This is a genomic window from Nostoc sp. ChiSLP03a (genome assembly GCF_034531215.2).
Classification (GTDB): domain Bacteria; phylum Cyanobacteriota; class Cyanobacteriia; order Cyanobacteriales; family Nostocaceae; genus Nostoc.
In genome coordinates this window covers 1-57,671 of sequence record NZ_JAVRBQ020000034.1, presented here as the reverse complement: position 1 = coordinate 57,671, position 57,671 = coordinate 1, and the positions used below count along the sequence as shown (strand labels likewise).

The window sequence follows — 57,671 nt, the reverse complement described above, 5'->3', positions numbered from 1 at the left end:
CCAGCCCTCAATAACTAGCCCAGACACTTCACTAACTAGCAGAGTCAATAGGAAAACATCATCAATCTGTCCCACAACGGGTATAAAATCTGGGAGAACATCAAATGGGCTGACCAAATAAACCAACGTTCCTAAAATTACCCACCAACGATATTTGGGGTTACGAAGTACACTGCGATACCAGGTATAAAGTGATTGGATTGAAAATTTCATATTTTGAACCTCCAGTTATCATTTATTTTGACAAATTATTCTAAAAATTCACGGTGCGAATAACCGTCCTAGTTAGTTGGGAGGATGCTACTAGTAATCTGTCAACAAAGACAAATACAGTATCTGGTGCTGATATCTACTGCTCTAGCCATAAGAGATATGCCTATATACTGATTTTACTTTACTAAAGATTTTATAAATTGCTCGGTATAGTCTTAAACTTCTGTGCAGATCCCAAAGAATAATCTTCTAATTTAAAATCAGCAAAAGGCTTCTTTTCTAACCTATTCCGTAGCGCCTCGTCAAGAATGACACCTGATGATTCTCTTTTAACACCAATAATTATCACACTTGTTTGATATGTCGTTAAATCTTGATTTGCCTGACAATCACTCCGTTGAAATTGACCCAAATTCAATAAGCGATAAATTTTGACACTTGATGTATTAATAAATAATTTTTTAACCAAAAGTTGTATTTGTTTAGAACGTTCTAAAGCCACACGTTCTTGAATTAATCTATCACCTTTACAAGAAGCCGTGCCGACAGAGATAATTTCATTGGGAGCTTCCATTATATTCTCTATACCTTCTTGTTCTAAATTCAACTTTAAAAGGTCAATGCTAATAATTTCATCATTGGATTTAAGTTGAAAGTTGCTACCTAAAAGCCATTTATATTTTAGTGATAAAACCGCTATATTAAATTCCGCTATCCTTCCCTGACTATCCTTCCCTTCTTGATAAGAAAAGTAATTGATATTACCTTTTTTTTCTGGATACTGTCTGTAATAAGATGTGTCAGGTAAATCTGATTTGCGTATGGCTAAACTCACTATACTAAGTAACCCTAATATGACTAATAAAACTGCAAAAAATGTCAATATCGGCACTTTTTCCGACTGCTTATTTGGAGATAATGAGTTGTTATTAATATCTCCAGTTAAATGCTCAATATTAGAAACTTCTCGGATATTACTATTTGTTGAAGTCGTGTCTGTTAATTGAGTTTCTATTTCTTCTAGTGAATGCAATATTTCTTGAGTACTGGCAGGACGTTTTTCTATATCTAATGCTGTTAGCCAATCAATTAAATTCAATAGTAAAGGTGAAATATGGGTCGCATGATTTTGCCAGTGCAACAAATTTTGCTGGACATCATACATCTCCAAAGGATGATATCCTGTCAGCAAAAATACAAAAGTGCGTCCCAAAGCAAAGAAATCTGACTGCGGTACTGCTTGACCATTCATTTGTTCTGGGGCGCTGTAGCCAGATGACATAAGTGCTGTCATCTTGTCGCCATTGCTTAGTTGGTCTTGGTAGGTTTTATTAATTTCATTGGCGGTACCAAAATCAATCAGTACTAGATTCCCCCAACCCTCCTCAAGGGGGGATCTAATCATAATGTTAGATGGCTTAATATCTCGATGTAGGTATTGTTTGCTATGTACTACATCTAAAATTTCTATCAACTGTCTTAACCAGTCTATGGCTTGTTCTTGGGATATGGGGCTATTTTGCTGTAGCCACTGTTCTAAGTTGTAGCCATCGATTTTTTCCATTGCAATGCAATGCAACACTAAACCATTTCGGGTTTGATACTGGAAGTAACTATCTTCTTTGGGAATTCCAGGATGCTTGAATTGTCCCAACACCGTTATTTCTTGCTGAAATAGTTCTACTGCTTGGGCGTTGTCTGATAAATCTTCTTTGAGTATTTTGAGAATTTTGGGGGTATTTTGTTCGTATGCCTCATAAACTTTACTAAAACCTGTTTTGTCACTCAATAGGCACGTCACCCGATAACGCCCTAGCAATTCTAGATGGGAACCACAACTTTGACAAAAGCGGTTTTGCTGATTATTCGGATGATTTGGTTTAGGGCAAACGGGATTGATACAAAGGCTCATGACAGGAGAGTGGGGAGTAGGGGAGCAAGGCAAGGGAGCAGGGGAGCAGGGGAGTAGGGGAGCAAGGGAGCAGGGGAGCAGGGGAGCAGGGGAGAAATTGCAGTAAGTTTTCCCCTCAGCCTCTTTGCACCTCAGCCTCTTATACTCAATGCCCAATGCCCAATGCCCTGTTTGGCCCATGCCCAATCCCCCTAGACATCGCTTCTATTAATTCTTCTGTTGCTGTATGACTAATCCCGTTTAATAATCATGAGATTTTTTATTTGTGTTCTGCCAAGAAAGCTGCCACAGTTTGGTTAAATGCCTCTGGTTGTGTCAAAAACGGCCAATGATTGCCAGGAACTTGGCAGATACGTAAGTTTTGAAGATAGGTTTTGTAAGGTTGAATTTGCCAATTTTGGCGATTTAATCCTTGTTTTGGCTGGATGAATAGGGCAGGGATGTCAAGGGGAATTGTAAAACCGGGCACTTGCATGACTGCCTCAAAAATTCCGTCGCGGGCGGCTATAGTAAATTTGCTGCCCCAACTTCCATCGGGTTTTTGTTCTATTCCTGCTTGGAAGACTTGCTCTTGTAAAGAAGTCCATCCTTGATATTGCTTTAATTGCCGTGCTTGTTGTTCGGCTTCTTGTTGACTGGCAAAGGGCCCCATGCTTTTAAGAAAAGGCAAGAAGCGATATAACATCGGGAAAGTTACCCTGAAAAGACTGGGCATTTTCCAGATAAAAATCGGATCGACGAGAACTATACTCCGTAAACGTTTTGGGTTTTGTCTTGCCCAGATGACGGCTAATTTACCTGTCCAAGAGTGACTTACAATATGGGCAAAAGTCCATCCAAGACTATCCATAAGCGCTTCCAGGTCTGCGATCGCACTCTCAAAGCTATAATCTATCTCTGGTTTACTACTTTGGCCATGTCCCCGCATATCTGGCGCAACTATGTGGTAATCCGCCGCCAAGTAATCTCCTAAACTAGACCACACCAAAGCATGATCGCCTAAGCCGTGTAACAGCAGTAAAGGTTCTTGACCTTGATTCCATTCTAAATAAGAAAGTTGGATATCAGGTTTTGATAAAGTTTGACGTACAGGCATCATTGCACATCCAGGCTTAGATAGTTTTGCGTTTATATGGTACTGCGAAAGAAGATGGGGAGCAGGGGGGCAGGGGAAAAGGTTAAAGGTTAAAGGGAAAAGGAATAAATTTAATCTTTCCCCTTTTCCCCTTTCCCTTTTCCCATGCCCAATGCCCAATTCAATTGTTATCATTTACCACTTTATGACTCTGAGGATTGTACCAATTGACACGAAATAATGAGGCTAATGAATGCCAAGATCAAGAAAAGGATGCCCCAAGGATATTAAAAGTACTATGCCAGAATTACACCAATCAATTGCCCAGCATTATCACGAACGGACTAAATACAACCCTGATACTCTCGCCTCTAAAAGCCAGCGATTAGACTGGACTAAACAGCCAGTTCCCTTTAAAGAGTACAAAATTGGCTCTACTTTTGATCTCAAACCCTATATCCAAGACAAAGCAGAGGCTTATGCTAATAACCCAGATGCTAAATGGTGGCAAAGATTTTCACGGCTATTGTTTCGCAGTTATGGATTGACAGCAAGAATGCCTTCTATGGGTAGTGCAGTGTATTTACGCGCTGCTCCCAGTGCAGGCGGACTATACCCTGCCGAGGTGTATGTGGTTTCCCGTGGTACATCGTTCTTGCCGCCTGGTCTATATAACTACCAGTGTCGAACTCATTCTCTCATGCATTATTGGGAAAGTGATGTTTGGCAAACTTTGCAAGCAGCTTGTTTCTGGCATCCTTCTTTAGAAAATACCCAATTGGCAATTATTGTGACTGCGGTATTCTATCGTTCTGCGTGGCGCTATGAAGATCGGGCTTATCGTCGGATTTTTCTGGATACGGGACATCTGTTGGGTAATATCGAGTTAGCTGGTGCGGTTACTGATTATCGCCCCCATTTAATCGGCGGCTTTGTCGATGAATCAGTTAACGATCTGCTTTATATCGATCCGCAACAAGAAGGTGCGATCGCTGTCTTACCTCTGGCAGACTTATTAGATGTTAATCAAAATTTACCATTGGGATGTACTGCTTTACCTTCCGCTACTGAAACCAGTTATCCTCAAATCCCTGATGGCGAACTACTAACATATTTCCATCAACATACCCAGATTCAATCAGGTGTAACTGGTAATCTTAATCTACCAACTATTAAACAAGAAAAATCTTTAGAGGATAAATACAATTTTCCTTTCTGTTTAAAAATTCCCACCACTACTGCACCTATAAACTGGGGACAAAAACTATCAGAACTAGAAACCACTATGTATAAGCGACGCTCTACCCGCGCTTACAATGGTGATGATTTAAGCTTCGATGAATTGAAAAGTTTACTCGATTTCACTTACCAACCGCAAAATTACATCGACCAAAGTTTAGATATTTCTCCAGACTACTTCGATCTAAATTTAATCGAAACATTCATTGCTGTTTGCGGAGTCAAAGGACTGGAGGCGGGTTGTTACTATTACGCGCCCAAAGCCCAAGAATTACGCCAAATCCGGTTTAAAAACTTTCGGCGAGAATTACATTTTCTCTGTTTGGGACAAGAATTAGGACGGGATGCGGCAGCGGTATTATTTCATACAGCCGATTTGAAAGCTGCGATCGCCCAATATGGCGATCGCGTTTACCGTTACTTGCACATGGATGCTGGTCATTTGGGACAACGCCTGAATTTAGCTGCAATGCACCTGAATGTAGGCGTCAGTGGTATCGGTGGATTCTTTGACGATCAAGTAAATGAAGTTTTGGGCATTCCTGCTGATGAAGCTGTTTTATATATCACCACATTGGGACGCCCAAGATAACAATAATCCCAGAGACGCTGAGAATCTAGAAAGTTTCTTTCTCTGTCCTTTACGTCTCTGTGCAAGCTTACGGGGCTACAACTTGGGCTAAGATACAAGATAAAAAAAGCCTCATCGCCCTTTGTCCTTGTAGGTAGTACTGGTGCTTGTTAGGACTTAGTGTAAATAATTAGGCAACTAATTCGTAGGAATCTTTTATATCTATCCATATAATTGAATATAAAAACTGCTATGACGGCGAATAGTCCGTCCAGATTCTTTAATTCCACCGATATATTTTTGAATACCTATACATTTAATTTATGGTTGGGGTCTAAATACCCATCCATGACGTAATTCAGAATTGCGTTAGCGCAGCGTAAAGCCTTCTCTTCTCTTTCAGAGACGCTAACGCGAACGAGAGGCTTCTCTTTCAGAGACGCTAAGGCGAACGCCAACGGCATGGCTTCGCTTAGAGCGAGTCTGCGTACTCTGTAAGAGTTGCAAGCTACGCTTTTAGCGTCTCGTAGAGAGCGTCATTGCGAATGGGATTTTGGTAAATCCGGGTAATTTAGATTTTAGTCAGTTTTTCCTGAATGAATGTCCTGTTTTGCCTCTCGACTAGCTGTAGATGTGATTAGAAACGGATTATTAGGGAGAATTCTTTGAGCATCGAAAACGACGGTCGCGGCAGTGGCAGGTAGTGTTAATGGCTTTTGTATTAGTTATAGATAGCGTCGGCGCAGCCCAACCTAGTCATCGCTATAGACTGGTGAAGCTCCGATATTAAGCTGGTGTTATGTTGAATGGGGCAAGAGTGATAAAAAAGGGTTAATGTCTCTTACCTGCTCCCAGATATAGCTCACCCACTTTCGGGTCATTCAACAATTCTTCACCAGGGCCGGAGATCGCATCACGTCCCGATTCTAATACATATCCACGATTAGCCATCTCTAAAGCTTTACGGGCATTTTGTTCAACTAATACGATCGCAGTACCTGCCTGATTAATTTGTTTAATCTGCTCGAACACTTGTGTCACCAAAATCGGCGACAAAGCAGCAGATGGCTCATCTAAAATCAGCAAACCAGGTGACAACATTAAAGCTTTGCCCATCGCTAGCATCTGGCGTTCTCCTCCAGAGAGAGTACCAGCACGTTGACGACGGCGATCGCTTAATCTCGGAAACATAGTAAATATTTTATCTTTAATTGGTTTCAAAGGAGTGTTAAGCACAAAAGCACCCATCTCCAAATTCTCTTCAACACTCAAAGAAGGGAAAACATTGGCGATTTGCGGTACGTAGCACATTCCTCGTTGGACAATTTGATTGGACTTTAGCCCCACGATATTTTCACCTTTGAAAGTAATTGTGCCTGTGTGGGGGATCAAAAGCCCAAAAATTGCTTTTGCCAAAGTAGATTTACCTGCACCGTTGGGGCCAATCACTGTCACCAATTCTCCTGGTGCAACTTGAAAATTCACACCTTGCAGGATATCTACATCTTTGATGTATCCAGCGCGAACATTTTGAACTTCTAATAAATAGTCATTAGTCATTGGTCATTTGTCATTGGTCAATCGATTTTGGATTTTAAATTTTGGATTTTGGATTGACCCCGACCACAACTTGTACTGAGCGTAGTCGAAGTAGGGTACGGGGCAAAATGATTTTAAATTTTGGATTTTGGATTTGTTCCGCTTGACTTCGGACGGGGCATGAACAGGAATAATCTAAAATCTACAATCTAAAATCTAAAATTGGCACGGTCAAGTCAAACATCACTATTGACTGTTGACTATGGACTATTACGGAGTTTTTTGCAACTCTGGTCGTTCTTCTGGAAGAATTGCCCCTTCTACAGGGCAAACTTGGAGACAGATACCACAGTCGATGCAAGTGGCAAAGTCAATCCAGTACCAATCTGTTCCCTTGGCATTTTTGCCCGGGCCATCATGAATACAAGCTACTGGACAGGCATCTACGCAGTCAGCAACGCCTTCACAGACTTCTGTAACAATTGTATGCGGCATGTTCTCGATTCCCTCTCTTCTGTATCGGCTCTTTCTAGCCTAGCAATTAGTTTAGTTCTGTTGGCTGGCAAATCGTAACGCTTTCTGAACCAGGATATCTTTTGAAGTGCTATGGCAACAACTTGAAACTAAGTGTAATACATCTAAGAATCAAAGAACCGGAGATCAATATAGTAAACACAGAACATAAGACAAAAAATGATGAACGGTCCCCATCGGTAATATTGCAATAGTATAACTAATTTTTCTTCAGTATTTTTAATGAAATTATTAAGGCGATGATTCAGTATTTCCAATTCTATATCGTTGCGATTGGAGTAAGTTTTGATGTCGCGCTCGCCAATTTTGCTGTGATAATTTTGGCATAGCTGGCTAAAGGATGATATTGATGAATCAGTTTTATATTTTAGATTCGTGAATAAATCAAGAATCTAAAATATAAAAAACATTTGCTTATCTAATCCGCTTTACAGATACAGGAGAACGTTGGTTTCCATCATCAATATTGACAAATATTGGTGGACTATCAGGTAGAATTGAAAACAAAAAGTTATCAGCACGATAAGTCGGATGCTTTATCGAAGTTCCAGCGTAGACGGGATTATAGCCCACGATAAGTAATCCTTCTGCAAAAGGTCTGAGGTACATCGTTTGGTCTACAGCTTCCGTCTTTTCTAACAAAATGTTATAATACCTAGTTCTCATTGTTCCAGAATATCCGTCCATTCTGAGAATACTTTTATGAACAATTCCACCAGCGCTATATGTTAGCTCCCAAGTTCCCTCAATTGGGCTGGCTAATTCTGATACTTGAGCAATAGTAACTTGTGAAGACTGAGCAACATCAATCGAAGATGCAGTGGTAGGTGCTTCTGTTTTGGCGCTTTTCGCATTTGCTGACTCGATTCCAAACAGCCCCATGCTACTAACTACTAAAATCCCAGTCCAAGCAATTTGTCTGATATTCATAGTTTTGTGTTGTGTTATAAATGGATGAGTTGAGACTATATACTTTGCAATAGTCATGCTATTGACAGCAAAGCTTTTGCAAACGATAAAATCATTTGCAGAGTATGCAATTAACTTGTGAAAAGTCTTATTTCTGTAGAGAAGAGAATCGCTGATTAATGATTGGATAATCAGTGTTTTTTACCCTACAAAGGACTATCGGAGGCTAGAGCAATAATCGACGATAATATTTACGTAACTTTACAAAAAATATAAACTACTTTAATTTAGAGACTATTTATAAAGTAAAGACAAAATTCTTATAGGGTGTGTTGGGCGCATATTTCGAGATTAATTGTCACGATAAATATGAACTGAGTGCCTAACGCACCATTTTAGATAGTGGTGCGTTACTTAAGATTTACTAGATCCCCGACTTCTCAAAGAAGTCAGGGATCTAACTTTTAACGAATGATTTAAAACTGTTATAGATGTGTTTTAACTTATTATTAATTAGGACAAGCAACATCTTGAGCGAGAACAAGCTGCGAATTTTTATTTACAGTAACGATCGCCCGCGTAGTATTTTCTTTCCGATCGCCATTCACATTAAAACTAATTGGTACACTTGGCTCAAAACTAGTTGCTAAACCTGGCTTGGATATAATTTTTTGAATAGTATGACTTAATGCTGCCACCTTTTTGAGAGCTTCTTGATTTTCAATTTCTGTATCAAACAATTTACTTTGAATACTTTTTCTACCCACGGATGGATTTGAGATCTCAATAGCTTTCAACAACGCCTGAATAGCCTCGTATGCTAAGGCTGTGCGTAGATTTAAATCACCGCCCCAGTATTTACGTATCTGATCTGCAAAAGGTTTTGCACCACATTGATCTGGATGCCAGCCAACTGCAAGAAATAAGATATCTTTTGTCGTTTCTAGAGGTAGATCACGAACTTTTTGAATATAGAGAGTATTTGCCCCTAAAATTATTTTTTTCCCTTTGTTCCATTTGATAATATTAATTGCCTTCTCAAATGCTGTGTTCTCGTTAGTCTGACCATCGGGCAATACTACTAAAGCATCTGCCTGATTCATAACCTCCTGTGGAAGTTTTGTGGAATCAAATTTTGCATCATATAGATTATCAAAGCTCTTAATTACACGTCCGTTATACCCTGTTCCTTGAAGGACACTCTTAAACTGGTTGAACAAATCTTTGCTAAATAACTCTTTCTTGTTATAAAAAACAACCACTTTTGGGTCTGATTGCTTGCGATATTCAATTAAATATTTCACTAAACTTTCGGCTTCTACTCGTGTTGATGAAACTGTACGGAAGAATACTTTAGAGGGATCGCCACCGCAGTCTGGCTTGGCTTGAAGGTCAAAAACGGTGCTGGTTGGAGAAATAACTACAAGTGGTTTTGGGTCTTTGGAATAAACATTCAAAGCTGCACAAGTGTTCTCAGAGGTATAGTGCCCCACGACAGCCAGAATTTCATCTTTTTTGTAGAGCCAATCTGCAATTCGTCTAGCTTGAGCGGGGTTATTGTTATCATTAGCAATAACAACTTGTAAGTTGATCCCTTTCTTATTGACGGCTACATCTTGCGCTTGAGCTACTCCCAAGAAGATACCCTTTCCAGCATCAATATTCAATGGCGCAGCAACAGCAATAGTGTAAATTGGCAAATTTGAATCTTGGATACGCCGAAGATTCACGACAGCGTTGTTACGATAAATCAGGATTTCAGGGTCTTGTAGCGCATTTTTTTCCTCTGTATTAAGAGATGAAAGGGGTGGAGCATCTTCATCGTTTTCTTTTGGACGAGGATGGAGTTTATCAAAAGTATTCACAGCTTGTTCATATTGACCACGATGAAATTGTTTAATAGCTTCTTCTTTGTTTTTGAGATATTCTCCACTCAGTTTTACTCTGCTATTAGCAATTGCCTTTTCACCATAGCTGATAAAATTCTCTATGCAGATTGAGGGAAAAATCTGACAGCGGTTGATCCAAATTTGACTACTTACTACAACTAAAGTAAAGGCAGCAAATCCAAGAATAACAATCAAACAATAACGACCGAAATAAGATCGCAAGCGCGACAGTAGCGATAAAGCTGGCGAAACTAAAAATCTAGTAATGAAATGACGAAGATTAGATAGTAAGCGCCGCCATAGTGGTGGAGGAGGTGGCGGTGGCGGTGGCGGGAGAGGTGGCTTGGGAATTGGGGCAGGCCAAACTAACTCTGGCTGATTCGGATTGACGCAAATGACGGGTAGCCAGGAAGCAGCTGGAAAATAAAATTCTAGAGGTTCGAGGCGATCGCGAGCCTTACGCACTGCCAAACAAAGAGGTGTACCTTGAGAAAATTCCCTCAAGAAGTAGAGTAAGAATTGACAGGCAATGCGATCGAGCACAGGTTCCCGCATCACAATCGCAACTGGTAGATTCAACTCTGTTAAAAAATCTGCAATTCCTAAACCATCACAAGAATTGAAGATTGCCAACTTTAAACCTCTCATTACCGCTGTCGTTAAACTTTGACGTAACGCATCTAACGGTAAATTATTACCTTGACTAATTTGAATTGTGCCACTGTTTCCCTGACTGGAACTATGTCCGGCAAAAAACAAAATATCCCAATTTCCATCAAATAACAGGCTAGACAGAGTTTCTGGACTCGGCTCTGATATTTTAGTAATTTCTGCTCCACGCTGTTTCAGGATCTCTAACGCTGCTTCATCTTCTTCTAGTTTTAAACGACCATCATGACTACCGAAAATAGCTAAAACTTTGATTGGTGCTTCTAGGATGGCTATTGGACTATTATATTTAGTGAATAAAGCAAACTCAGCATTAGGAAGCTGGCTATGGCTAAATAAATCCCATAAATGCCAGGGGAGTCTACGCAAAATATCATTTTCTGTGTCAAATGCTGTAGAGCATCTAATGATAATAGGGACAGATTGATCCTTGCGGACTCTTGCATTTGCCCGAATGCGATCGCGCAAACTACTGAAAGCAGTATGCCGAAACCATGTCCTACAACGGTCACGTAGGTCTGTAGTTCTTTGTCTCCAATCTGCATAGGATACGTTCGTTTTTTGTCCAGAAATTGCTTGAAGCGCACGACTGCGCTCTAGTGATATTTCCTGCCACTCTCCATACAATTGCGGCATTTCAGGTGCAGCAGGAATAACAGGTAAATCATTATATTCTTGAATAGTTCGACCATCTTCTAAAATCTGAAGCGACAGGGTAAATCCCTCAGCGAAGCTACCAGCACTAATTCGGATAACGACAGCAACGTTTTGAGGAAATTGAGGGCTAGAGGGGGACTGCACCATAGACAACAATAGGAGAGCGCCTGGAGATAAAGAATTTCTTAAGAAACAATTCAGGAGTCAGGAGGAGGCAGTGCGTTGCGGAGGTTCCCTCCGTTGTAGCAACTGCCGTCCACAATTCACGAGAATTCTCTGCGACTGACGGATGATAAAGGGGTTTAAGATCCCGACTCAATCTTCTCCTCTCAAATACATTAGGCAAACGATTTGGCGGTCTTCAATTAGGTAGTTGTCTAAAACCTTATCTAATCACATTCTGAATTCTGTATTCTTCTTCAATTAGATAAGCACGATGAAGCGTGACTGTGCAATAGAAAGCTAAGAAACGAAACTATCAGTAAAGCTGGCATCATTGAGAACAACACGGGCACTAAAGCGATCGCCTGCATCCGCTGTAAATTTAAACTGTATATACCGATCTTGCTGTCGTGATTCCACTTCAAAAAACGGATTTCCGCTTTCATCCAGTACGATGAGTTTTAATCCCAACGGCAGATGAGATAGTTGCTCTTGAGGATACACTCGCAGGAGAATTAACATTTTGCCATCTGATTTAGGTAAAATACCAACCATCAGTCCTAGCGGATACCCTATCAGATAAATTCCTAAATCTTTGGCACTGATTACCGGACAGTCAGGGTGTTGGGGATTTAGTTCCCACAACAACTCAGCCGACTGCCAGCGAATTTCATCATCCTGGGTAGTTTGGATCAGATTTACCAAAGCTTCCTGGGGATTTAGATGAAGCGGAGTAGATTGCACCAAATTGGAAGACTGTCCGCGATAGAGTTGTTCAACCCGTTGGCGAATGGGGTCTTCACCTCGTTGTTGAAGTTGTGGCTGATAAAGTTGTGTAATTTCTCCTTTAATAGTGCTGAGTAAGTCTTGCGGGGGTTGCCAATCAGATTCAAACCTTTTTTTTAGCCATTGTCTGAGTTGAACAACTGGTTCTGCTGGCGGCTCTAACGTCAAACGTTCCAGTAATATATCGAGGGGTTGAAAATAGCTGCGCGGTAGTTCAGACACTGAGACGGATTCTACAAATCCTAAAATTTCTCCTTCTTGGTAGGGTTCATCAAGTTGAATCATCACGTAGCCAAGGCGTTCTGACCATACTTCTTGGGGAATTGTACATTTGCGATCGCTCTGACGAAGCGACCTACACTCTAAAAAGCCTTGCAAACTGGGAATATACAAGTCTGCAATATTTTCTACCAAGCGATTGAGGGGATTCCAGCTATGACTTGCTTCTAAATGGGTATCGATGCCTAACAGTTGTAAATAACGCCTAGTCACTAACACGGCTAACGTATTCCGATAAACTTGTTGCGATTGCTCTTGAGTTGGCTGTTGTTGAGCAAACTGGTATGCCTGACATCGATCGGTAGCTGTAATAGGAATTGCGATCGGCATAAATTTTGCTGTGGTATCAATCATAATTTGTGTGAAAAAAGGGCCAAACTTAGCGGAATCTTATTCAGGTAATAACTTTCTGAATCGAGGGAAACATCGTGTTTTACAAAATCTCTTCAGCGCCAATGGTTCGACACCATACTTTTGGGCGAGATCGTCCCAAGAAAACTCTCCTGAATTACCCAACACCTTCAAAATATCAATTAACAAAACCTGACAGTTGACATGAGGATGACTCTGCATTCGACAATTACTTAACAGATGCGAATTATTTTGCACTAACTCCAACCATTCTTGGATCGTTTCATGCCAGCGATCGGGTTTTGGTGCAGGAGGATAAATCGACTCATTATCTTCTTCATCTGCTGGAAGATTTAACCGTCTACCCTGTTCCGTGGCTCTTTCTTGAATGACATCTTGAATGATCCATCTTAACTTTTGGTTAAACCAGGTGACAAAGCTTGCCAGTACTGGATTATACTCATCAAAATGTTCCATAAACCATATCCAGGTTCGTGATAGCGCTTCACTATAGACATCTGGTAATATCCCTCTACCTTGCCAAATTAATCTGGAAGACCTCATCATATTAATAATGAGATCCTTTGCCCGCTTTGCTTGATTTAGGTCATCAGTTTGACATGCTTGCTCAAATAGCCATTGCCGTGCAGGAATGTTGTTCATGATTTCCCGGATCTTTTCTAGCTGCTGTAATAGCCTGCTGCTTTCAATTGGATAATTTAAAGCAGCCTGAAGCAAGCCAATCAGAAGAGAGTTATTACACATAAAGCAATACAGTTGAGTTAAGCATTTCTTCCTTCTCTTGATTTATCTCTCTGCGTTCTCTGCGCCTCTGTGGTTAGTTAAAAAAAATAACTTTGACAAAGAACTTTTAGCTTTCACTGAACCGTATTGACACATAGAGGTTATTCAGACCCCATCAGTTTAGGGTTGAATATTATGACAGTACCTCCCCTCCTCTTACTTGCCTGATAGGCTATCGAAGCGAGAGACTGGGATATTCTAGATTGTTCACAAAACTTTATTAGAAGATGCCCAAGCAAGCAAAAAATGTTTAGCTAAAATTTGGCATTTATCCACTCAAGAAGGTGAAATGGAACCGAGCCAGAGCAGAAGACGGTGATGTACAGGATTTGTCAACAATTAACAAAAATGTACACGCCTGTATATTTAGTAATTACCGACACTAGAACAGGCGACTTAATCATTATTGCTGGTGAAGAGATAGAAGCATCAATTAGCCCAGAAGGAAAGGTGAGTTATGAGTCAACCGAAGCCGAATTTTGAACAAATGACCATGAAAGACCTAAGACAGTACATTTTAGTTCATAGAGACGATGAGGATGCTATTCATGCAATGGCGATACGTCTTCGCAATCAGGGGACAACAGGTACAGTTGAAGAGTTTTTAGAACATGTCAAGCAGCAAACTTTTGGAGATTAGGGACTGGAGAGTGGGGAGATGAGGGAGACAAGAAGACAAGGGGACAGGGGGAGTGAGGGAGCGAGGGAGAAGAATTAATAACCAATGCCCAATGCCCCATGCCCCATGCCCCACTCACTTAACGCAATGGTTCTATTTTTGGTGAACCATCAGCTTTGATCCAGACAATTTGGGCAATGCGGCGATCGCTTGCATATTGGCGAATCGCCTCTGCATCTCTTCCCCCCAAGTCAATTTCTACTCGCACCAAATCAGTAGAATCTCTGAGTTTTTGCGCGTAGACAAAGGCGGCGGCGTTAGCACTAGCTGTCTCTGGTGCTACCAAACAGTCAGTCGCTGGAGTTTCTTGTGGTAATTGCTGAGTAGACAATAAAACTTGGTATAAATCTTCGATACTTAGTCCGAAACCAATTCCGGGAATGTTTTCTCCTTGAGGATGATATAGCCCCAAAAGCTGGTCATAGCGACCACCGCGCCCTAAAACTCTGGCTTGGGATTCGGTATCGTTGACAACTTCAAATACAATACCAGTGTAGTAATCTATGGTTTGGATCAGGCTGAGATCGAGGATCAACGGAAATTTTTTCTCTGATTCTAGTAATTCTACTAGGGATTTGAGGTTATTCACTGCTTCTCGCTGTTCTTCATCTAAATCCAGACTACTAACTTTTTGCAACACGTCTGCACTTGGCCCGCGCAAATCCATGATGATTTGGGCCCGATCGCGCAGTTTGTCAGTTAGGGGTAAATTATCTATGGTGATGCGGTCAAGATGAGCGATCGCACTGCGAACTCGATCCTGTAAATTAGCAGGAAAGGCACTCAGGAGCGATCGGGTAATTCCCGCTTCACCCAAAATTAAATGCCATCCCTGCAAACCCAATGCTGCCAAACAATCTGCGACTAACAGCAGGACTTCCGCATTCGCCAACAATCCGCCAGCACCTAACAATTCCACCCCAGCTTGATAAAACTCTTGCTGGCGATTATGCCTACTTTCCCAAGTGCGACGAAACACATTGGCGTTGTAATACAACCGTTGTGGATAAGTGACACCAGCCATTCGAGTGACAACAGTACGAGCAATAGATGCTGTTAATTCTGGACGTAGCCCTAATTCATCATCTTCACCATTTTGTTGTAGTTGAATCACCATCTGACGCTGGATTGCTTCCCCCGCCATCAGGGTATCCATCCGCTCTAAAGTCGAGGTGATAATCCTGTGATATCCCCAGCGATGAAACACCTGCTGTAACCGATCTTCAATCCAGCGTTTTTTCTCCACATCCAAGGGCAATAAATCCCTGGCTCCCGCTGCTGGTTGATACACCATTATTTTTTCTTCCCACCAAACAAACCACCGAACAAACCACTACCAGATTTATCTGGTTGCTTATCTCCATTATTGGGGGATGAAGTCACCTTCTGATCGCTAGGTTGTTGTCCTAAAGCCTTATCTATTTTAGGTTTCCATTGCAGAGCCGTTTCGTCACTGGGATCTAATTTTAGAGCGTTGTCAAAGTGGATTTTGGCCATTTTTAGCTGATTTTGCTTCAAATACACCATTGCAATTAAGCTATGACAGCGACTATTTTTCGGTTCTAGCTTTAGGGCCTCTTGCAATTCTACTTTGGCTGGGGCAAATTGGTTTTTGTCAATCAAAGATTGAGCGCGACGAATATACTGCTCTACAATCAAGTCTTCTTTTGGTGGCGCTGGTGCTGGTGCTGCTGCTGGTGTATTTTTTGGTGTATTTGGTTGAGGTGTACCTGATTGAACTCTGGGTTGAGCAGGTGGCGGCGCGGCGGATGCTTTACCCGCACTCCGCATTAAATACACTAAATTCAACTCACTAGCTTGGGCAATGACTTGCAGTGCTTGTTCTAAAGAATTATATTGAGTTTGGGCTAGTTTTGCGATCGCAGTTTTATAAAAATGATCGATATTACCTGCCTCAACTAACTGTCTAGCCAAGTCGGTGTTTAGAGTTACCGAAGTCGATTCTTGTACCAGACGCTTGCCAATTTGCGACAAAATTAGAATATATTCAGTGCGAGTGCGATCGCCAGAGAGTTTTTCATAAGCTGGATTAACCAGCTTTGATAACAATTCATTACCGAGATGTTTTTGAGCAGCAGTTTCAGTAAGACTACTGTCTGGGTGCAAACGGCGGGCGACTTGGAGATAGCGTTTGCGAATCTCTTTGACATCGGCATCAACTGGAACGCACAGCACTGCGTGATGATCTATGAAATCATATTTAAATAGTCCACGATCTATTTTGAAAGACATATAGAGTTTTTACACCAAGGGAGCAGTTAGATTGCTTTTAGTGTACCCAAAGTCGTAGAGAAAGCCCCCATCTGCTACACCCAAGCTGACAGTGGCGGAACCCGTAAAAGTTCGTTACTCAGGGAGCCGTGAATATAACTATTTGTGGCAAGAATTCTACCAGATTCAATTTTGACAGCAGTACCATCGTAGGCGGTGATTTTGCCCCCGGCTTCTTGTACCAAAATTATCCCAGCGGCAATATCCCAAGGAGAAAGTCCCCGTTCCCAGTAACCATCGACACGTCCACAGGCAACATAAGCCAAATCTAGCGATGCCGAACCGCTACGTCTAACTCCTTGGGTAAGATGGGTAAGATGAGTAAATTCTGCGTAGTTGTTATCAGAGGTTTCACGGCGATCGTAGGCAAATCCTGTTACTAGTAGACTTTTACTCAGTTCAGATGTTAATGAAACCTTGATGGGCTGACGGTTACGCGTTGCCCCGAAGCCAGCAGCAGCACGGAATAGCTCGTTGTGAAATGGGTCATAAATTACACCAACTTGGGGAATGCCATTAATTAACAGCCCGATGGAAACGGCGAAAAATGGGTATTGATGAGCGTAGTTGGTTGTGCCATCGAGAGGATCTATTGCCCAGAGGTACTCATTCTGTTGATTACCTAATTTCCCTGATTCTTCAGCGAGGATCGAGTGGTGGGGAAAGTGGCAACGCAAAATTTCTAAAATCAACTCTTCTGAAGCTTTATCAGCAGCCGTGACTAAATCACCAGAGCGTCCTTTTTCAATAATTGCGTCTTCTAACTTACCCAAGTAACCTTGCAAAATAGCACCAGCAGCCAAGGCCGCTTCTGTAGCAATATCTAGAAAAATTTGTAAATTTGTCATTTGTCATTTGTCATTCGTTATTAATTCTTCTGTTTCACTTTCTCATTCCTTCACTCAGCACTTAGGACTAATTAAAGATTTTGGCGGCGAAACTCGCCGGGAGTGAGGCGCATGGGTTTTTCTGGGTTCCAGATTCCTTGCCCCATGAGTCTAGCCCATTGTTGGGCACGTTCTAAACGCTGGTCATACTTGTGGTTAGGCGATCGCCCTACAAACATTGCATTTCCTTGTTTGACTAATTCTTCATTCAATAACACCTTATTTTTCCACACATAAGCTAGAGTTCGCCCGATTTTGTCTTTTGCTTCTAAATCAAACTCCAGCGTTACCGATTGTTCTACACCACCAATTAGATTCTCTAGCTGTTCTTTTGCTGCTTCCCCCCAAGGGCGTTGTCGCAAATCTGGTGCATCAACACCCACTAACCGCACTTGGGAAATCAAATTTGGTTGTTCAGCCATGCCCAAAACTTCTAAACTTTGCCCACTAACTACCCGCGCTACTTTCACCTGGGCTTCATTGTTCGGCAGCTGGTTTTTACCTTGACAACTCACCAACAGCAATAAGCAAGCCAAAATCGCTATTTTTCGCACCCAGTCACCAAGACGCACAGGCATCAGAAATTCTTCTATGGTCGCTGCATATGCCGAGCAGAACCTCTTTCCCCCTGCCCCCTGCCTCCTGCCCCCTGCCTTATTCAATTGTTTATTCCTCATCTAAGGGTAAACCCGCTTTAACTCTTCCCTTAGCAAAATAGCGTCCAAACTGAAGTTCGTAGACTTCATCTTCGTCTTGTGTCTCCACCTCCAAGTCAGAACGGGGGTAACTCACACACAACAAGGCATAACCTTGCTTACGTAAATCTGGTGACAAGCCGATCGCTTCTGGTTGGTAAATTTCTCCTGATAACACTCTCACAGCACAAGCAGTGCAAGCCCCATTGCGACAGGAAAACGGTAGTTCTACCCCTTGTTTTTCGCCAGTGTGCAGGATGTAGCGGTCTTCTGGCACTTGTAGGGTGTGTGTTTTGCCAGTGGCGCGATCGCGAACTTTAATTGTGTATGTACGGGACATCTGGATTTGCGTTTTGGGATTAGGACTATCAAATTCAATTTAGAATATCTTTCTTTATCTTTGCATTTTCTGGGATTCTATAGTAGAATTGTAAATTGTGGCACCTGGAGAGGTGGCCGAGTGGTTTAAGGCGCAGACCTGGAAAGTCTGTTTAGGGAAACTTAACGGGGGTTCGAATCCCCCCCTCTCCGTTTTCAAACTTAATTCTAAATATATAGTCTGAACCATAGTTGTACAAATAGTTAGGTTCAGTAAGAAGCATATCTAAAACTTAGACTAATACATTGCCTAAATTGAATCAATTTAGGCAATGTTCAATTGTTTTATAACGGAATAATAAGGTTGTGGCTTATTCACAAAATACTGCTTAAGTTATCTTTTAGGGAGCTCCAAGAAATAAATTGTCCAATATTCTGGGATGAGCATCTTGCCCGCCGCACAAGAGTTATTGAATATTTTGTTATTTGGAAGTCTCTTAAGCAGTATTTTGTCAAGTGCGTAACTTTCTGGATGAATGTTACTAAAACCTCTACTAAGACTTTAGAACCCACACAGAAACAGAACCAGCATCGCATCGAAAATCAGCCCAGCCCTGATCATTCGTTGTTACAGGTTCGCTGATATGTTCAGTAATATCAATGTAAGTGCTGTTGGGTTGCCCAACTTCCATCCATTTAGTCCCTTCTCCTCCATTACTCAGAACAACCGCGATACCGCCAGGATGTTCTTCATCTCCTAAGCGTGTCCAGCCGATTGTATTGGCGTGATCGAAGTAATCGTATTGGTCGCCATAGGCATAGGTTTGACGAGCGTGCAAAAATTTATCAATTATCCATTTATGACTATCGAGCCAAATCTCATGCTCATTGCCATCGCTGCCCGTATCCTTGTAATTAGCACCATAGTAATCCGCATAGAAGATACAGGGATAACCATCACTTCGCAGTAGGATCAACGCATAAGCCAACGGTTTAAACCAGCTTTCTACTACAGACTCCAATGACTGCAAGGGTTGAGAATCATGATTCTCTACTAAGGTAACGGCTAAAGCAGGTTGCTGTTGCACCAATGTGTTATCAAATATCTGCCGCATATCATAGTCATTGCCTTGTTTGCTGGCAGCGCTAAAGTTATAGTGCAATGGCGCATCAAACAACAGCACATCGCCACCAGTGACGCTAATGAAATGGTGCAGTGCTTCAATTTCATAAGACCAATACTCACCAACGGCAAAAAGATCGCGACCAGCCTTTTGGCGACAGTGTTGCAGCCATTCTGGGAAAAAGCCAGCTCTAACGTGTTTAACCGCATCAAAACGAAAGCCATCTATATCAGTGGTTTCTACAAACCACTCACCCCAGCGATTCAACTCGTCGCGAACTTCTTGATTCTCCATATCGAGATCGCATCCCATGAGATAGTCGAAAGCGCCTTTTTCTAGGTCAACCTGTTCGTCAAATTGTTTATCTTTAAACAGATAAATTGCGTTCTCACCTTCGTTGTAAACATTGTAATCAACCGCGTCGAAGTGCCACCAGTGCCATTCCATATCGGAGTATTTACCCTGACGACCTGGGAAGGTAAAGTGAGTCCAGACTTTTATTGTTTGCATCTCACCGATTGGCTCGTGGCGATTGTCTGGATTGTAAGGAGTTGCTTCTACTTCTTCGGCTTCATCTGCACCTAACTTGTGGTTAAGAACAACATCAGCATACACTCGAATACCAGCAGCTTTTGCCGCCTTGATAGCAGCGATATACTCGTCTTTTGTGCCGTACTTTGTCCGAACCGAGCCTTTCTGGTCAAACTCGCCTAGATCGTACATATCGTAGACTCCATAGCCGACATCGTAGCCACCCCCTGTTCCTTTGTAAGCTGGGGGTAGCCAAACAGATGTAACACCTGCATCAGCTAACTCTTTGACTTTATCTTTCAATTCATTCCAAAGATTGCCATCTGGAGGGATATACCAATGGAAGTACTGCATCATTACACCATTCAGTTGAGCCATATCTATCCCTCTGGTTAAATATACGAGAAATTTTAATTGTGATTTCCGACACAAAGACTCTACATTAAGTTTTATTTTTTGTCTTTCAATAGAAACAAAAATCTACTAAAAACTGGGATCAACTCATATTGTTTTCTTCTGTGGCTGACAGTTCTTCAGCTAAGTTTTTCTGGAGTGCGTCCAATACTGCGATCGGGTCAGTCGGTTCCTGCATCAATTTCGCTTCCGAATCATACCGATCGATCACATCAGGCAAATCGGTACGAAGTTCTTCTAATAGAGCAATAATCTTGGCAATTTTTTGCTCGGAGAGCAGGTTAAGCTGTAGCATCAATTGCGCCCTTTGTTCGGCAAAGTTTTCTTGGCGAGTTTGTCGTACCAGTACTCCGGTTGAGATCACCAATGAAGCTGCGTCTAAGCCTTGACCTGACCAGCTAAACGAGGGTAAATTGAATGGCAAAAAGCGATCGAAAAAACTACTAAAAATCCAGATCGCCAGTATTATTAGCAAACTATACATAAATATTGATCGCCCAAAGAATCTTGCGATCGCTTCTAGTATTCGCTGGTGGACGGGAATATCTCGAACTTCCTGGGTATGAAGTGAAATAATCGCTTCAATATTTTTTGCAATCGGGTCTGGTAATGGAGCCGTGATCACTTGATTTCGAGAAGCTTTCTCTTTGATTTTTTTAGTACCTGAACTGAAGTGTCTGTTCGCTGTACTATCTACGTTATCGGTCATGCACCAACTCCTGAATCTGGATGTTACTCGATTATTGCTTATCTTCTACCGACGATGGTGTTTTACCCCACCGTAGGCGATCGCATCCCAATACTGCTTGATTATTTAGATTTAGAACTAGAAAAATTAAATATGATTTCCAAAAAAATCGACTTTAGGGGCATACATCTGTAAGGGGCGGGGGAAAAGGGTAAAGAAACTCAAAATCATTTCCCTTTAACCAAAACCTTTCCCCTAAGAGTACAAAAATATATTTTTGCAAGAGGCCTAGTGTAAAAGTAATTTGTTTCAGTAGTAAAAAGTACTCTTATTTGTCTTTTCACTCCCCCTGCTCCCCTGCTCCCCCTGCCTCCCCTGCCTATTATCACGAGGATCTCACTTTTTCGCGTTGCTTCCTCTGTATGCCCCTAATAGATATTTCGTAAAACCAAGGGTATTGAGTTCTAAGGCACCTCAATGGGAATCAAAGCATTTTCTGGCAAATAGTTGGAAAAACGCCCTTCATCTGCAAGCACCAAAATCAGACGCAGAGGGTAATCTGGCGGAACTTGCAAGTCTGCCCACGGTACTGCCAACTCTAAACAATTATTTATTGCTACTTGAGCGCGACTGAAACGGGGATGCCATTGATGATTGTCTCCTGCTTCCCGAAACTGAATCGATTGCGTCAGCAAGTTAACTTCTAAAAGATGGTGGAAAAGGTAATTCAGTGGGGCTGCATCTGGTACATCTGCCAAGGGTACTGGACTATTGACCATTGTTTTTTCTGGATAGAACCACAACAAATTCAATTCTGTTGGCAAATCCCGTCCTGGTGCAGCGCCAGTTTTAAAGTCTAGCCGCAAATAAAAATTTAAGTGATCGACTCCATACCAAAGTCGCTGGATGACACTGCTATTGTGCATCGTCCCCCGCGCCCCGCCGATTTCTATGCGTCCAGCTTTGTCCCAATCTTGTTCGTCACCCTTACCATCGATGACGGGGTGAATAAACCCTTGTGGGGTATGCTTTGCCTGTGCTGCATGAATTTCCACTGGTTGCTTGAGATAGGGCGGTACAGGTTCATTTAATGCCTTGTAAATGCCAAACAGATGTTCTCGAAACAACCGATCGAAAATGGCATCTTGATTTGAGGAGTGTCCTGCACCAAACCACCAGAACCAGTCGGAACCCTCTGCGGCATACAATGCTTCCCATGCTTCGGGGTTGTTTTCTTCCGTCGCTTCAAGATGACTGGCAAGCATAATTCTCGCTTCTGTCAAATAATCCCAAGCACGATTTTTGGCGGGATCGCCGATCCAAGTGGTGAAACTGCCATCTACCCAAGAACCGCTATGTAGTTGCCCTCCGGGGATGGTGGCTGTGGCTGGAAATTCTTCCAGAAATTCGGAGACAGTAACCAGTTTGAGGTGGGGTTCATCGCTCAAACTTTGATATAAAGCTTCTAAGAAGGGTTTGCCATCTTGGGGATAAAATTCCCAGCAATTTTCTCCATCTAAGGCGATGGTAACTAGCCAAGGTTGTTCGCTATGACTTTCTCTTTGCTTTTTAGCGATCGCTTGCAAATGTCCTACTAAATCGGCGGCTGCCTGTTTTGCTGGCATTGCACCATAAGTAAAACCAATCAAGTCTGATAATCTATGGTCGCGAAATACAATTGATAAGTCACCCTCGGCGGTTTGCAGGCGATAAGGTCGATACAACAATTCTGGTTGCTCCACATTCCCCGCTCCATCCCGATGAAAAAGGTGTTTCAGCGTCCACCCTAAGACGGCTTCATCTGAGCATATCCACTTAAACCCTTGGTTAATAATGTGTGGAAGGATTGCCGGACTTACTGACTGTTCCGAAGGCCACAAACCACGAGGGATCTGTCCAAAACGATCTTGATAAAAGTCCCAAGCTTTCCGCAAGTGGCGGGGGATATCTTCTGCCCACTGAAAGCGTTGTTGAGGTAGTGTCATATTGGGCACAGCTACCCGACCGGAGTTAGTATCAGCTAGTAAGGGTAAAATCGGATGAGTGTAAGGCGTAGTGGTAACTTCTAGCTGCCCCGCCTCCTGCATTTTCCGATGTTGGGGGATAATTCGGCTAAGAATTTCTCGCTGTTTAGAATAAATGCGCTGGCGATCGCTTAAAGTAAAATTCCGTCCCTGTTTTAACCAAGCAGCAATTTCTGGGTCATCCCAAAACAGCGGATCGATCCAAGCCAAATTATGCCAAGCTAGCAAATCACCATAATCTGGCAATTCCCAATTTGCTAAACACCAAGCTTGCCCCTTATCCTGCCTTTGCTGGTACAACTCGGCATAGCGGGGATGAGGATCGATCAGGGTATGGTGATTGGCATCGAAAAAGTGTTGGATAATGAATTCACGCTGTTGCTGGGTGAGTTGCTCATCTGGTGTTAAACTGGCTGTAAGGTAAGGGTCAAAAGCAGTACCAGCAATATAATCTTCGAGTTGCAATATCAACGATGGAACTAAATTTACCGTTTGGTGTAACTTAGGATATCGCTCTAAAAGTAATACCAAATCCAAATAATCTTTAGTTCCATGCAAACGTACCCAAGGGAGACGGTACTGCTGACTTGAAGATAGCGAAACGCCGCTGCCAGGGGATTTGTACAGCGGCTGATGTTGATGCCAGATAAAAGCGATGTAGAGAGGATGGGACATAGAAATAGTTAGGAGTTAAGAATGAGGAGTTAGGAGTTAATTGAAAACTCATAACTCCTAACTCCTAACTCCTAACTTTTACACCACTTGCTCAATTTCTGCAATTTCGGGAATCATTTCCTTGAGGCGGCGCTCAATACCCATTCTCAGGGTCATTGCAGAACTGGGACAAGAACCACAAGCACCTTGCAGCCGCAGTTTGACAACGGGTCCATCGAGTTCTACGAGTTCCACGTTGCCGCCATCAGACATCAGATAAGGGCGCATTTCATCTAAGACTGTTTCAACGTTGTCAATTGTGAGTTCCATAGTTTAGACCTGCTAAGTTAGGGATGGGCATGGGGAATGGGGCATGGGGCATGGGGCATTGAATAATAACGATCCCTGTCGCCAATGCACCCTTACTCATTAACCATTATCCAAAGTTTTTTTTTCCAGCTTTGTTAAATCGATCCTAAATCTAATTGCCGCTAGATTGTCAGGCGTCAGTTTTTTATGACTTTTGATTAAACCACTGCTGGTTTTAGCAACTTGATATTAGATTAGCTGAACAATTTCTCATGCAAGCCCTCCTACTCTACTTTAGCGGTTAAAGTCTTGAAGAGAACGCCAGGAGGTGAAGACAAGGAAAGTTTTTTTCCAATACCCCTCAAGAGTGCTGAGTAATGAGTAATGAGTTTGGATACTTGGTAATACTGGGTTTTGAGTTTTAAACTTTAAAGTTTTTTAGTAATTATTATTTAATAACCATATTAGGCATGGGGCAAAACAGTTCCGAGTTGTGAGTAAGAGACTATTTATAAAGTAAATCTAAAGAAGAGTTATCAAGTAGAAAGGCAACGATAGGATACTGTTTATGCAGTATATCTACATAGAAAGTAATGAAGCGAAAGCTTTATTCTACAGACCTTAGCGACTCAGAATGGGCAATCTTAGCGCCTTTGATTCCACCAGCTAAACATGGTGGGCATCCGCGAACAACGGATATGCGAGAAGTATGCAATGCTATCTACTACCATCTAAAGACAGGTTGCCAATGGGATATGCAACGAGCAAGACTTTCCTCCCAGTGCAACTGTTTACAGTTACTATCGCAAATGGCAAAAACGAGGTATTTGGGAGCAAATGAATCATACTTTGCGCGATCGAGTTCGTCAAAAAATGGGCAAGTCAACTCAACCTACAGCGATCGCAGCAGATAGCCAGTCGGTCAAAACGACGGAAAAAAGGGGGATGTGTACGGCTTTGATGGTGGCAAATTAGTTAAGGGGAGGAAACGCAATCACGATAGTTGATAGTCTTGGGCTATTGCTCAAAGTTGTTGTAAGTGAAGGAAACGCTCCCCTATTGAGTGCTTGCAGCTTATGCTTTGATGGAGCTGCTAGAAGAACATCCTGAAGTCTTGGAAAAAGTCGAGGTAATGTGGGTTGATTCCGGCTATAACGGTGATAAGTTTGCCCTCGCAGTGTGGTTGATGATTCAAGCTCATGTTGAGGTAATGCAGCGTACAGGAAAAGAATTTGAGATTTTACCCAAACGCGCTTGTTGTGGAAAGAACATTTGGATGGTTTAACCAATATCATCGTCTTAGTAAGGATTATGAACGTCTTTCAGAAATGAGTGAAGCTGCCATATACGCTGTTATGACTCGTGTTATGTTGCGTCGTCTTGTTGTCTAAAGATTTACTTTATAAATGGTCTCTAAGGAATCCTACTTATTACTCATTACTCATTACTCAACATTCAGCACTACTTGTTGAGTCGCTATCATTAGACGAAACCATGACTGGTTGTTGATATAGTGGCACAGTAAATGTGACTGTTGAGCCAAGTCCTTCGCCCAAACTATAAAAATGTACTTCACCGCCCATAGCCTCCACTAGCTTTTGGGATATTGCCAGTCCCAAACCTGTGCCGCCGTACTGGCGAGTGCGGGAGCCATCCACCTGAGAGAATAATTGAAACAGTTTATCTTGTTTATCTAAAGAAACACCAATACCAGTGTCTGCTACACGTACTCTCACCATGCCGGGAAATTGCTGCTCTTGAAAGTTCGCCTTTTTGAGTACTAAATCAGCGCTGACGGTAACGCCACCCTCATGGGTAAATTTGATGGCATTACCTACCAAATTGAGCATCACTTGTAGTAATCGTTGGTAGTTGCTTTGGACAATGATTTCATCAGAGGTAGCAGGCATTTGCATCTGAAAGCTGAGGTTTCTCATTTCTGCTTGGGGACGCATGAAACCTTCTACATGACTGAATAGCTCATCTAGCTTGACTGGAGCGTAAGCTAGCTCCATTTTTCCAGCTTCGATTTTGGCAATGTCCAAAATGTCGTTGATGATATTCAGCAGATGTATCGATAAGTGATGAGCTTCTGCTAAAAACTGATTTTGTTCTTCTGGGTCGTCTGCCATCCCTTCTAAAATCAGCTTCAAAAAGCCAATCATACCGTTGAGGGGGGTACGAATTTCATGGGATACATTAGCCAGAAACTCACTTTTGAGGCGGGAAGCTTCTTCGGCTTTTTGACGCGCTATTTCTAATTCTTCATATAAAGTAGCATGAGCGATCGCAGTTCCCAATTGATCTGCTGCTTCTTTTGCCAGTTCTAATTCCGATTCTGTTAATGTGTAGCATTCATCCTGCCAATTCAAGGCAACCAATCCGTTAGCTTGGTCTTGATAGCAAGTCGCAACTACTAAAGTTTTCTGCCGCCCAGACTCTTTGTATCCAGGTACTTCCATCGTAACTGGTTCTAGGGTTGCCAAGGCTTTAGCAAAGGCAGGCTCAGAAGCTATATCTATGTCTAAGCCAAGCATTGATTTGAGTTCTGGCTGGCGATACTCAGCTTTCACCTGCACTTTTGAGCTTGAGGGCTGATAAGGACAAATAATGCAGCGTTCTAGCCGCAGTGCTTTCCCCAAACTGTCAACTGTTTGCTGCCAAATAATGTCTAAATCCAATGTCCGGCGAATATTTCTGGTAATGCGATTTACCAATTTTTGGTGTTGCTGCGAACGCAAAGCCAACTCTATTTGTGTAGGCGTTTTTAATGCCACACGCGCTTGTTTTTTGTTGAGTGTCGCTTGTACTAAGCGTCCCATCACTAAAACGGTAGTGGCAGTGGTTCCCAAACTCGGCATAATCGGACTAATCGCTAAGTCCAACTCAAATAATTCTTTCTGATAGCTAAACCAACATTGAAACCTTTCTGGCACCAAACTTGTCAAAATTCGGTGCAATCGTTCCAAATAACTAACCTTATCGACTGGGATAAAGGTTTGAGTCTGGTTCAGCTCGTCAACTATTTTTTCAGTATTTAACCCCAGGAGTTCGCTGTACTGCCAACAAAAGGTCAGATAGCGCCCTGCCCCATCTTGCGTATAAACTAACTCGGCTCCTAGAGTTGGTAATGAGCCATCAGTCTTACTGGTAATAGATTCCAGATTTTGGGAAAATACATTTGACAATTGGGAATTGGCAGTAATAGTCATTAATTGAGTTGGATAGACAAAGGGTATCCGACCGTAATTTTACTAAAGCCGCTGAAATTTAAACATAAATTTTTACAGCTTTTTTGGGTTTGATGGGGTATTTTTTGGTGTTCTGAAAACCAGATTGGCAAACTTTACTTTTTTTAACTTGCATTAACAGTTAAATAATGGCAATGGCGTTAATCGTTCCATTCACCGCGAGGAGGAACAGGGGTACGCACAGGTGTACGCGTTAGTTCGTCATCTCTAAGGAGTTCACCCCGTAACCACTGGCGAATCGCCACCTCAATTACTTTACTTGGGTCATTGGTGAGATGCTGAATTTGCTCTAGTAACTCGGAGTCTAGGCGGACAGCAATTTCTACCTTATCGGCTGGTGTATTTTCCGCTTTGGTAGTTTTCTCTCTCATATTCATAGGTTTATATACTCTGAATTCTTTGAATTGGTTTTGTCTAAAGCTGTGTAAAGTAGTTATATTCATTTATTTGGGCTAATTCGCTGAAAAATTTTCAAGGGCACAATTCAATAGTTCCCTGAAATAGCACCAAAGTAACAGTTTTAAGTTTTAAATCTCATTTTTCATATAACTGACTAGACAATGGCTCTAGAAATTTTGCCGATCGATCGGCGATTACGGGCAATTAGCAGTCGCAATTGCCCACGATCCCTAGATGTACTTATTTACATTTATTGTACGCTCCTAGCTGTTGAATACTAGCAGCGACAAATAGACCTTCATAATATTCTTAAATGTCCACCTATTTAGATCGAAAGTTCAAGATGGGGTGAAGAGGGGACTGGGGATTGGGGACTGGGGATGGTGGGGCCCCTGAAGGGGATAAGGGGTATGGGGACTGGGAACTGGGAAATAATTTTTCTACTATCCAATCCCCAGTCCCCAATCCCCAGTCCCCAATACCCAAAACCCAATCCCCAGTCCCCAATACCCAAAACCCAATACCCAATACCCAATACCCAATACCCAGTCCCCAGTCCCCAGTCCCCAGTCCCCAGTCCCCAGTCCCCAGTCCCCAGTCCCCAGTCCCCAGTCCCCAGTAAAAGCAGCGTCTTGGCTAAGAAAGCATTAAAATACATTAAGTAAATTGCCCTTTTAACTTTGGTTGCTGCTAAGGCAAAGATAGTATATGACTGACGTTCCCGCAGTTCGCATTCGCAATTTTTGTATTATTGCTCACATCGACCACGGGAAATCAACCCTCGCCGATCGCTTGCTACAAGCTACTGGCACTGTTGAAGACCGACAGATGAAGGAACAGTTTCTCGACAATATGGATTTGGAACGGGAGCGCGGCATTACGATTAAGCTGCAAGCTGCCCGGATGAACTACACAGCTAAAGATGGTCAGCAGTATGTGCTGAACTTGATTGATACTCCGGGGCATGTGGATTTCTCTTATGAAGTCTCCCGCTCTCTTGTTGCTTGCGAAGGAGCGCTATTGGTAGTAGATGCGTCTCAAGGTGTGGAGGCGCAAACTTTGGCTAATGTATATTTAGCGTTAGAGAATAACCTGGAAATTATCCCGGTTTTGAATAAAATTGATTTGCCGGGGGCTGAACCAGAACGGGTAATTGGCGAAATTGAAGAAATTATCGGTCTAGATTGCAGTGAGGCGATTCTGGCTTCTGCTAAAGAAGGAATTGGGATTGATGAGATTTTAGAAGCAGTTGTCGAGCGGATACCGCCACCGCCCAATACGATAAATGAACGCTTACGAGCGTTAATTTTTGATAGCTATTACGACAGTTACCGGGGAGTAATTGTGTATTTCCGGGTGATGGATGGCACCGTGAAAAAAGGCGATCGCATCCATTTAATGGCATCGGGTAAAGAATTTGAAATTGATGAATTAGGCGTTCTTTCTCCGACTCAAAAGCAAGTTGATGAACTGCACGCTGGGGAAGTCGGCTATTTGGGAGCGGCAATTAAAGCTGTAGCTGATGCACGAGTAGGAGACACAATTACCCTCAGTAAGGCGAAAGCAGATGCACCCTTACCAGGTTACGCAGAAGCGAACCCGATGGTTTTTTGTGGAATGTTCCCCATTGATGCCGATCAATTTGAAGACTTGCGGGAAGCTTTGGAAAAGCTGGAACTCAACGATGCAGCGCTGCATTACGAACCAGAAACTTCGAGCGCGATGGGGTTTGGCTTCCGTTGCGGGTTCTTGGGTTTGCTGCACATGGAAATTGTTCAGGAACGCCTAGAGCGAGAATATAACCTAGATTTGATCATTACAGCCCCCTCGGTGGTTTATAAGGTGATTACCGTCAAAGGTGAGGAACTGTACATCGATAATCCTAGCCGTTTACCTTCTCCCAACGATCGCGAAAGAATTGAAGAACCTTACGTGCAAGTAGAGATGATTACCCCGGAAACTTATGTTGGCACCTTGATGGAGTTGTCACAAAATCGTCGGGGCATCTTCAAAGATATGAAATATCTCGCCCAAGGACGAACTACCCTTACTTATGAGCTACCTTTGGCGGAAGTTGTAACTGACTTTTTTGACCAGATGAAATCGCGATCGCGCGGTTACGCCAGTATGGAATATCACATCATTGGCTACCGTGAAAATCCTCTGGTGAAGCTGGATATCATGATTAACGGCGATCCCGTCGATTCCTTGGCGATGATTGTACATCGAGATAAAGCTTACAACGTCGGGCGGGCAATGGCAGAAAAACTCAAGGAACTAATTCCCCGCCATCAATTCAAAGTGCCAATTCAGGCATCTATTGGCAGTAAAGTTATTGCCAGCGAACACATCCCTGCTTTGCGTAAAGATGTGCTAGCCAAATGCTACGGTGGTGACATCAGTCGCAAGAAAAAACTTTTGCAGAAGCAAGCAAAAGGTAAAAAGCGGATGAAATCTGTAGGTACTGTAGATGTACCCCAGGAAGCCTTTATGGCAGTACTGCGCTTGGATCAAAGCTAATTTAAGAGTGTTTATCCAAAAACAATTGGCTACTTGCGCCTACATCTCAACCGGAAAAAACATACAGCAGAATTCAGGAGAAAAATACCCTCAATACGCTTCGGTTAAAGGGGAAAGGGTAAAGGGGAAAGGTTTTGAATACATCCTTTACCCGCAAACCCATTCCCCAGACCACAAGGAAAGTGAAAAATTCCAGCATCTTTTCAGAAATAGTGGTAACTTGCTGTTGGTATATTTTCTAAGGTAGTGGTAAATATATAGTGATAGCAAAGACTGTAAACCCTTACTATATAAGGACTGACAAGATAAAAATCACTACTTTTATACCACTACCCAAAATATCATGAGTCGCAAGCAGGCCCAAGAAAAACTCTCTGAGGCAGAGCGAAAATATCGCACTCTGGTAGAACAAATTCCGGGCGTTGTATATATCTCACCGATTAATACCACTGCAAATGAAGCTTATATTAGTCCGCAACTGCAACAATTATTGGGCATTGCTCCCGAAGATTGGAATCCTGGTTTATTCAATAGTTGGTTAGATTACACTCATCCAAACGATCGCGATCGCCTTTGGCAAGCTGTAAACACTACAATCGCTACCGGAGAGCCTTTGAGGATTGAGTATCGGATGATTAGGCGCGATGGCAGAACAATTTGGGTACGAAACCAAGCCAATCTCGTTTTTTGTGCCGATGGACAAACTCAGCTACTTCAGGGTTTAGTATTGGATATTAGCGATGTCTATGACGAACTTTGTTTACGCAAACAAGCACAAGAGAGCGAAGAACTTTATCGTACCATCCTCGAAGACCAAACAGAATTGATTGCTAGAGGCTTACCAGATGGCACTTTTACCTTTATTAATGAAGCTTACTGTCGATTTTTTGGACTAGAGCGAGACAAAATTATCGGTCAGCACTACAAACCTGTTGTGTTTGAGGAAGACCAAGAACGTGTTTTTAGTCTGGTAAATTCCATTAGCTTAGAAAATCCCGTTATCACAATTGAAAATCGCGTTGTAGCTTGCCAAGGAGTGCGGTGGACGCAGTGGATTGTTCGAGGGATATTTGATGACCAAGGTGCGATTGTAGAACTTCAATCTGTTGGACGAGATATTACCGATCGCAAACTGGTAGAACAAGCTTTAAGTGAAAATGAACAAAAATTCCGGGCGATTTTCAATCAAACCATTCAGTTTATCGGATTGCTTCAGCCGAATGGAATTGTATTAGAAGCCAACCAAACAGCACTAGACTTTGCTGGGATTAATCGAGAAGAAGTAGTTGGCAAGCCTTTTTGGGAAGCAAAGTGGTGGACAATTTCTCTAAATACTCAAGAGCAATTAAAAACTGCGATCGCAGCTGCTGCTAAAGGTGAATCTATCCGTTATGAAGTTGAGATTTTAGGTCGAGATCGTCAAGCGATCGCGATTGATTTCTCACTGCGTCCTATACTCGATCGAACCGGGCATATTACCCTACTGCTCTCAGAAGGACGAGATATTACTGAATATAAAGTCGCGCTTCAGGAACGCCACAAAGCTGAAGAGGCATTGCGCTCCAGTCAAGACTTTCTGCAAAAGGTTGCTAATACTATACCGCATATTTTGTATTTGTTTGACCTCTTACAAGGAACAAGTATCTATCTTAATCAGAAAAGTGTGGCTATTTTAGGCTACTCTCCAGAGGAATTTTGTAACGCAGATCCGCAGTGGCTAATGAATTGCTTTCATCCAGACGATCGATACCTCTGCTATGACATACCGAATCGCTTTGTTAACCTGAACGACAATGAAGTACTTTCCACTGAATACCGATTCCGACACAAAAATGGAGAGTGGCGTTGGCTAAATACACGAGAAGTCGTATTTACCAGAGATGCTAACGGCACTCCAACGCAGATTCTTGGCTCGGTAGAAGACATCAGCACTCGTAAAGAAGCTGAAGTGATGTTGCGACAGCAAGCAGAGGGAGAACGGTTAATTACTGAAGTCACTCAACAGATTCGGCAATCACTGAATTTGGAGGAGGTTCTGAATACAACAGTAAATAGTATTCGCCAGTGTTTAGGTTCAGATTCCGTAGCTATCTATCAGTTAGAATCTGACGGAAGTGGGAATTTTGCGGCAAAATCAGTGGGTGATGACTATCCTCAGAGATTAGAACTGACAATGCATCCATTTTCGCTCAAACAAGATTTTAGCGACTATTACCAAGGATTACCTAAAGTTTTCCATAACATTCAGGAATCTGATTTTTCAGCCGAGGTTTTTGAGTTATTACAACTCTATCAAGTTAAAGCGGCTATAATAGTGCCGATTTTAAATGAAGAGCATCTGTGGGGTTTACTCATTGTTCACCAGTGTATCGCACCTCGTTATTGGCAAGCGTTTGAAGTGAATTTGTTGCAGCAATTGGCTAGTCAAGTAGCGATCGCTATTCATCAATCAGTACTTTACCAGCAAGTGCAAGCTGCCAATGAAGAATTACAAAGATTAGCTACTCTAGATGGCTTGACTCAAATAGCCAATCGCCGCCGATTTGATGAGTATCTGGAAGCTGAGTGGCAGCGACTCAAACGCGAGCAACTTTCACTGTCTTTAATTTTGTTAGATGTCGATTTTTTTAAACTCTACAATGATACTTATGGTCATTTAGGAGGGGATGATTGTTTGCGGCAATTAGCAAGTGCCCTCAAAAATATTGTTAAGCGTCCAGCCGATTTAGTCGCTCGTTACGGTGGAGAAGAATTTGCTATCATTCTGCCTAATACAGAGATTCAAGGAGCAATCTATGTAGCTCAAACTATTCGACAAGCAGTCCGCGACTTAGCCATTCCCCATGCTCAATCTCGCGTGTGCGATCATGTTACCGTTAGTCTAGGTGTTGTTAGCATTGTGCCAAATTCTGAAATTTCGCCGCCAGACTTGATTAATGCAGCAGACAAAGCACTTTATGTAGCCAAACAGCAAGGACGCGATCGAGTTCATGCTGTTTCCGTCCTTATCCCTTCTTGACAACTGAGTTGCAAAGGGCAGTCTCAACTGTTCTGATTACGAATTATTACTATACCTTGCTTTCTCTCCTTAGCCTACAGTTGATAACCTTTAACAAAATCACTGTTAAAAAATCTAAAAATTTTAGTAAAAGTACTCACTGCATTCGCCAGACTTGTATTTTTAGGTAAATGTAGTTTGTTAGATATTTATAAAGTGTTGGGGAGTCTAGTAGATGAAGATACTGGTACTGAGTTGGGAGTTTCCACCAAGGATTATTGGGGGAATTGCGCGACATGTGGCGGAGTTGTACCCGGAGCTGGTAAAGCTAGGACATGAAATTCACCTGATTACAGCTGAGTTTGGTCACGCATCCATGTATGAGGTTGTTGAAGGAGTAAAGATACATCGAGTGCCAGTGGCATATAGTAACGACTTTTTCCACTGGGTAGTGAATCTCAACTTGAGTATGGGAGATCACGGTGGTAAATTGATTTTAGAAGAAGGGCCCTTTGATTTAATTCATGCCCATGATTGGTTAGTCGGAGATGCTGCGATCGCTCTCAAGCATAATTTTAAAATACCACTAATTGCCACAATTCATGCTACCGAATACGGAAGATACAACGGTATTCACACAGATATTCAAGGTTATATAAATGGCAAAGAAATCTTGTTAGCTTACAATGCGTGGCGGATTATTGTTTGTAGCGACTATATGCGCCAAGAAGTAGAACGAGCGCTCTACAGTCCTTGGGACAAAATTGATGTCATTTATAACGGTATCCGAGCCGAAAAGAAAAAGCATCACATCGATTTTCATGCTCTGGATTTTCGCCGTCAATTTGCCGCAGACGAAGAGAAAATAGTTTACTACCTCGGTCGTATGACCTACGAAAAAGGTATACCTATATTACTTAATGCCGCACCCAAAATCCTTTCAGAAATGGGAGGTAATGTTAAATTTGTGATCGTTGGTGGCGGCAATACCGACCATCTCAAGCGCCAAGCCTGGGATTTAGGAATTTGGCATCATTGCTATTTTACCGGTTTTCTCTCCGATGAATACTTAGATAAATTTCAAACTGTCGCAGACTGCGCGGTTTTTCCGAGTCTTTACGAACCATTTGGGATTGTAGCTTTAGAAAGCTTTGCTTCTTGCGTACCCGTGGTAGTTTCTGATACTGGTGGTTTTCCAGAAGTAGTGCAACATACCAAAACAGGCATTGTCACTTGGGTGAACAATCCCGATTCTTTAGCTTGGGGAATTTTGGAAGTGCTGAAAAATCCAGGTTATCGTCAATGGCTGGTGGATAATGCTTATGAGGATTTAGAGCGCCGCTTTAGCTGGCCGAAACTCGCCAAGCAAACTGAGCAAGTATATCAGCAAGTCGTACAAGAGCGATCGCAAATACCGTGGTAAGATAGCTCCCCGATTTCTTTAAGAAGTTGGGGAGCTAAAATTTTATTTGAACTTGCATAAATCCTTAATCAACCTTTGATAAGTTTATAGCTGGTACTGCTGCAATTTCTGGAGTAGTACAAATTTAATCTGGTTTTAGATATTACAGCATAGTTCAAGTTGGTAAGGTACACAAGCTAAATCTGTTACTCAGGTATAAAGCATGTTTTACTCCTGAACTATGCTGTATTTTTGGAATTGCAAAATCAGTAACACGAGAAAAAGCTAATTCATCAAGGATGACTATATGAAACTGCTTCCTTTGGATAAACTAGGAGCTAGAGAAGCCAACGGTATTGTTGATTTTGGACTATTTCTACCTTGGGTTTCTCAAAAGGATGGGAATCGACTAATAATTAAAATTATTCACGAAAAAGATCAATTTCTCCAAGATATTCAGCCCTTAGAATTTGAACTCAAGCATTCTATTGACTCAGAGTATGGTGATTATTGGTCAACTCAAATAGATATCAAAACTCAATCAAAACCCAGTGTCAAATCTGCATGGGGAGAACCAGGGAGATATGTTTACCGCTATTGCTTACAAAATCCCAATCGGGGAGAAATAGATTGGATTATTGACCCTTTTGCCAGAGAATTTGGTGTAGGGAAATTATCCGCTTTCACGCTTGGCTATCAACAATATGAGTGGAGCCAGAAGGAAAAAACTTGGAAAACTCCAAACTTAAAAGATATCGTTCTCTACGAATTGATGATTGATGAATTCGGCGGCAATATTGATGGAACAATTGAAAAACTCGCCTATCTAGCAGATTTGGGAGTTAATTGTCTAGAAATCATGCCACTTTCCAATGTAGCCTTAACAGTAGATTGGGGTTTTTTACCAATTGGCTATTTTGGTGTAGATGAACGATTTGGTAAAAGAAAAGATTTACAAGGTTTAATTGATGCGGCACATCAAAACAACATTGCTGTAATTGTAGATGCCGTTTATGGTCACACTGGTGATAGTTTTCCATACTCTTATGTTTACAGAAAACTAGGGTATCGTGAGAATCCTTTTATGGGGACATTTGCTAAAGATTTATTTGGTGAAAGTACAGACTATAATCGCAAGTTTACCCAAGACTTTTTCTATACAGTCAATTATCATTGGCTAGATGTTTATCATGTTGATGGTTTTCGCTATGACTGCGTACCCAATTACTGGGACGGTTCTACAGGAGTTGGTTATGCTAACTTAGTTTTTAACACTTACAAAACAGTCAAAGAAAAGAGACAAGCTGGCGAGTATTGGCAGAGATTCTTTAACAATGACACAAACGATGACACGATCAATTTGATTCAGTGTGCTGAACAATTAGAAGGGCCAAAGGAGATTCTCGAACAAACTTATACCAACTCTACTTGGCAAAATGAAACTTTTGGTGCAGCTGAAAGTGTAGCTCGTGGAAATAAAGGTGATTTAGCTAATCTTGGCTTTAAACTAGGTCTAGATGGCTATCCTTCAGAGATTACAAACAATGGTGACAAAATTGCTAAAACAGCACTGCAATATATAGAAAATCATGACCACTCCCGCTTTGTTTGTAACTTTGGTACGATCGCCCGCGATAATGATTTATTAAAAGAAGGTAATCGTGATTTATGGTATAAAGTTCAGCCTTACCTAATTGGGATTTTCACTGGTAAAGGGATTCCGCTACTGTGGCAAGGTCAGGAATTTGGTGAAAACTATTTCCTGCCAGAACAAGGTTTTGGTAGAGTGATGTTGCTTCGACCTGTACGATGGGATTATTTTTATGACCCCATTGGTAAGAGCGTACTTTCCTTAGTACGTAAGTTGATTAAACTGCGTAGTCAGCAACCGCAGTTTACGGAAGGCGACCATTTCTTTTACAACGATTATGACCGCTATCATTCCAAAAATGTGCTGCTATTCTCGCGCAAACATGGTAACAAGTTTAGCCTAGTAGCACTTAACTTTAGCGATCGCGATCAAAATGTACCCTTCTGGTTCCCAATTTCTGGCAATTATCAGGAAGAACTAAATGGTAAAAACAATTTAATCGGCGTTCCCAGTTATTCAGAATATTGGGTAACTATTCCCAGTAACTACGGAAGCATCTGGACAGTGACAACCAATACCTAATCTATTTTAGGTTCGATCTGGCCAGAATTAAACGCTACAAGCAATGTAGAGATTTTTGCACAGTAACGCAGAGAATTAACGATCGCTCTGCGTTATTTTGCGTTAACAAACAGTACAAGACCTGTACGCTGGAAATTCTACCCGATCTAGTGCCAAAGTTAAGCTAGTGCGTGTCTAAGTTGCAGATTTTTTCGTTAAAACTGTCATTTGCGATTGGTTATTCACAACAACTGATAAATGACTAATGACAAAAGACAAATTTCACGAATAAATAAGCAATTAAAATGCGTCACAGCCTAGCAATAATTGCAGTTTGCTCTAGAAGTTTAGTATGACAAAGGCATTCCCAAGCATAGCAAGGCGCTTGAAAAGTACAGGAATCAAGTTGTTGAAGATGGGAACCTTCCTAATAACCCGTTTTATTGCAAGCTGGAAACGCTTCTTCCTAGGTGATACTGTTGATGTTCGCTCCTCCACCTCTGGCTCCTTTGATATCCGTCCCTCCTTAGCGGGCCCAGTCCTGAGTTTGGGTGGGGGAGGCCCCGATGTCGATGATGCTATCCAGTGGATGATTAACCAAGTTAGGGGAGGTAGTAACTCCAGCACTAAAGTTAATGTTGTAGTTCTCCGCACTAATGGTAATCACGATTACAATCGGCTAATTTATGCCATGAAGGGCGTAAATTTTGTGGAAACTCTTCTGGTTAGGGATAGACAAGAGGCAAACAAAACTGAGATTTATGAAAAAATCCGAAATGCTGATGTAGTTTTCTTTGCTGGCGGGGATCAATGTCAATATATCCGCAACTGGAAAGATACCAAGCTTGAGGCTGCTGTTAAGTCAGTTTATCTTAAGGGAGGTGGTATTGGTGGCACTAGTGCAGGTGCAATGATCCAAAGTGATTGTGTCTATGATGCTTGCGCTTCTTCCGAAAAAGGCATTGAAACTAGAGACGCACTCGAAGATCCCTACCGAGACATTACTTTTACTTACAATTTTTTCAATTGGAGTAATTTGAAGGGAACTATCGTAGATACACACTTTGACAGACGGGAAAGAATGGGTCGAATTATGACTTTCATTGCCCGTCAAATTAAGGATGGTGTATCTAGCAGTGTTTTAGGTATAGCGGTTAGTGAAAGTACGTCGGTTCTTGTGGATAAAAACGGTTTGGTGAAAGTTATGGGTAGGGGTGCGGCATACTTTGTACTTGGCAATCATCTGCCAGAAGTATGCGAACCCCGAAAGCCTTTGACCTTTTCCAATTACAAAATTTGGAAAGTTCGCAGTGGCGACACCTTCAACTTAGGAAATAGACCAACTTCTGGGTACTATCTCAGGAGTGTCAAAAGGGGACGGATTGATTCAAATCCCTATTGAGTGGGAGGGCTGATTCAGTCTATTTCAAACCGGATTTGTGACGATGGTTAGCGAGAAAATTGTAAGTAAGCTGTTACGCATTTAATTTGTATATTTAATCGTGAGAGTTGTCATTGGTCATTGGTCATTAGTCATTTGTATTTCAAAGGATAGATGACCAATTGACTTAGGACAGTCTGAATGCAAAAATGTACAATCTAGACGCGCATCAATTTAATCGTGAGAGTTGTCATTGGTCATTGATCCTTTTCTCTTTAACCGAATTGTATTGCCCCAAACTCTCCCCGATGCTTTGGGCAGGGGGAGCGTTTGCCTTAGCAAATGCGGGGTGGAGTTCTTTATTTTTGATTTATGCAAGAGGTCTAATTTTTAATTGTTATAACCCTTAATTTTTATTATGTTCTAATTTTGAAAATAGCTTTCAGGAGCTTTTAGCTCACTTGGTCAGGAGGGTTAAATAAAAGTAATTTTAGAAAGGAATTTGACAGAATTTGAGCTTCGTTTTGCTCGGCTCAACTTAGCATATATAAGATTTTGAAAGTAATTTCGGGCAATATTAAGCGCTGATAGGTTGTTCAGATTCAATTAACTGATTGTTCGGTACATCAAATCTAATAGTACTAGCTGCCCAGTCTTTGAAATCGGGTGCTAGCCAGACTAGCTTACGCAGAATTTCATCATTGACCCACAATACCAAGGGAAACTGAAACTGTTTCCGAAACTCATCTCGCATGATATTGGTACTAATAATCAGTTGGTTAATTGCCACTACAGATTCTAAGCCTCGTACCATCAAAGCTTCGGGTTGAGTAGTACCAATTTCACTTCTAATAGCTGTGTATAATTTATCATCAGTAGGTGAGAGTACAATTTCGTGGATATCTGCTGATGAAAATTCTGTTAGCAAATTCATCACTTGCTCCTGCTTTTGAACACAGTTGCAACAAGCTAATAACAGTGAAAACTGTCCGCCAGAAACCATCATCGCCCTTGCCAGTCTCTTAGTAGCTGCTGTGCTGCTAACTGTGCCGTTTTCTGAATTGGTTAAGCCGATCATGAAAAACACCCTTCTTTTGATTTTCAAGCATATTCAGTGATTCTACCCTATTAATTTTTATTCAAAAGTGTTAATTGGGTAACTTTGATAACTTTTTTCTGTAATATTAAGCATTATATAACGAACAAGCAGATGGTGCATTATCTCATTTTCACAATTTAGGGAGAATGTAAAGAGAATATCAACACAAGGTCTGCAACAGGGGACACGCGAAGAATTAACAATTGCATTATCACTGGATTTTCATAGATTTTTGCCTCTGCTAACAATTAAGTAATTTTTTTAATTTAATAGTAAAAAAAATATTCAGTAAAAGTCTAACAGTAAATGTTAGCAAGTGGCAAAAGTTATAACAGTTTTCAAATGCACCCCTACTTAAACATTAGGTTTTCTATGTCACCCTTCTTTTGCGATCGCCCTATAACTTTGCTTCACGCTAACACCAGTTATCAACAGCAGTAAACCCCCTACAGCAAGAGTTAACCGCGTCACAGGGTCTTTTCAATCAGCCATTTGGGGAGGGATATTGAGTCGGGAGTAGTAAAATAGTCTCAACACAAGATGCAGAAATCTTGTTGCATTAAAGCTAACTCATCCGTTTGATAGAACTGTACATTGAAGATGTCGCTCCGTTAGTGGAGGACAGGGAATATTTAGCTTTCTAAGATCGATTTAGAACATCTGAACTATAACAACAAGTTTGGAATTTGCTCAATTGCTACATTTTTTGAAGTTGATAGCCAATAACAAACGTACTGTAAATATTTATTTAATTTTTTGGAAACCAATTAGGAATATTTAGGAATATTACATCATGCTATTTAAAAATCGGAGGTTTGCGGGTCAAGTTTTGGCTCAAGAGTTAACCGCTTATGCTAATGACCCAGATGTTGTGGTATTAGGGCTACCAAGGGGTGGTGTACCCATTGCTTTTGAAGTTGCCAAAACCTTAAATGCTCCCTTAGATGTTTTAGTGGTACGTAAATTGGGTGTGCCCGATCGAGAAGAACTAGCGATGGGAGCGATCGCTTCTGGTGGTGTGCGGATAGTCAATAAACATATTATCAACCTGGTGAAGATATCCGATGAAGTAATTGCCAAGGTGGCGCTACAAGAAGAACGGGAGTTAGAGCGGCGGGAACGGCTTTATCGCCAAAATCGCCCGTTAAGAGATTTGAAAGGACGCACAGTCATCTTGGTAGATGATGGTTTAGCAACGGGTGCAACGATGTGGGCTGCTGTTGTAACTGTGCGAAAACAGCAACCTGCTCAGATTGCGATCGCTGTGCCTGTGGCTGCACCTGAAACTTGCCAAGAGTTAGAAACTGAGGTTGACGAAATCGTTTGCATCTCCAGACCCAACCCTTTCCAAAGTGTTGGTCTTTGGTACGAAAGCTTTCCTCAAACGACCGATGAAGAAGTCTGCGACTTACTCGCAAAAGCGACAAAGAACGGTGAAGCAATACCTCTTGGTATGTAGAGAAAGATTAAGTTTATGAGATAGTCTCAACTCCCGAATTGAAGTTTTAACGGGACAGAAATCAAATGGCGTGATGATAGCGGTTCGGATTAGTGATGTTGCCGATACAAAAACGTCGCTCGAGTATACAAACTAGTTGATATGGTTGAATAATGCTGAGTTCATCTGAAACAGCACCCGATGTTTCACGAGCCATACTCAATAATCCCCAAGAATAAATTATGTCTCTGATTGAAAACAAAGTGGTAATCATCACCGGAGCCAGCAGTGGCTTAGGCGAGGCAACTGCCAAGCGACTTGCTGCTAGTGGAGCTAAACTGATGCTGGCTGCTCGACGCGAAGATCGGCTAAAAGATTTGGTTGGAGCGATCGCTAAATCAGGAGGAACTGCAACCTATCAAGTAACGGATGTCGCAGATAGCGCCCAAGTGGAAGCTTTAGCCAAGGAAACTTTGAGTACATACAGCCGGATCGACGTGCTAATCAATAATGCCGGATTGATGCCGCTTTCTGCCCTCGACCAAGTAAAGGTAGACGAGTGGGAGCGGATGATCGATATCAACATTAAGGGCGTTCTTTATGGAATTGCTGCCGTGTTGCCGATTATGCGTCAGCAAAAGTCTGGTCACGTCATTAACCTATCATCAGTGGCCGGACATAAAGTGTTTCCGGGAGCGGCCGTCTACTGTGCCACCAAGTACGCAGTGCGGGCGATTTCTGAGGGGCTGCGGCTAGAGTCAAATGGTGAAATCCGTTCGACTAATATCTCACCAGGAGCCGTTGCCACTGAATTGGGTAATACGATTACCGATAAAGACGCAGCAGCAGGAATTAACCAACTTTATGAAATCGCCATTGATGCAGATGCCATTGCCCGTGCGATCGCATACGCCATAGAGCAACCCAGTGATGTTGATGTGAATGAAATCATCATCCGTCCGACACGTCAAGAACTTTAAATTTAGGCTTACAGAGCAAGCATTCGGCTCAGATAGCCAGACGATATCTTGAACGCGCCAGTCAGTATAGAAATCTCACTAAAAAAAACTCTGTGTACCTCTGCGCTTTCTTTAGCGTCGCTTTGCGTTTCAAAACGTAACTATTTTAGGCAAAGCTGTATAAATTGTCAGTGTCAGATTAATAAGTCCAGTTTTGCTTAGTCTGTAAACTGTAGTGGCGTGGCAAGGCTAAAGTAATGCATTAGAAAAACTCTTGTGGGATGGGCTTCTAGCCCGTCCTAATTGGCAGGCAAGATGCACGCCCCACAAGAAAATTTATTGCAACATTTTAGCCTTGCCACGCCAGTAAACTTTATCACCTATGCTCTCTAAATCTGCAATGGGCATGAGTAGCTGTGTAGGGAACCCAAATGCACCCAAGCATCGATTTCACCTCGGCAAAATCGGGGCAGCGCCTTCGATTGTGTCAAATAAACTAGTTCAATGCCACTAAAATCAAGTCCGACTTTTGCTTGCGATCGCACAAGCAGATCATAAGCGCTTGAGCCTTTGTCAAAAGCGAGCTTTTTACCTTTTAGGTCGGCCAGCGTCTGAATCGGCGAATCTTCCGCTACTAGAATCTCTTGACCTTTGGGAGCGGTATAATTCTTCACTATACATATTTATTTTGATATTAATAAAACGTCGATACATGACAGATATATAATTGGTTAAACTTTGGTTTTGAACAAATTAATATGAGTAATTTTGACCATTCTCAGTATCGAAAAGATTATCTTATTTTATTAGTAATTTGGGTGATAGCATTAGCTATAGATAGAGCTTGGTTTTTCTTAGATAACTCAATTCCAGCCTTCGATCAAAGCGCACATTTAGCTACAGCATTACATCATTATAAAGTTTTTCAAAACTTCAATATCTTCTCAGGAGATTGGTGGTTATCTCTGTGGGAATTAACTCCCAGTTATCGCGCTCCTTTTGTATATATTTGCACTGTCCCATTTTTGATGTTGTTTGGTCGTGGATATGACCAAGCAAGTTTGGTCAACTTATTGTATACTGCAATGATTATATTTTCAGTATATCATTTAGGTAATTTTTTATTTGAAAATCGAAAAATTAGCATAACTGCCAGCATATTTTGTGTGTTATTTCCTATTTTAGGAATTATTAGGACAGATTATTTATTAGATTATGGTTTGACAGCAATTGTTACAGCAACTTTTACAGTCTTGACAATTTGGAAAGATAGTTATATTAAGTTTTTCTCATGGCTGTTAACTATCCTATTGGGCGTTGGAATAGGTTTAATTTTGTTGGCTAAACCTACAGGTTTTATTTTTATTTTAGTTCCTAGTATTTGGGTATTAATTAGTTTTATTAGAAAACGTAGATTTATCAAACTAATTCAAGCTTGCTTATCTTTGGTAATAGCTTGGTTGATTTGTAGTTTTTGGTATGGCTTAAATTGGTTAACAATTATTACATCGGCATTAAATGCTAACCAAGTTGGAAAAAGGGAGGGCGATCCTTCTCCCACAACTATTGCTGGATGGCTATACTATCCACAAATGATCCCAGAAAGCGTTGGTTTACCAATATTATGTGCGAGTATTGGCATTTTATTGGTTTATCTGATTAAATATAAATTTACTAATAATTCAATTTCAGCGAATCTCCATAAATCGGCTCGAATTTGGTTATTAGTTACCTTAATTAGTAGCTATATAATTTGTTCTTTGGGCACAAATAAAGACATTAGATTTATTTTGCCATGCTTTCCGATAATTAGTTTAATCTTGGCGGATTTATTCAATTTAGTTGAAAATATATATTTTGATAGACTGAGATTAGCCACTTTAGTATTAAGTTGCATAGTTTTACTAAACAATTTGTTTCCATTACCCCTAATTCAAACATGGGGTGGTAGACATTTGCCTAATAATGATGCTCAAGAATATCCTCTAGACAAACTTATACACAAAATCACCGAAACCAATTTATATTTAAGGTCGAATTTAGGGGTAATTCCTGTTTCTACACCGCAGATAAATGAGTATACTTTAAATTATTTTGGAGCATTAGCAGATTTTCGCGTATCTGGCAGAAAATTAACAACCAAATTATCTCAGATAGAGCAAGATTTACAATATTTTTGTTGGTATATTACTAGAGATAATGAACCATATAGACCTGGAGAAAGTGGAGAGACTAAAAAGAAATTAAAATCTTTAGTCGAATCTTCTCCTGATTTGAAATTACAGGGCGATTGGATATTACCTCATGGAGATAAAATGCGTTTATATAACTGCAAAAATCCTCCTGTAACTGTTGAAAAAATCAATAATAGCGAGTCTGCAATTAGTTTAGAAAAAGTTGCGATTTCTCAGCAACTAATTTTAGAGCAAAACAATCCTGTAACCTATGAAATAACGGGTTCATGGCATGATTTGCAAAATGGAATATTACTGTTAAAATGGCAAAATGACCAATCATCCTGGTATCACGATCATGCCATTGGTTTAGGTAATTTGTACTGTGGGATCAAATGTCATCCTGAAGGAACTTTCCGGGTGAAAGAAGCTTTAGCTACATTTATTCCGAAAACACTACCACTAGGAAAATATCAGCTATCAGCACTATATTTAGATAGAAGAAACAACAAAACCACATCTTTAAATATTCCAGATATTACTGTAAATGTGACAGATGTAGGAACAGTAGAAAAATCGCCAGCTTTAGATTTAGTTACCCGAACTTCACAGCTAGCACAAGAGTTACAACAGGGTAAATTAAATAATATCTTTGTGCAGATAGGTCATTTCAATCAATACGATCCCACTCAGGATTATTTAAAACAAATTGATTTCGCGGCTAATTATTATCTGCAAACAGAGCCAAATAATTTAAATTGGCGTTACATTTTAGTCTTATCACAACTTTTACAGCGCCAAGTCCCAGAATTAATCCAAAATTTAAAAGAATTAACTAAATATGATGCTCAAAATCCTTACACATGGATTTATTTAGCTTTTGTTTATTTATATAATTTTCAACCTACACAAGCTGAACAAAAATTAGCGATCGCAGAACAATTAAAACCAGATATACCAGAATTAAAAACTTTAAAAACTGTCACAAATATTATGAAATTTTTGCCACTACAATGGTTTGCTACCAAGGAATAGGAGAAATGAGGAGCAACCTCAGTTTATACAATTGCAAGTCTGGTGAATGAAATAACGAACTGCCGTTGTGCCGCGTCTCCTAGAGAAAGACGCTAAGAGCGCCAAGGAAAGTGGTTTGTACAGGGTTTTTGTATCACTCATATACCTTTTGGTAAAATTGGGATGCTCCCTAGTAATTCTGTTAAGGCAACAACGAAACCAAGCGATCACCATCCTGAATTAGCAGCAAAAATGGCTCATTTATCCAACTCCGAGACGACTGTCCAATCCGTAATGTACCTAAAGCAGTGCATGCTGTTTCTAATGCTTTTCTAATTTCGAGAATATTTTCAGCTGTTGCTACTTTACCTACAAATACCTGAATGTAGTTGGCGATCGCACTGAAACAGTCAGCCAATTATCACTGAGCTTGGACAATCAGCTTTGTTATATTCTCCAAAAAACGGTATCGCACACTACTATTTTTTAGCGATCGCAAAACTTTTCGGTCTAATGAATTTGTCAAGTTCCTGTAAATCTCTAGAAAAGTTTGTGTAATTTTACTGAAAAGATTGGTGCAATTGTCGCACAATTATAGTAAAAAAGTAATAACTTACATTCTTTTAGCCTTAACGTACTATTCTCCCGTTTCGGCACGGTAATGCCTAGTACTATGCAACTACAACGAAAGTTGTATCCAAGAAAAATTAAAGTAAAGGAAAATGTAAATGTTTGATCAAGATTTACAAGGCGAGCTAATTACCGTTGATCTAGGAGATGATGTCATCGCCCAGGTCGAAGTTATCGAAACTGGAAGAGAAAAAGTCGGTGCAGGAACGCTACCATTTGACTCAATAGCTAAAGCAATCTCCAAAATTTCTCAGGTCATTGCTAAACCCATTCAAGAAGTAAAACCGACTAAAGCAACAGTCAAATATGGTTTAGCGATTAGTATCGAAGAAGGAAGTTTAGTCGCCGCAGTGGTACGGGGCACGGGAAAAGCAAATTTGGAAATTACCTTGGAGTGGGAAAACAAACCAGTAACCAATAAAGTAAATTCATAAAAAAATAGTTCTTCAGCACCTGTTATGCCAAATTATTAGTTAAACATAAAAAGTCACCTTCAAAATCAAGGTCAAAACTCTAAATCACAGTCAAAATCATAAAATGTTAGTAAATAATATTCACTTTGATTGCATAGCAAGGGTTTCATTATATTCATAAAGTGATTTGACATAATATGCAATGAAGATCCCAAAAAATTATCACACCCATGTCATTATCTCTTTACGAACTACTTCAAAGATGTACAGTTAAATTTATCCCAAGTAGATCGAAATTTTGGGGGACAGGTTTTTTTGTTGCCAAAAATACAATTATCACCTGCGCTCATGTTGTACAGGGCTATAATACAGCAGAAATTCCAATACTTTGGCGAGGACAAGCAGGTGCAGTAGCAAAAGTAGAGGAAGTTTTACCATCTCCTATTGATTTGGCAATTTTAACAGTGGAATTCTTAAATGGAGAAGAGCCGCCTTGTGTTTTGCTCGACGAAGAGTTTAAACCTTTTGATCGCTTATATGTCTATGGCTATCCAATTGATTTTCCAGATGGAGGTTCCGTTACTATAAATTGCGAAGGAGATGTAACAGATAAAGGCTTAAATCTTATTAAAGCTCAAGCCGGACAAATTCAGCCCGGTCATAGCGGTTCACCTGTATTGAATAATGAAACAGGCAAAGTTTGCGGTATTATCAGCGAAACACGGAAACGTTCAACTAATTTAGGTGGCTTACTTATTCCGGTAACAACAATTTTTAGCCACTTTCCAGAAATTAGATCGATAAATAAAAAAACTATTGAAAAAGATAAACATTGGGTACAGTTATTACCTCAACATATTCAACCTGATAAACATCATATATTAATTGATTATTTTAGACAGGAAGCAAATCGTCACCGCTTAATGCGTCTACCTTTGCTCAACTCCGAAGGCAAACCTATCCTATTACCTATTGAGTTACTTTGCATAGATTTACCACTAAAATTAACCCATAATCCTTTAAATGGGAAAATAGGTGACGTGGAAAACGAAGGATGGATAATACGTGAGAGCTTTACCAGTGCCCTACTTTTTGATCGTGCCGCGCGGAATCAAACTGTCCAAGAAAGTGAAGATACAACTTACCGATTAAGCAATCATTTGGAATCGGGCGCAAGATTAGTTTTAGTTGGAGATCCTGGTTGCGGTAAAACAACACTATTATCCTCTCTTGCCTATCATTACGCGGTGCGTCAACTGCCTGACTCTTTACAAAATGAATTTTTGATAAAGCAAAAGGAATCTAAATTTAAAAATACATTACCAGATAAACCTTGGATTCCTGTCACTTTAGCATGTCGGGATCTTTTAGACGCTCAACTTGATAATGGTTTAACTGACTTGATTAAGCATCAATTGAGACGACTAGGTTATGGCAGAAATAGAATTCAATGCCTATTGGATTTTATTGAGCAACGAATGCTTAAAGGCGAGATTTTACTGTTAGTTGATGGCTTAGATGAGATTCCAGTAGCACAACAACGTCAAAAATTTGCTCATTTCCTAGCTGCACAAACCAGCATGTACCCAAACACCCCAGTGGTTTGTACTTCTAGAATAGTTGGCTTTAGAAGTATTCAAGCAGTTTTAGATTCATTTACGCATCTGAACGTAGCACCATTGGGTATAGATGAAAAAAAGCAGTTTGTTCGAGATTGGGCGAAATTATTATCAGAACATGATTCTACTCGGATTCTGGACGAGCTTGAATCTCAAATTTGTTACGATCGTAAAATCGCCAAGTTGTGTGAAAACGTACTTCTTCTGGCTTTAATTGTACAAATGCTCATACAGGATGGGCATTTGCATCGTCGAAGAGTAGATGTATACCGCCGTGCTATAGAACTAATGATTGAACGGCAAAGAGTTGGTAATGAATTACCACTTGTTATGAACGAAGTTTGTCCTTATTTAGAGCATCTTGCATATTGTATGCGTTTAGACGGTGCCCAACATTGGACGGAAACGCGAATAGTTCAAGCCATTATAGAAGTACGTGAGCATGAAGCAGAAGAGATTGAGCTAAAACGACGTTCACCATATGAGTGGATAAATGCTGCTATCAACCAGCTTGGTATTCTTAATGTAGCAGGTTCAAGTCAGATTGATGATCGAGGCTACGAACGGCGTACTATACAATTTTTCCACCAATCTTTTCAAGAATATTTTGCAGCGCAAGCTATAAGTCATGGTCGTGCAGTATATGATAACACAGGTGTTTTAAGCCATCTACGTCAGAAAGTACATGAACTGGACATCGTAGAGCGAAAGATTGAATCTATAGGTAGTGGGCAAGAAACAGAACCTGTAGCTGCTGGCCATTGGCAAGAGGTTGTACGTTTTTGTATCTCTAATTTAGATAAGAAAAGTGAGAAGCAGAACGGCTTAGATATCTTCAGTACAGATGCTGCTTTACGGACGCTGTTGCCATCCCACAATACACCAAACAAAAAAGCCCGTGCGTTAGCTAGCTTTGCTCTGCAATGTTTAGTGGAAGAACCGGATATCAAAGATGAAACAGTTTATTTGGTGCTTGATGCGGCTATAGAAAACCTTAATGACTTTGATGGTTTGAATAGCAAACAAAATACGCTGATGGATGAAGCATTTTATGCAGTAATGCAATCTTGTTTTGGACAGCAATGTCGAAAACGATTGCTACAAAGCTATATTCAGGCTCGTGATAATCATCGATATAAAATTGGATGTGTCCTTGGTACAGCAACACAAAGTGAAACTCTTAATGCAGATAATTCAGTTCGGATATTAGAACCTCTTTTAGAAAAATTAACTGCTGTCCACTCGGTCACAGAAAGTGTTGATGCCGCACTTAGGTTAGTAGAAATATTTTATCGTCCCCAGGGGCAGAATGCTAGCGCGACAATAGATTTTCTGCCGAATGAACTCTTGCATAAAACCATCAATATATTATTAGCAACTGCTATAGAAGGGGAGGCAAGTAAAGATGCTGTTTCAAATACAGCTGTGTGGGCACTAGGATGGTTGACTAGTGCAAAGGACAGCAATTCTTACAAAATTTATACTTTTACTGAAGATGAACTTAACTGCTTACGGCAAATAATTATGACCGAGAGGCGGGATGATTTCGCTAGAGGTTGGGCAGCTTTAATTTTGAGTGTATGTATCACTGAAAGAACTGTATTTGCCCAAGAGGATTGGATTTATGAATGGGCACTTGTGGCAGATGGAGCCAAACCCCATATGCAATTACCTGTAGCGATATCTATTCAACGTCCGGTAGATATATATATTTTGAAATATTCAATTTCTTCTCATTTATCGATAAAGGCTAAAGGTCTTATTGCCATTGCTCTAGGACGACTGGGGCATTTTATACCTGAAATGGTAGACCCGCTCCTACAGATTTTTCAGAACAATATTTTGAGTAATTCATACCGTGACGAAGCGTTAGTGTATCTAGTATTAACTGGAGGTTCTCAAGTTATTTCCTCGCTCATAGACGGGATAAATCGTCAAAATGATGATTCTGATCAATATGGTTTACACGGACGCTGTATTTTAGCACTCATAGGCATGGGTGATATAAATGCGCTTAAGTACCAACTCGATATTGGCATAGAGGAGCAAACAGATATCAGTGCTTATGCTTACGCATTAGCAGGTGTTGCAAATCCGCAAGGAAGGAAAGTACTTGAGTCCATGAAAAATCATAAAAAAAAGGAGGTTTGTAATGCAGTTAATAATGCTTTGTCACAACTGAGTCAACGAAGTTCAACGAATGCAAAACAAACAAGTTCAAATTCGTCTGGAAAAGATGACGCTAAGAACCCTATTTCATACATTAAAGGAATTTTTACAAGTTTAAGTAAACAAAGTTCGCAAAAAATCAATCTTGAATCACAAAAACCTAAAAAAGGAACACACGTAGATAAAGAAATGTCAAAACGAGGTCACTTAATTCATAAATTAAAGGCTAAAGATACGACGGGACAATGGGCATATTACTTTGTTCATATAAGACCTGAAAATGAACAGGAGTTCTTAAAGGCGTTAGACTCCAAAAAGAGTATTGATTTAGAAGATTATGGAAAAGTTATAGGTTCTTGTTATGGAGAAAAACCGAATAAAAAGCTAAGAGATTTATTAAAAAATAAATATGGATTCGATGTTTAGATTTACTATATTTTTTTAAAGCACAATTCTATCGGATTAATTCAAACTTAAATACTCAACTAAAATCACCCACTATTAACTATAATGGACACAGAAACTTTACTAGTAAAAAGCTTCCAAAAAGTCTTTGAAAATATGAATCAGGAAGGGATAAAAGAAAGTGTAGATAAAAAAGGTATCGATAAATTTATTTCTGATTGTGCTTTATTAGCTGCCACAACAGGTGCAGCAAGCGGTTTTGGGGGATTTTCAACCATGATTGTTGGTGTTCCTGTTGACGTTTTAAATAACGTTGTTCAACAATTTAGAGTAACATTGGCAGTAATTTACGACAAAAAAGGAGTATATAAAGTTTCTTTTCCCCAATTCATGAAAATAGTAGGAGTTTCATTAGGTGTAGAAATTGGTGCAACGCTAACAAAATCAATAATGTTAAGTATTGCGAACAAAATAATCATCAGATTATCTGCAACAACTGCGGGTAAAGCTGTACCTTTTTTAGGTGCATTTATTGGAGGGAGCGTAAACTACGGTTTCATTAGAGGTATAGGAGCTGCTGTTAAAAGAATAGATATGAGCAGCATTTCATTTGAGCAAGATGTGCAACTTGATGATTTAAAGGATAATTAGACCTCTTGGAAAGGGCGTGGCTGTGATAACAATTTTTATCACAGGAAAAATGCACTCATTGCCTGAATAATTGATGAGAATGGGGTTTTTATCCCCTCGAAAAGGGGGAATAGCAAAAACGAGGTTTGACATTATTGGTATTGAGTTAGGTCGAGGGGGAGATAATACTCCCCTCGACCTAATTCGTTTCTTATCTGAAGATAAACCTCGACTTCGCAAGAACAGTCAACAAAGCGACCAAAAGCATTGATATACGCAGGCTGTAATCACCAAACTAAGAAAATAAGGCTTGAATTTTCTTAGTTTCGGCTTTTTGAAAGCATTTTCTCCTCTACTCTTGGGCTTAAAAGACTTGGTAACACTTTCAATCCTGTGAATTACTACGCAACGCTGGGTTATTTTGCATTGTTTAGTCTAAATTCCAGTTATTACTAATATTTAAATAAAAATTAACAACTAAACAGAAAAGTTAAAATAATGTCAACGAATTTGATAGAAAAAACATATTAAATCTGTCCAGAAGTAGAGATAATTTTTAGAAGACGAAAACAATACAAACCATTTTTTACTTGGATAAGGTTTGATGTCGAGAAACTGTTCCAACTTCAGGGGAGAATTCAGCACGTGAAGGCTCCGGTGTTATAAACCTGAAGAGTAAATAAAAGGGACTGGGTATGGAAAAGAGGCATCGGGGCAGGGTGCAAAAGGGAAAATTCTCCCTTGCTCCCTGCTCCCTTGCTTCTTCCCCAGTTCCCGATACATAGAGAAAAAGTTAAGCGCGAGGACATAGATTTAGTATGGCTAATAGCAGTGCAATCACCGCAGCACGACACTTGAGTGAAAAGTTACCTTCACCGCTCAAACGTTTGGCAGATTTGGCTTATAACTATTGGTGGAGTTGGAGCGGCGATCGCATCTCTCTATTCCAAAGCATCGATCCCCAAGAATGGGAACGCTGTGGGCATAATCCAGTAGCAATTTTAGAGTCAGCAACTTATGAGCGTCTGACGCAATTAGCAGAAGACCCATTTTATCTAAAGCAGATATCCGCCCTCGCGCGTGAGTTTGACCAATACATCAACCAGCAAGATACTTGGGTTAGTCGAGTTGCACCGCAAGTATCTAGAGAGCATCCTATTGCTTACTTTTGCGCCGAATTTGGCATCCATGAATCTTTACCCGTCTACTCTGGTGGCTTGGGAATTCTCGCCGGGGATCACTTGAAATCATCATCAGATTTGGGTGTGCCGTTGGTTGGTGTTGGCTTGTTGTATCGCCAAGGTTATTTTCGGCAACGCTTGAACCGCCAAGGTTGGCAAGAAGATTATTATATTGACAACCCCTTCGGCCACATGCCCCTAGAGTTAATTAAAAATGAGCAAGGGGAATCGGTGACTATCGAGTTACAAGTTCGCCAACGGGTTGTGAAAGTGCAAATCTGGCGAGTGCAAGTTGGGCGAGTCACCTTATATTTATTAGATAGCGATCGCCACGATAACGATCCCATTGACCGTTGGTTGACGGGACACTTATACGGCGGTAACTTGGAAACCCGCATCGCCCAAGAAGTCGTTTTGGGAATTGGCGGTGTTCGCGCCCTACACGCCTTGGGTATTGAACCTTCTGTCTATCACCTCAATGAAGGACACGCTGCATTCTGCACCTTGGAAGTTGCGCGGGTAGAAATTGAACGGACTGGTAAATCTTTCTACGACATTGAAGCCAAGGTGCGGAACAGTTGCGTATTTACCACCCATACCCCCGTTCCCGCCGGTCATGATGTCTTCTCGCCCGATTTAATCGACTCTTTCTTTGCCAGCTATTGGCCGCAATTGCGACTTTCGCGCGAACAATTTTTGTCATTGGGTGCAAGGCGATTGGGCGATCCTTGGGAACCCTTTGGCATGACCGTTTTAGCTTTACGGATGTCTCGTGCTTGCAATGGTGTAAGTGAATTACACGGTCAAGTTTCCCGTAAAATGTGGACAGTTCTCTATCCGCAGCGATCCGAAGATAAGGTACCAATTGGTTACATTACCAATGGCGTTCATGCACCCACTTGGACTGCACCCTTGTTAGGTGACTTATATGAGGAATATTTGGGAGAAGACTGGAAAAATCGCGCCGTCGATCCCAAGATGTGGGCTAAAGTTGACGAGATTCCTGATGAGGAATTGTGGTCGCGGCATCTCATTCTCAAAGAAAGATTGATTGCCTTCACCCGTTATAAGGTAAAGAAATCACGGGAGTTGCGTGGCGAAAATCATCAACTCATTCAAGCAACAGAAAAATTACTAGATCCCAATGTCTTGACCATTGGATTTGCCAGACGCTTCAGCCCTTATAAACGCGGGGATCTGATTTTGCGCGATGCCCAACGCGCACTGAAGATTTTTGGTAATGCTCAACGTCCAGTACAAATTATCTTTGCAGGTAAAGCCCACCCAGCCGATGAAGAAGGTAAGCGAATTATCCAACGCTTAATGGAGTGGTGTCACAATTCCGGGATTATCAACCGAGTTGCCTTTATTGAAGATTACGACATTTACACTGGTCAAAAATTGGTGCAAGGCGTGGATGTTTGGTTAAATAATCCCCGTCGTCCTTTGGAAGCGTCTGGTACGAGTGGACAAAAAGTCTGCTTCAACGGCGGTCTTAATTGCAGCGTTTTGGATGGCTGGTGGTGCGAAGGCTACCAAACAGGGCCAGATGGTAAAGGAATTAACGGTTGGGCAATTGGTGAAGATGCTCATACTAGCGATCAAGAATTGCAAGATGGGATTGATTCGCGATCGCTTTATCAGTTGTTAGAAGAAGAAATCGTTCCTCTATACTATGACCAAGATGCCCAAGGCATTCCTCACCGTTGGGTGCAAATGATGAAAACGTCCATTAAGACGAATGCGCCGTTATTCAACACCGACAGAATGATTGCCGACTACGTTTCACAGGTGTATGTCCCAGAGATTTCTAAGAGTGTGGAACCGATTTTAGCTAAAGTACTGCTTTAGAGCATTTTTACTTTCCTGGTTAAATAGGGGGCGGGTTTTCTGCCCCTTTTTTTGCTCCTAGTATCGCTTGCGATATAGCAACAGCCAACGTGGTTAGGACATTAACAGATGATAAAACTTAGACACAACAAGACTTTTCACCCAATCCCCAGTCACCAGTCCCCAGTCTCTTGCGATAAGATCGAGAATAAATTCATGCTGTGTTTATGGCAACCCAACTCAGCCAAGCCAAATCACCAACAGAACTGGTAATCTCTTGGGAAGCCTTGCCCAAAGATTTTCAACTAGAGGATGAACCAGTGGAGAATACCAGTCAGCCACTTTTAGCTGGTGCTTTGCGTGAAAGCCTAGAAATCAGTGGATTCATCCAACCCCAGATGTTGATAGCTTCAAACTTTGGTCTTTGTGCGACAGTCAACGAGCAATTTATTGCCAAAGCACCAGACTGGGTTTATGTGCCGTCGGTTAATCAAGTGGTGGCTAACCGCAAAAGTTATACACCCAATTTAGAAGGAGATATTCCGGCGATCGCTATTGAATTTTTATCCGATACTGAAGGTGGAGAATATTCAGTCAAGCGAACTTATCCACCAGGAAAATGGTTTTTCTACGAGCAAATTTTGCAGATTCCCATCTACATAATTTTTGAACCTTATGGCGGTTTATTAGAATATTATCAACTGGAAAATAAGCGCTATGAGTTAAAGCAACCTGACGAAAATGGTCGTCATTGGATTGATGTAATGGGCTTATTTTTAGGAACTTGGCAAGGAACAAAAGAAGGTCGCACTGGTTATTGGTTGCGCTGGTGGGATCGAGATGGTAATTTATTACCGTGGGCTGTAGAACAGATTGAACAAGAACGTCAACGCGCCGAACAAGAACGTCAACGCGCCGAACAAGAACGCCAACGCGCCGAACAAGAACGTCAGCAAAAAGAACGACTGATTGCTTACTTACAATCTCAAGGTATTGACCCGAATAACTTACCCCCGTTTGAGTAGAGACAATTTTAAAGTCCCTCTCCCAAGTTCGGGAGAGGGATTTAGAGTGAGGGTTTTTTATTCATGCAAAAAGTCTAATCATCCGATTTTGCAAAACTAGTTTGCTATATCAATGCTGAATCATGACTGAGAAACAAGATCCCTGACTTCTTTAAAAATTTGAAAATCTGCGGCTGATAAATCGAATAGGATTATTACAGAAATCCTAAATCATTTTAGGAATTAATACTCATCACTCTGGAAATATTTTTTTTAGTTGAGAAATAATATCAAAGTTGCTGATTTTCCAATCTTCCCATGCATTTTGAATAGCTTCTTTTTGTTCTTGAGTTAACTGCCAAGAAAGTGGAGGATTAATTTTACCACGAGGGAATTTAATGGGAATATGCATAATTTCTATTCCTTTTTGGCAAGATTTATCTTTTAAAAATTGCTGCACTTTTTCCGGCTCATCATGCTTGTAGCCGCATTTATACTTGTCTGTCAAAAGTTCTATATTTAATGTATTTCCTTCGTTCTGTGTATCACTACGAACATTTAATAAAGCGAGCAATGAACCAATAACTTCCATCTGCCATCCCGGAGCGCCTTTTTCTTTTTGGGGACTCTCATCATCAGGAAAAGCATTTATTTGGATTAAAACAACTTTTTTAATTTGGGAAGATTGCTCAGATTCTAATAGTTGATTCAGTAAATCTATGGTAGTACCAATACCAAAGTTGTCGAAGTAACCACCATCACCTATATGATAATTCCATCTAGTATCTTGACTAGGACGGCACACAGGAGATACATAAGGAAAAGTGGCAGACAATCTAGCGGCTGTCGTCACATCAATATCATATTCTGGATAAAGGGTATTAAAATCTATAGATTTGCAATCCTGATGCGGACTAAAAGTCATTGGACTAATTAAAAAACGCCGTCCATCTTCAACTAAAGTTGCATTAAAAATAGGAATAGGAATAATTCCTTGGTCAATTTTGTCACTCCAGCTACCTAAACTTGCATTAGGATTTTTCATTTCTCCTTTCCAATCTATTTCGATAGCAGTACCACGGTCTTGTTCAGTTGTAGTATCTTTCTCTTTCTCTTTTGGTAAGACAAAAGGTAAACCAATAAAACGAAGTAAATCTGGATAAGCAAATCCCCAGCCTGTAGCATCCAAACTGTCTTGTGTAGCGCTTTTAAAAATCTGTTTTAATTGATTTTCTTCTGGATAACCCCGATCTCCAAATCTATCCAAATAAAACATTGTACCGACAGAACCACCCGAAACTGAGCTTATCCAACCAATAGCTTTGGTAAATTTAGATCCAAGTTCTTGCTGTAAACCAGTCAAAACTTTAGCTGTCCATCCAGATGCTTGAATACCTCCACCACTAGCACAAACTACTACTAAAGTTTTATCTTCAGTTTGTTGATTTTTCAGACGTTGAGAGATAACATTAATCCACTTTTCTTTTGTTGGTTTTAGCCAGTTGTTTTTTGAGTATGTTTTGTAAAAATGATCTACCTGAAAAATAGCATAAGAAACAGATGAAATTGCTAAAAATAATAGCAATGTGGGAATGCGAGACACGTCAACAAAGTAAGAAATCCCTCCTATCCACACTACAATAACTGACAAAATGAGAGTTATATAAAAAAGAGCAGGAGCTTCAAATCTATTACTAATTGGGCGAGGTTTCAAGATAAAATAACCTAAACCATAAACCATTAATAGAAAAAGTGAAAATACTGTTATTGCAGCAATTCCGTAAGATAAATTCCCATTTACATCTACATAACCCCTTTGTATTCTTTCTGGTAAAAAAGAAATTATTTTTAATAAAGCCTGTTTTAAAAATTGATTGTGTTCAAAAAAGTACTTGTTAAAGTAATTGGTTATTAGTAATAAAGCTCCTGCAATCATGCCAAATATAATTCCCCAACCTTCCCAGCTACGATCTGCTTCTTGTATTTCTTTTTTAGAAAGCTGAGTCGCCTTGATGCCAATTGGAAGACTTAAGATAATAGCGATTAAATATTGGAGAAATACTGGAATTATTTGCTGTTGAGGTACATCAAAACGAAAATGGGAATTATACAAGATGATATCGAAAACTTGTATCGTAGCCAGTCCTGCTAAAACTGCACCTCCAATAACTAAAACCAATTGATTATTAGCGCGAAGTACAAATAAGTTTTTTAAAATTGCTGAGAAACCAGAATTCACTGAAATTGTTGGCAATAATAATAGCAATAAACCAATAATTATAGGTACTCGCAAAAAGAAAATATATTGCAATACACTGTAGAAATTTTGTAGCATTAAACTCAAGAATGCTAGTCCCAACCACAAGACAATGCCGTTAAAAACCTGTTGTTTTTTGTTCATAACAAATCTCTGTAAATCTACAAGAATTTAATTGTTTTTGTTCATATTGGCTTATATCTTGCACTCAGCTTTCAGATAAATGAAGATTGAAGAATAATTCAGGAGTCACAATTTAGGAGTGGAGCCGGAGACGCTCCACCTTTGCTCATTCCGGTGAGAATGAAGACGCTTGTGGATTCGCTCTAAAAGCAAGATATAAGCCAATAAAGTTTGATACACAAGAAGATATCAAAATTCCGCAAAAGTGATTATGAAGTTATATAGCAACCGCCAAGGCGGTTAAGCCGCTGTGTGAAGCACAGCTTCCATCGCATCTCTCAGACAGCCAAATTGAATTATTTGCTTACGAATTCGGCTTTTTAACCATGACCAACATCGCTCAATTTTGTTAAGCTCGG

The 57,671-nt window shown here is 40.9% G+C and carries 44 protein-coding genes, 1 tRNA gene and 3 pseudogenes (1 of these 48 running past the window's edge); 22 read left to right on the top strand and 26 right to left on the bottom strand.

The annotated features are described in order from the left end of the window. From RMY32_RS05190 to RMY32_RS05180, 3 genes are all read right to left on the bottom strand, one after another. Positions 1 to 213, bottom strand: the 5' portion of a protein-coding gene (locus RMY32_RS05190; protein ID WP_322715302.1) for a YkvA family protein. 102 nt of this gene lie to the left of the window's left edge; only the first 213 of its 315 coding nucleotides appear in the window; it begins with the start codon at positions 211 to 213; its stop codon lies off the left edge, out of view. A 193-nt stretch (positions 214 to 406) separates the two neighbouring features. Continuing rightward, on the bottom strand, positions 407 to 2,125 hold the full coding sequence (locus tag RMY32_RS05185) for a serine/threonine-protein kinase (RefSeq protein ID WP_322715301.1): 1,719 nt from the start codon (positions 2,123 to 2,125) through the stop codon (positions 407 to 409). 259 nt (positions 2,126 to 2,384) lie between these two features. After that, entirely contained in the window at positions 2,385 to 3,221 is an 837-nt protein-coding gene (locus RMY32_RS05180) for an alpha/beta hydrolase (protein WP_322715332.1), read from the bottom strand. A gap of 277 nt (positions 3,222 to 3,498) precedes the next feature. Here RMY32_RS05180 and RMY32_RS05175 point away from each other — a divergent pair, with 277 nt between their 5' ends. Further along, positions 3,499 to 5,031, top strand: coding sequence for a SagB/ThcOx family dehydrogenase (locus RMY32_RS05175; RefSeq protein WP_322715300.1), 1,533 nt, complete (start codon positions 3,499 to 3,501; stop codon positions 5,029 to 5,031). Positions 5,032 to 5,841: 810 nt separating this feature from the next. Here RMY32_RS05175 and RMY32_RS05170 read toward each other — a convergent pair. The 6 genes from RMY32_RS05170 to RMY32_RS05145 form a co-directional block, all read right to left on the bottom strand. Next, the gene (locus RMY32_RS05170; RefSeq protein ID WP_322715298.1) at positions 5,842 to 6,570 is read right to left on the bottom strand and encodes an ABC transporter ATP-binding protein; all 729 of its coding nucleotides are present in this window, start codon (positions 6,568 to 6,570) and stop codon (positions 5,842 to 5,844) included. Positions 6,571 to 6,819: 249 nt separating this feature from the next. Then, a complete protein-coding gene (locus RMY32_RS05165; protein ID WP_104907250.1) occupies positions 6,820 to 7,044 on the bottom strand; it encodes an indolepyruvate ferredoxin oxidoreductase subunit alpha in 225 nt (74 codons plus the stop codon). 453 nt (positions 7,045 to 7,497) lie between these two features. Then, positions 7,498 to 8,013: a hypothetical protein gene (locus RMY32_RS05160; RefSeq protein WP_322715296.1), complete on the bottom strand. Its 516-nt coding sequence runs from the start codon at positions 8,011 to 8,013 to the stop codon at positions 7,498 to 7,500. A gap of 488 nt (positions 8,014 to 8,501) precedes the next feature. Beyond that, positions 8,502 to 11,354, bottom strand: a complete 2,853-nt coding sequence (locus RMY32_RS05155) for an ABC transporter substrate-binding protein (RefSeq protein ID WP_322715295.1) — start codon at positions 11,352 to 11,354, stop codon at positions 8,502 to 8,504. A 315-nt stretch (positions 11,355 to 11,669) separates the two neighbouring features. Then, positions 11,670 to 12,788 (bottom strand): DUF1822 family protein, encoded by a 1,119-nt coding sequence (locus RMY32_RS05150; protein WP_322715293.1) that lies wholly within the window; start codon positions 12,786 to 12,788, stop codon positions 11,670 to 11,672. A 36-nt stretch (positions 12,789 to 12,824) separates the two neighbouring features. Further along, positions 12,825 to 13,550 (bottom strand): hypothetical protein, encoded by a 726-nt coding sequence (locus RMY32_RS05145; RefSeq protein WP_322715291.1) that lies wholly within the window; start codon positions 13,548 to 13,550, stop codon positions 12,825 to 12,827. Positions 13,551 to 13,901: 351 nt separating this feature from the next. On the opposite strand from RMY32_RS05145, the pseudogene RMY32_RS05140 reads away from it, so the two are divergent. Further along, a pseudogene (locus tag RMY32_RS05140) lies at positions 13,902 to 14,072 on the top strand (DUF6888 family protein); the annotation flags it as partial. Further along, the gene (locus RMY32_RS05135) at positions 14,047 to 14,229 is read left to right on the top strand and encodes a DUF6887 family protein (protein ID WP_322715289.1); all 183 of its coding nucleotides are present in this window, start codon (positions 14,047 to 14,049) and stop codon (positions 14,227 to 14,229) included. The pseudogene RMY32_RS05140 and the gene RMY32_RS05135, both read left to right, overlap by 26 nt. Before the next feature lie 118 nt (positions 14,230 to 14,347). Here RMY32_RS05135 and RMY32_RS05130 read toward each other — a convergent pair whose 3' ends face one another. The 5 genes from RMY32_RS05130 to RMY32_RS05110 form a co-directional block, all read right to left on the bottom strand. Next, positions 14,348 to 15,562: an ATP phosphoribosyltransferase regulatory subunit gene (locus RMY32_RS05130; RefSeq protein ID WP_322715288.1), complete on the bottom strand. Its 1,215-nt coding sequence runs from the start codon at positions 15,560 to 15,562 to the stop codon at positions 14,348 to 14,350. Next, positions 15,562 to 16,521 carry a J domain-containing protein gene (locus tag RMY32_RS05125; protein ID WP_322715287.1) on the bottom strand — a complete coding sequence of 320 codons (960 nt, stop codon included), beginning with the start codon at positions 16,519 to 16,521 and terminating at the stop codon, positions 15,562 to 15,564. Before RMY32_RS05125 ends, RMY32_RS05130 begins: the two co-directional genes overlap by 1 nt. A gap of 74 nt (positions 16,522 to 16,595) precedes the next feature. Next, on the bottom strand, positions 16,596 to 17,408 hold the full coding sequence (locus RMY32_RS05120) for an inositol monophosphatase family protein (protein ID WP_322715286.1): 813 nt from the start codon (positions 17,406 to 17,408) through the stop codon (positions 16,596 to 16,598). A 71-nt stretch (positions 17,409 to 17,479) separates the two neighbouring features. Further along, positions 17,480 to 18,025: a thermonuclease family protein gene (locus tag RMY32_RS05115; RefSeq protein ID WP_322715284.1), complete on the bottom strand. Its 546-nt coding sequence runs from the start codon at positions 18,023 to 18,025 to the stop codon at positions 17,480 to 17,482. A gap of 88 nt (positions 18,026 to 18,113) precedes the next feature. After that, a complete protein-coding gene (locus RMY32_RS05110) occupies positions 18,114 to 18,482 on the bottom strand; it encodes a 2Fe-2S iron-sulfur cluster-binding protein (protein WP_194041586.1) in 369 nt (122 codons plus the stop codon). Positions 18,483 to 18,588: 106 nt separating this feature from the next. On the opposite strand from RMY32_RS05110, the gene RMY32_RS05105 reads away from it, so the two are divergent. Beyond that, a tRNA-Ser gene (locus tag RMY32_RS05105) sits at positions 18,589 to 18,673 on the top strand. 341 nt (positions 18,674 to 19,014) lie between these two features. Here RMY32_RS05105 and RMY32_RS05100 read toward each other — a convergent pair. Next, on the bottom strand, positions 19,015 to 20,493 hold the full coding sequence (locus RMY32_RS05100) for an alpha-amylase (protein ID WP_322715282.1): 1,479 nt from the start codon (positions 20,491 to 20,493) through the stop codon (positions 19,015 to 19,017). Positions 20,494 to 20,611: 118 nt separating this feature from the next. Then, on the bottom strand, positions 20,612 to 21,154 hold the full coding sequence (locus RMY32_RS05095; RefSeq protein WP_322715280.1) for a DUF1003 domain-containing protein: 543 nt from the start codon (positions 21,152 to 21,154) through the stop codon (positions 20,612 to 20,614). A gap of 48 nt (positions 21,155 to 21,202) precedes the next feature. Between RMY32_RS05095 and RMY32_RS05090 the strand changes: the two genes are divergently transcribed. Further along, positions 21,203 to 21,412 carry a hypothetical protein gene (locus tag RMY32_RS05090; protein WP_322715278.1) on the top strand — a complete coding sequence of 70 codons (210 nt, stop codon included), beginning with the start codon at positions 21,203 to 21,205 and terminating at the stop codon, positions 21,410 to 21,412. A gap of 269 nt (positions 21,413 to 21,681) precedes the next feature. On the opposite strand, the gene RMY32_RS05085 is transcribed toward RMY32_RS05090, so the two are convergent. Then, positions 21,682 to 23,916 carry a glycoside hydrolase gene (locus RMY32_RS05085; protein WP_322715276.1) on the bottom strand — a complete coding sequence of 745 codons (2,235 nt, stop codon included), beginning with the start codon at positions 23,914 to 23,916 and terminating at the stop codon, positions 21,682 to 21,684. A gap of 78 nt (positions 23,917 to 23,994) precedes the next feature. Then, entirely contained in the window at positions 23,995 to 24,225 is a 231-nt protein-coding gene (locus RMY32_RS05080; RefSeq protein WP_012408256.1) for a NifU family protein, read from the bottom strand. A gap of 572 nt (positions 24,226 to 24,797) precedes the next feature. On the opposite strand from RMY32_RS05080, the pseudogene RMY32_RS05075 reads away from it, so the two are divergent. The 4 genes and pseudogenes from RMY32_RS05075 to RMY32_RS05060 form a co-directional block, all read left to right on the top strand. Next, positions 24,798 to 25,010, top strand: a pseudogene (locus tag RMY32_RS05075) (transposase); the annotation flags it as partial. Between the two features lie 31 nt (positions 25,011 to 25,041). Then, positions 25,042 to 25,179 (top strand): hypothetical protein, encoded by a 138-nt coding sequence (locus RMY32_RS05070; protein WP_409882295.1) that lies wholly within the window; start codon positions 25,042 to 25,044, stop codon positions 25,177 to 25,179. A gap of 88 nt (positions 25,180 to 25,267) precedes the next feature. Next, a complete protein-coding gene (locus RMY32_RS05065; protein WP_409882273.1) occupies positions 25,268 to 25,489 on the top strand; it encodes a hypothetical protein in 222 nt (73 codons plus the stop codon). Continuing rightward, on the top strand, positions 25,464 to 25,595 hold the full coding sequence (locus tag RMY32_RS05060; RefSeq protein ID WP_409882271.1) for a transposase: 132 nt from the start codon (positions 25,464 to 25,466) through the stop codon (positions 25,593 to 25,595). The genes RMY32_RS05065 and RMY32_RS05060 overlap by 26 nt, the downstream gene beginning before the upstream one ends. A 57-nt stretch (positions 25,596 to 25,652) precedes the next feature. On the opposite strand, the gene RMY32_RS05055 is transcribed toward RMY32_RS05060, so the two are convergent. Beyond that, positions 25,653 to 27,416 (bottom strand): sensor histidine kinase, encoded by a 1,764-nt coding sequence (locus RMY32_RS05055; RefSeq protein ID WP_322715274.1) that lies wholly within the window; start codon positions 27,414 to 27,416, stop codon positions 25,653 to 25,655. 179 nt (positions 27,417 to 27,595) lie between these two features. Then, entirely contained in the window at positions 27,596 to 27,832 is a 237-nt protein-coding gene (locus tag RMY32_RS05050; RefSeq protein WP_094353260.1) for a hypothetical protein, read from the bottom strand. 730 nt (positions 27,833 to 28,562) lie between these two features. Between RMY32_RS05050 and lepA the strand changes: the two genes are divergently transcribed. The 5 genes from lepA (at position 28,563) to RMY32_RS05025 (ending at position 38,328) form a co-directional block, all read left to right on the top strand. Further along, on the top strand, positions 28,563 to 30,374 hold the full coding sequence (lepA, locus tag RMY32_RS05045; RefSeq protein WP_322695485.1) for a translation elongation factor 4: 1,812 nt from the start codon (positions 28,563 to 28,565) through the stop codon (positions 30,372 to 30,374). A gap of 343 nt (positions 30,375 to 30,717) precedes the next feature. Beyond that, positions 30,718 to 33,393, top strand: a complete 2,676-nt coding sequence (locus RMY32_RS05040; RefSeq protein WP_322715273.1) for a PAS domain S-box protein — start codon at positions 30,718 to 30,720, stop codon at positions 33,391 to 33,393. A 214-nt stretch (positions 33,394 to 33,607) separates the two neighbouring features. Then, entirely contained in the window at positions 33,608 to 34,795 is a 1,188-nt protein-coding gene (locus tag RMY32_RS05035) for a glycosyltransferase family 4 protein (RefSeq protein ID WP_322715272.1), read from the top strand. 286 nt (positions 34,796 to 35,081) lie between these two features. After that, positions 35,082 to 36,947: an alpha-amylase family glycosyl hydrolase gene (locus RMY32_RS05030; protein ID WP_322715271.1), complete on the top strand. Its 1,866-nt coding sequence runs from the start codon at positions 35,082 to 35,084 to the stop codon at positions 36,945 to 36,947. Between the two features lie 331 nt (positions 36,948 to 37,278). Continuing rightward, entirely contained in the window at positions 37,279 to 38,328 is a 1,050-nt protein-coding gene (locus tag RMY32_RS05025; protein WP_322715270.1) for a cyanophycinase, read from the top strand. A 556-nt stretch (positions 38,329 to 38,884) separates the two neighbouring features. On the opposite strand, the gene RMY32_RS05020 is transcribed toward RMY32_RS05025, so the two are convergent. After that, a complete protein-coding gene (locus RMY32_RS05020) occupies positions 38,885 to 39,385 on the bottom strand; it encodes a hypothetical protein (RefSeq protein ID WP_322715269.1) in 501 nt (166 codons plus the stop codon). 814 nt (positions 39,386 to 40,199) lie between these two features. On the opposite strand from RMY32_RS05020, the gene RMY32_RS05015 reads away from it, so the two are divergent. After that, positions 40,200 to 40,865, top strand: coding sequence for a phosphoribosyltransferase (locus RMY32_RS05015; RefSeq protein WP_322715267.1), 666 nt, complete (start codon positions 40,200 to 40,202; stop codon positions 40,863 to 40,865). A 61-nt stretch (positions 40,866 to 40,926) separates the two neighbouring features. Here RMY32_RS05015 and RMY32_RS05010 read toward each other — a convergent pair whose 3' ends face one another. Next, complete coding sequence (locus tag RMY32_RS05010; protein ID WP_322715266.1) at positions 40,927 to 41,061, bottom strand: hypothetical protein; 135 nt, start codon at positions 41,059 to 41,061, stop codon at positions 40,927 to 40,929. Between the two features lie 25 nt (positions 41,062 to 41,086). On the opposite strand from RMY32_RS05010, the gene RMY32_RS05005 reads away from it, so the two are divergent. After that, entirely contained in the window at positions 41,087 to 41,824 is a 738-nt protein-coding gene (locus RMY32_RS05005) for an SDR family oxidoreductase (RefSeq protein ID WP_322715265.1), read from the top strand. Positions 41,825 to 42,192: 368 nt separating this feature from the next. Here RMY32_RS05005 and RMY32_RS05000 read toward each other — a convergent pair whose 3' ends face one another. After that, positions 42,193 to 42,477: an ABC transporter substrate-binding protein gene (locus RMY32_RS05000; protein ID WP_322715264.1), complete on the bottom strand. Its 285-nt coding sequence runs from the start codon at positions 42,475 to 42,477 to the stop codon at positions 42,193 to 42,195. 84 nt (positions 42,478 to 42,561) lie between these two features. Between RMY32_RS05000 and RMY32_RS04995 the strand changes: the two genes are divergently transcribed. Then, positions 42,562 to 45,012: a hypothetical protein gene (locus RMY32_RS04995; RefSeq protein WP_322715263.1), complete on the top strand. Its 2,451-nt coding sequence runs from the start codon at positions 42,562 to 42,564 to the stop codon at positions 45,010 to 45,012. Between the two features lie 181 nt (positions 45,013 to 45,193). Here the strand turns inward: RMY32_RS04995 and RMY32_RS04990 are convergent, their stop codons facing one another. Then, positions 45,194 to 45,409, bottom strand: coding sequence for a hypothetical protein (locus RMY32_RS04990; RefSeq protein WP_322715262.1), 216 nt, complete (start codon positions 45,407 to 45,409; stop codon positions 45,194 to 45,196). 310 nt (positions 45,410 to 45,719) lie between these two features. Between RMY32_RS04990 and RMY32_RS04985 the strand changes: the two genes are divergently transcribed. The 5 genes from RMY32_RS04985 to RMY32_RS04965 all read left to right on the top strand — a co-directional run bounded on the left by RMY32_RS04985 (position 45,720) and on the right by RMY32_RS04965 (position 54,893). Then, complete coding sequence (locus RMY32_RS04985; RefSeq protein ID WP_322715260.1) at positions 45,720 to 46,055, top strand: CU044_2847 family protein; 336 nt, start codon at positions 45,720 to 45,722, stop codon at positions 46,053 to 46,055. Positions 46,056 to 46,264: 209 nt separating this feature from the next. Then, positions 46,265 to 50,248 (top strand): trypsin-like peptidase domain-containing protein, encoded by a 3,984-nt coding sequence (locus RMY32_RS04980; RefSeq protein WP_322715258.1) that lies wholly within the window; start codon positions 46,265 to 46,267, stop codon positions 50,246 to 50,248. 84 nt (positions 50,249 to 50,332) lie between these two features. Further along, complete coding sequence (locus RMY32_RS04975; protein WP_322715256.1) at positions 50,333 to 50,878, top strand: hypothetical protein; 546 nt, start codon at positions 50,333 to 50,335, stop codon at positions 50,876 to 50,878. Between the two features lie 797 nt (positions 50,879 to 51,675). Next, positions 51,676 to 53,889, top strand: a complete 2,214-nt coding sequence (gene glgP, locus RMY32_RS04970) for an alpha-glucan family phosphorylase (protein ID WP_322715255.1) — start codon at positions 51,676 to 51,678, stop codon at positions 53,887 to 53,889. Positions 53,890 to 54,095: 206 nt separating this feature from the next. After that, positions 54,096 to 54,893, top strand: a complete 798-nt coding sequence (locus tag RMY32_RS04965; protein ID WP_322715254.1) for a Uma2 family endonuclease — start codon at positions 54,096 to 54,098, stop codon at positions 54,891 to 54,893. Between the two features lie 232 nt (positions 54,894 to 55,125). Here the strand turns inward: RMY32_RS04965 and RMY32_RS04960 are convergent, their stop codons facing one another. Beyond that, on the bottom strand, positions 55,126 to 57,273 hold the full coding sequence (locus RMY32_RS04960; RefSeq protein ID WP_322715253.1) for a hypothetical protein: 2,148 nt from the start codon (positions 57,271 to 57,273) through the stop codon (positions 55,126 to 55,128). 279 nt (positions 57,274 to 57,552) lie between these two features. Beyond that, a pseudogene (locus RMY32_RS04955) lies at positions 57,553 to 57,671 on the bottom strand (IS630 family transposase); the annotation flags it as partial.

Bases quoted from the DNA above. Each gene is read 5' to 3' on its own strand.
- RMY32_RS05185 (WP_322715301.1), bottom strand. From the start codon at position 2,125: ATGAGCCTTTGTATCAATCCCGTTTGCCCTAAACCAAATCATCCGAAT.
- RMY32_RS05180 (WP_322715332.1), bottom strand. From the start codon at position 3,221: ATGCCTGTACGTCAAACTTTATCAAAACCTGATATCCAACTTTCTTAT.
- RMY32_RS05175 (WP_322715300.1), top strand. From the start codon at position 3,499: ATGCCAGAATTACACCAATCAATTGCCCAGCATTATCACGAACGGACT.
- RMY32_RS05170 (WP_322715298.1), bottom strand. From the start codon at position 6,570: ATGACTAATGACTATTTATTAGAAGTTCAAAATGTTCGCGCTGGATAC.
- RMY32_RS05165 (WP_104907250.1), bottom strand. From the start codon at position 7,044: ATGCCGCATACAATTGTTACAGAAGTCTGTGAAGGCGTTGCTGACTGC.
- RMY32_RS05160 (WP_322715296.1), bottom strand. From the start codon at position 8,013: ATGAATATCAGACAAATTGCTTGGACTGGGATTTTAGTAGTTAGTAGC.
- RMY32_RS05155 (WP_322715295.1), bottom strand. From the start codon at position 11,354: ATGGTGCAGTCCCCCTCTAGCCCTCAATTTCCTCAAAACGTTGCTGTC.
- RMY32_RS05150 (WP_322715293.1), bottom strand. From the start codon at position 12,788: ATGATTGATACCACAGCAAAATTTATGCCGATCGCAATTCCTATTACA.
- RMY32_RS05145 (WP_322715291.1), bottom strand. From the start codon at position 13,550: ATGTGTAATAACTCTCTTCTGATTGGCTTGCTTCAGGCTGCTTTAAAT.
- RMY32_RS05135 (WP_322715289.1), top strand. From the start codon at position 14,047: ATGAGTCAACCGAAGCCGAATTTTGAACAAATGACCATGAAAGACCTA.
- RMY32_RS05130 (WP_322715288.1), bottom strand. From the start codon at position 15,562: ATGGTGTATCAACCAGCAGCGGGAGCCAGGGATTTATTGCCCTTGGAT.
- RMY32_RS05125 (WP_322715287.1), bottom strand. From the start codon at position 16,521: ATGTCTTTCAAAATAGATCGTGGACTATTTAAATATGATTTCATAGAT.
- RMY32_RS05120 (WP_322715286.1), bottom strand. From the start codon at position 17,408: ATGACAAATTTACAAATTTTTCTAGATATTGCTACAGAAGCGGCCTTG.
- RMY32_RS05115 (WP_322715284.1), bottom strand. From the start codon at position 18,025: ATGCCTGTGCGTCTTGGTGACTGGGTGCGAAAAATAGCGATTTTGGCT.
- RMY32_RS05110 (WP_194041586.1), bottom strand. From the start codon at position 18,482: ATGTCCCGTACATACACAATTAAAGTTCGCGATCGCGCCACTGGCAAA.
- RMY32_RS05100 (WP_322715282.1), bottom strand. From the start codon at position 20,493: ATGGCTCAACTGAATGGTGTAATGATGCAGTACTTCCATTGGTATATC.
- RMY32_RS05085 (WP_322715276.1), bottom strand. From the start codon at position 23,916: ATGTCCCATCCTCTCTACATCGCTTTTATCTGGCATCAACATCAGCCG.
- RMY32_RS05080 (WP_012408256.1), bottom strand. From the start codon at position 24,225: ATGGAACTCACAATTGACAACGTTGAAACAGTCTTAGATGAAATGCGC.
- RMY32_RS05070 (WP_409882295.1), top strand. From the start codon at position 25,042: ATGAATCATACTTTGCGCGATCGAGTTCGTCAAAAAATGGGCAAGTCA.
- RMY32_RS05055 (WP_322715274.1), bottom strand. From the start codon at position 27,416: ATGACTATTACTGCCAATTCCCAATTGTCAAATGTATTTTCCCAAAAT.
- RMY32_RS05050 (WP_094353260.1), bottom strand. From the start codon at position 27,832: ATGAATATGAGAGAGAAAACTACCAAAGCGGAAAATACACCAGCCGAT.
- lepA (WP_322695485.1), top strand. From the start codon at position 28,563: ATGACTGACGTTCCCGCAGTTCGCATTCGCAATTTTTGTATTATTGCT.
- RMY32_RS05040 (WP_322715273.1), top strand. From the start codon at position 30,718: ATGAGTCGCAAGCAGGCCCAAGAAAAACTCTCTGAGGCAGAGCGAAAA.
- RMY32_RS05035 (WP_322715272.1), top strand. From the start codon at position 33,608: ATGAAGATACTGGTACTGAGTTGGGAGTTTCCACCAAGGATTATTGGG.
- RMY32_RS05030 (WP_322715271.1), top strand. From the start codon at position 35,082: ATGAAACTGCTTCCTTTGGATAAACTAGGAGCTAGAGAAGCCAACGGT.
- RMY32_RS05025 (WP_322715270.1), top strand. From the start codon at position 37,279: ATGACAAAGGCATTCCCAAGCATAGCAAGGCGCTTGAAAAGTACAGGA.
- RMY32_RS05020 (WP_322715269.1), bottom strand. From the start codon at position 39,385: ATGATCGGCTTAACCAATTCAGAAAACGGCACAGTTAGCAGCACAGCA.
- RMY32_RS05015 (WP_322715267.1), top strand. From the start codon at position 40,200: ATGCTATTTAAAAATCGGAGGTTTGCGGGTCAAGTTTTGGCTCAAGAG.
- RMY32_RS05010 (WP_322715266.1), bottom strand. From the start codon at position 41,061: ATGGCTCGTGAAACATCGGGTGCTGTTTCAGATGAACTCAGCATTATT.
- RMY32_RS05005 (WP_322715265.1), top strand. From the start codon at position 41,087: ATGTCTCTGATTGAAAACAAAGTGGTAATCATCACCGGAGCCAGCAGT.
- RMY32_RS04995 (WP_322715263.1), top strand. From the start codon at position 42,562: ATGAGTAATTTTGACCATTCTCAGTATCGAAAAGATTATCTTATTTTA.
- RMY32_RS04985 (WP_322715260.1), top strand. From the start codon at position 45,720: ATGTTTGATCAAGATTTACAAGGCGAGCTAATTACCGTTGATCTAGGA.
- RMY32_RS04980 (WP_322715258.1), top strand. From the start codon at position 46,265: ATGTCATTATCTCTTTACGAACTACTTCAAAGATGTACAGTTAAATTT.
- RMY32_RS04975 (WP_322715256.1), top strand. From the start codon at position 50,333: ATGGACACAGAAACTTTACTAGTAAAAAGCTTCCAAAAAGTCTTTGAA.
- glgP (WP_322715255.1), top strand. From the start codon at position 51,676: ATGGCTAATAGCAGTGCAATCACCGCAGCACGACACTTGAGTGAAAAG.
- RMY32_RS04965 (WP_322715254.1), top strand. From the start codon at position 54,096: ATGGCAACCCAACTCAGCCAAGCCAAATCACCAACAGAACTGGTAATC.
- RMY32_RS04960 (WP_322715253.1), bottom strand. From the start codon at position 57,273: ATGAACAAAAAACAACAGGTTTTTAACGGCATTGTCTTGTGGTTGGGA.